The 57,671-nt window shown below is 67.4% G+C and carries 49 protein-coding genes (2 of these 49 only partly in view); 26 read left to right on the top strand and 23 right to left on the bottom strand.

Annotated features, from left to right (window positions below; genetic code table 11):
- From OG300_RS12245 to OG300_RS12230, 4 genes are all read right to left on the bottom strand, one after another.
- A protein-coding gene (locus OG300_RS12245) for an RNA polymerase sigma factor (RefSeq protein WP_405495249.1) crosses the window boundary here: on the bottom strand, positions 1 to 540 show its 5' end (the start). The gene continues 654 nt to the left of window position 1, outside the view; 540 of the gene's 1,194 nt are visible here — the first part of the coding sequence; its start codon is at positions 538 to 540; the stop codon falls past the left edge of the window.
- Positions 537 to 905, bottom strand: coding sequence for a YciI family protein (locus OG300_RS12240; RefSeq protein ID WP_405495247.1), 369 nt, complete (start codon positions 903 to 905; stop codon positions 537 to 539). Before OG300_RS12240 ends, OG300_RS12245 begins: the two co-directional genes overlap by 4 nt.
- Before the next feature lie 15 nt (positions 906 to 920).
- A complete protein-coding gene (locus OG300_RS12235; RefSeq protein WP_405495245.1) occupies positions 921 to 1,331 on the bottom strand; it encodes a hypothetical protein in 411 nt (136 codons plus the stop codon).
- Between the two features lie 111 nt (positions 1,332 to 1,442).
- Positions 1,443 to 2,276 carry a nuclear transport factor 2 family protein gene (locus tag OG300_RS12230; protein ID WP_405495243.1) on the bottom strand — a complete coding sequence of 278 codons (834 nt, stop codon included), beginning with the start codon at positions 2,274 to 2,276 and terminating at the stop codon, positions 1,443 to 1,445.
- 101 nt (positions 2,277 to 2,377) lie between these two features.
- Here OG300_RS12230 and OG300_RS12225 point away from each other — a divergent pair, with 101 nt between their 5' ends.
- Positions 2,378 to 2,935 (top strand): TetR family transcriptional regulator, encoded by a 558-nt coding sequence (locus OG300_RS12225; RefSeq protein WP_405495241.1) that lies wholly within the window; start codon positions 2,378 to 2,380, stop codon positions 2,933 to 2,935.
- Positions 2,936 to 3,153: 218 nt separating this feature from the next.
- Here OG300_RS12225 and OG300_RS12220 read toward each other — a convergent pair whose 3' ends face one another.
- Together OG300_RS12220 and OG300_RS12215 are read right to left on the bottom strand one after the other, a co-directional pair.
- The gene (locus tag OG300_RS12220; RefSeq protein WP_405495239.1) at positions 3,154 to 3,657 is read right to left on the bottom strand and encodes a hypothetical protein; all 504 of its coding nucleotides are present in this window, start codon (positions 3,655 to 3,657) and stop codon (positions 3,154 to 3,156) included.
- Positions 3,654 to 5,156 carry an alkaline phosphatase gene (locus tag OG300_RS12215; protein ID WP_405495237.1) on the bottom strand — a complete coding sequence of 501 codons (1,503 nt, stop codon included), beginning with the start codon at positions 5,154 to 5,156 and terminating at the stop codon, positions 3,654 to 3,656. Before OG300_RS12215 ends, OG300_RS12220 begins: the two co-directional genes overlap by 4 nt.
- 262 nt (positions 5,157 to 5,418) lie before the next feature.
- On the opposite strand from OG300_RS12215, the gene OG300_RS12210 reads away from it, so the two are divergent.
- The 6 genes from OG300_RS12210 (at position 5,419) to OG300_RS12185 (ending at position 12,371) form a co-directional block, all read left to right on the top strand.
- Complete coding sequence (locus OG300_RS12210) at positions 5,419 to 7,818, top strand: nitrate- and nitrite sensing domain-containing protein (RefSeq protein ID WP_405495235.1); 2,400 nt, start codon at positions 5,419 to 5,421, stop codon at positions 7,816 to 7,818.
- Positions 7,796 to 8,194, top strand: coding sequence for a roadblock/LC7 domain-containing protein (locus OG300_RS12205; protein ID WP_405495233.1), 399 nt, complete (start codon positions 7,796 to 7,798; stop codon positions 8,192 to 8,194). Before OG300_RS12210 ends, OG300_RS12205 begins: the two co-directional genes overlap by 23 nt.
- Positions 8,195 to 8,362: 168 nt before the next feature.
- Positions 8,363 to 11,023, top strand: a complete 2,661-nt coding sequence (locus OG300_RS12200; RefSeq protein WP_405495231.1) for a nitrate- and nitrite sensing domain-containing protein — start codon at positions 8,363 to 8,365, stop codon at positions 11,021 to 11,023.
- Positions 11,001 to 11,426: a roadblock/LC7 domain-containing protein gene (locus OG300_RS12195; RefSeq protein ID WP_405495229.1), complete on the top strand. Its 426-nt coding sequence runs from the start codon at positions 11,001 to 11,003 to the stop codon at positions 11,424 to 11,426. Before OG300_RS12200 ends, OG300_RS12195 begins: the two co-directional genes overlap by 23 nt.
- The gene (locus tag OG300_RS12190; protein WP_405495227.1) at positions 11,423 to 11,800 is read left to right on the top strand and encodes a DUF742 domain-containing protein; all 378 of its coding nucleotides are present in this window, start codon (positions 11,423 to 11,425) and stop codon (positions 11,798 to 11,800) included. Before OG300_RS12195 ends, OG300_RS12190 begins: the two co-directional genes overlap by 4 nt.
- Positions 11,781 to 12,371 carry a GTP-binding protein gene (locus OG300_RS12185; protein ID WP_405495225.1) on the top strand — a complete coding sequence of 197 codons (591 nt, stop codon included), beginning with the start codon at positions 11,781 to 11,783 and terminating at the stop codon, positions 12,369 to 12,371. The genes OG300_RS12190 and OG300_RS12185 overlap by 20 nt, the downstream gene beginning before the upstream one ends.
- Before the next feature lie 66 nt (positions 12,372 to 12,437).
- On the opposite strand, the gene OG300_RS12180 is transcribed toward OG300_RS12185, so the two are convergent.
- The 4 genes from OG300_RS12180 to mtnA form a co-directional block, all read right to left on the bottom strand.
- Positions 12,438 to 13,259: a class I SAM-dependent methyltransferase gene (locus OG300_RS12180; RefSeq protein WP_405495223.1), complete on the bottom strand. Its 822-nt coding sequence runs from the start codon at positions 13,257 to 13,259 to the stop codon at positions 12,438 to 12,440.
- Positions 13,260 to 13,333: 74 nt separating this feature from the next.
- Complete coding sequence (mtnC, locus tag OG300_RS12175; RefSeq protein ID WP_405495221.1) at positions 13,334 to 14,017, bottom strand: acireductone synthase; 684 nt, start codon at positions 14,015 to 14,017, stop codon at positions 13,334 to 13,336.
- Entirely contained in the window at positions 14,014 to 14,592 is a 579-nt protein-coding gene (locus OG300_RS12170) for a 1,2-dihydroxy-3-keto-5-methylthiopentene dioxygenase (protein ID WP_405495219.1), read from the bottom strand. Before OG300_RS12170 ends, mtnC begins: the two co-directional genes overlap by 4 nt.
- A gap of 18 nt (positions 14,593 to 14,610) precedes the next feature.
- Positions 14,611 to 16,272, bottom strand: coding sequence for an S-methyl-5-thioribose-1-phosphate isomerase (mtnA, locus tag OG300_RS12165; RefSeq protein WP_405495217.1), 1,662 nt, complete (start codon positions 16,270 to 16,272; stop codon positions 14,611 to 14,613).
- Between the two features lie 201 nt (positions 16,273 to 16,473).
- On the opposite strand from mtnA, the gene OG300_RS12160 reads away from it, so the two are divergent.
- Positions 16,474 to 16,761, top strand: a complete 288-nt coding sequence (locus OG300_RS12160) for a hypothetical protein (protein WP_405495215.1) — start codon at positions 16,474 to 16,476, stop codon at positions 16,759 to 16,761.
- Positions 16,758 to 17,171 (top strand): hypothetical protein, encoded by a 414-nt coding sequence (locus tag OG300_RS12155; protein WP_405495214.1) that lies wholly within the window; start codon positions 16,758 to 16,760, stop codon positions 17,169 to 17,171. The genes OG300_RS12160 and OG300_RS12155 overlap by 4 nt, the downstream gene beginning before the upstream one ends.
- Positions 17,172 to 17,207: 36 nt before the next feature.
- On the opposite strand, the gene OG300_RS12150 is transcribed toward OG300_RS12155, so the two are convergent.
- Positions 17,208 to 18,452 (bottom strand): KasA/KasB family beta-ketoacyl-ACP synthase, encoded by a 1,245-nt coding sequence (locus OG300_RS12150; protein WP_405495212.1) that lies wholly within the window; start codon positions 18,450 to 18,452, stop codon positions 17,208 to 17,210.
- A gap of 39 nt (positions 18,453 to 18,491) precedes the next feature.
- On the opposite strand from OG300_RS12150, the gene OG300_RS12145 reads away from it, so the two are divergent.
- The gene (locus OG300_RS12145; protein WP_405495210.1) at positions 18,492 to 19,061 is read left to right on the top strand and encodes a TetR/AcrR family transcriptional regulator; all 570 of its coding nucleotides are present in this window, start codon (positions 18,492 to 18,494) and stop codon (positions 19,059 to 19,061) included.
- Between the two features lie 4 nt (positions 19,062 to 19,065).
- Here the strand turns inward: OG300_RS12145 and OG300_RS12140 are convergent, their stop codons facing one another.
- The gene (locus OG300_RS12140; protein ID WP_405495208.1) at positions 19,066 to 19,845 is read right to left on the bottom strand and encodes an alpha/beta fold hydrolase; all 780 of its coding nucleotides are present in this window, start codon (positions 19,843 to 19,845) and stop codon (positions 19,066 to 19,068) included.
- A gap of 105 nt (positions 19,846 to 19,950) precedes the next feature.
- Between OG300_RS12140 and OG300_RS12135 the strand changes: the two genes are divergently transcribed.
- The 4 genes from OG300_RS12135 to OG300_RS12120 all read left to right on the top strand — a co-directional run bounded on the left by OG300_RS12135 (position 19,951) and on the right by OG300_RS12120 (position 23,124).
- Positions 19,951 to 20,358, top strand: coding sequence for an NUDIX domain-containing protein (locus tag OG300_RS12135; RefSeq protein ID WP_405495206.1), 408 nt, complete (start codon positions 19,951 to 19,953; stop codon positions 20,356 to 20,358).
- Between the two features lie 143 nt (positions 20,359 to 20,501).
- Complete coding sequence (locus OG300_RS12130) at positions 20,502 to 21,623, top strand: nitronate monooxygenase (protein ID WP_405495204.1); 1,122 nt, start codon at positions 20,502 to 20,504, stop codon at positions 21,621 to 21,623.
- A gap of 129 nt (positions 21,624 to 21,752) precedes the next feature.
- Positions 21,753 to 22,232, top strand: coding sequence for a hypothetical protein (locus OG300_RS12125; protein ID WP_405495202.1), 480 nt, complete (start codon positions 21,753 to 21,755; stop codon positions 22,230 to 22,232).
- A 160-nt stretch (positions 22,233 to 22,392) separates the two neighbouring features.
- Positions 22,393 to 23,124, top strand: coding sequence for an HNH endonuclease family protein (locus OG300_RS12120; RefSeq protein ID WP_405495200.1), 732 nt, complete (start codon positions 22,393 to 22,395; stop codon positions 23,122 to 23,124).
- Positions 23,125 to 23,441: 317 nt separating this feature from the next.
- Here OG300_RS12120 and OG300_RS12115 read toward each other — a convergent pair whose 3' ends face one another.
- Positions 23,442 to 23,897, bottom strand: coding sequence for an SRPBCC domain-containing protein (locus OG300_RS12115; protein ID WP_405495198.1), 456 nt, complete (start codon positions 23,895 to 23,897; stop codon positions 23,442 to 23,444).
- Positions 23,898 to 23,970: 73 nt separating this feature from the next.
- Between OG300_RS12115 and OG300_RS12110 the strand changes: the two genes are divergently transcribed.
- A complete protein-coding gene (locus OG300_RS12110) occupies positions 23,971 to 24,498 on the top strand; it encodes an NUDIX domain-containing protein (RefSeq protein WP_405495196.1) in 528 nt (175 codons plus the stop codon).
- Positions 24,499 to 24,510: 12 nt separating this feature from the next.
- Here the strand turns inward: OG300_RS12110 and OG300_RS12105 are convergent, their stop codons facing one another.
- Both OG300_RS12105 and OG300_RS12100 read right to left on the bottom strand, forming a co-directional pair.
- Positions 24,511 to 25,650: a serine hydrolase domain-containing protein gene (locus tag OG300_RS12105; protein ID WP_405495194.1), complete on the bottom strand. Its 1,140-nt coding sequence runs from the start codon at positions 25,648 to 25,650 to the stop codon at positions 24,511 to 24,513.
- 94 nt (positions 25,651 to 25,744) lie between these two features.
- Positions 25,745 to 27,142 carry an MFS transporter gene (locus OG300_RS12100; RefSeq protein ID WP_405495192.1) on the bottom strand — a complete coding sequence of 466 codons (1,398 nt, stop codon included), beginning with the start codon at positions 27,140 to 27,142 and terminating at the stop codon, positions 25,745 to 25,747.
- Between the two features lie 157 nt (positions 27,143 to 27,299).
- On the opposite strand from OG300_RS12100, the gene OG300_RS12095 reads away from it, so the two are divergent.
- Entirely contained in the window at positions 27,300 to 27,776 is a 477-nt protein-coding gene (locus tag OG300_RS12095; RefSeq protein WP_405495190.1) for a winged helix-turn-helix transcriptional regulator, read from the top strand.
- Between the two features lie 309 nt (positions 27,777 to 28,085).
- Positions 28,086 to 41,219, top strand: coding sequence for an amino acid adenylation domain-containing protein (locus tag OG300_RS12090; RefSeq protein WP_405495188.1), 13,134 nt, complete (start codon positions 28,086 to 28,088; stop codon positions 41,217 to 41,219).
- Between the two features lie 99 nt (positions 41,220 to 41,318).
- Here OG300_RS12090 and OG300_RS12085 read toward each other — a convergent pair whose 3' ends face one another.
- The 3 genes from OG300_RS12085 to OG300_RS12075 form a co-directional block, all read right to left on the bottom strand.
- A complete protein-coding gene (locus OG300_RS12085; protein WP_405495186.1) occupies positions 41,319 to 42,941 on the bottom strand; it encodes a hypothetical protein in 1,623 nt (540 codons plus the stop codon).
- Between the two features lie 289 nt (positions 42,942 to 43,230).
- Positions 43,231 to 43,557 (bottom strand): hypothetical protein, encoded by a 327-nt coding sequence (locus OG300_RS12080; protein ID WP_405495184.1) that lies wholly within the window; start codon positions 43,555 to 43,557, stop codon positions 43,231 to 43,233.
- An 87-nt stretch (positions 43,558 to 43,644) separates the two neighbouring features.
- Entirely contained in the window at positions 43,645 to 44,811 is a 1,167-nt protein-coding gene (locus OG300_RS12075; protein ID WP_405495182.1) for a thiolase family protein, read from the bottom strand.
- 186 nt (positions 44,812 to 44,997) lie between these two features.
- On the opposite strand from OG300_RS12075, the gene OG300_RS12070 reads away from it, so the two are divergent.
- Positions 44,998 to 45,669 (top strand): YoaK family protein, encoded by a 672-nt coding sequence (locus tag OG300_RS12070; protein WP_405498535.1) that lies wholly within the window; start codon positions 44,998 to 45,000, stop codon positions 45,667 to 45,669.
- A 71-nt stretch (positions 45,670 to 45,740) separates the two neighbouring features.
- Positions 45,741 to 46,343 (top strand): HdeD family acid-resistance protein, encoded by a 603-nt coding sequence (locus tag OG300_RS12065; protein WP_405495180.1) that lies wholly within the window; start codon positions 45,741 to 45,743, stop codon positions 46,341 to 46,343.
- Between the two features lie 71 nt (positions 46,344 to 46,414).
- Here OG300_RS12065 and OG300_RS12060 read toward each other — a convergent pair whose 3' ends face one another.
- The 5 genes from OG300_RS12060 to OG300_RS12040 are packed head-to-tail and all read right to left on the bottom strand — an operon-like array spanning position 46,415 to position 51,421.
- On the bottom strand, positions 46,415 to 47,293 hold the full coding sequence (locus OG300_RS12060) for a phosphoribulokinase (RefSeq protein WP_405495178.1): 879 nt from the start codon (positions 47,291 to 47,293) through the stop codon (positions 46,415 to 46,417).
- Positions 47,294 to 47,332: 39 nt separating this feature from the next.
- Positions 47,333 to 48,409 carry a class 1 fructose-bisphosphatase gene (locus OG300_RS12055; protein WP_405495176.1) on the bottom strand — a complete coding sequence of 359 codons (1,077 nt, stop codon included), beginning with the start codon at positions 48,407 to 48,409 and terminating at the stop codon, positions 47,333 to 47,335.
- A 16-nt stretch (positions 48,410 to 48,425) separates the two neighbouring features.
- Complete coding sequence (locus OG300_RS12050) at positions 48,426 to 49,496, bottom strand: AAA family ATPase (protein ID WP_405495174.1); 1,071 nt, start codon at positions 49,494 to 49,496, stop codon at positions 48,426 to 48,428.
- Between the two features lie 26 nt (positions 49,497 to 49,522).
- Entirely contained in the window at positions 49,523 to 49,945 is a 423-nt protein-coding gene (locus OG300_RS12045) for a ribulose bisphosphate carboxylase small subunit (protein WP_405495172.1), read from the bottom strand.
- 27 nt (positions 49,946 to 49,972) lie between these two features.
- Positions 49,973 to 51,421: a form I ribulose bisphosphate carboxylase large subunit gene (locus OG300_RS12040; protein ID WP_405495170.1), complete on the bottom strand. Its 1,449-nt coding sequence runs from the start codon at positions 51,419 to 51,421 to the stop codon at positions 49,973 to 49,975.
- A gap of 124 nt (positions 51,422 to 51,545) precedes the next feature.
- Here OG300_RS12040 and OG300_RS12035 point away from each other — a divergent pair, with 124 nt between their 5' ends.
- The 7 genes from OG300_RS12035 to OG300_RS12005 form a co-directional block, all read left to right on the top strand.
- Positions 51,546 to 52,421 carry a LysR family transcriptional regulator gene (locus OG300_RS12035; protein WP_405495168.1) on the top strand — a complete coding sequence of 292 codons (876 nt, stop codon included), beginning with the start codon at positions 51,546 to 51,548 and terminating at the stop codon, positions 52,419 to 52,421.
- Between the two features lie 79 nt (positions 52,422 to 52,500).
- Positions 52,501 to 53,127, top strand: coding sequence for a TetR family transcriptional regulator (locus OG300_RS12030; protein ID WP_405495166.1), 627 nt, complete (start codon positions 52,501 to 52,503; stop codon positions 53,125 to 53,127).
- A gap of 7 nt (positions 53,128 to 53,134) precedes the next feature.
- Positions 53,135 to 53,818, top strand: a complete 684-nt coding sequence (locus OG300_RS12025) for a VC0807 family protein (protein ID WP_405495164.1) — start codon at positions 53,135 to 53,137, stop codon at positions 53,816 to 53,818.
- A gap of 88 nt (positions 53,819 to 53,906) precedes the next feature.
- Positions 53,907 to 54,824, top strand: a complete 918-nt coding sequence (locus tag OG300_RS12020) for an NAD-dependent epimerase/dehydratase family protein (protein ID WP_405495162.1) — start codon at positions 53,907 to 53,909, stop codon at positions 54,822 to 54,824.
- Between the two features lie 86 nt (positions 54,825 to 54,910).
- Positions 54,911 to 55,939, top strand: a complete 1,029-nt coding sequence (locus OG300_RS12015; protein WP_405498534.1) for a fused (3R)-hydroxyacyl-ACP dehydratase subunits HadA/HadB — start codon at positions 54,911 to 54,913, stop codon at positions 55,937 to 55,939.
- A gap of 95 nt (positions 55,940 to 56,034) precedes the next feature.
- Positions 56,035 to 56,382 carry a hypothetical protein gene (locus tag OG300_RS12010; RefSeq protein WP_405495160.1) on the top strand — a complete coding sequence of 116 codons (348 nt, stop codon included), beginning with the start codon at positions 56,035 to 56,037 and terminating at the stop codon, positions 56,380 to 56,382.
- 58 nt (positions 56,383 to 56,440) lie between these two features.
- Positions 56,441 to 57,671: the 5' portion of an isocitrate lyase/phosphoenolpyruvate mutase family protein gene (locus OG300_RS12005; RefSeq protein ID WP_405495158.1), read on the top strand. The gene runs 44 nt beyond the window's last position; the window shows 1,231 of its 1,275 coding nt (coding positions 1–1,231); its start codon is at positions 56,441 to 56,443; the stop codon falls past the right edge of the window.

Raw genomic sequence — 57,671 nt, 5'->3', positions numbered from 1 at the left:
CTCGTTGAAGATCAGGTACAGCACCTGCAGCACGGTGTCGAGGCGTTCGGCGTGCTCGGCCGGCATCGCGAACGGCACGCCGGACTGCTTGATCGTCTTCTTGGCCCGGCTGATCCGCTGCCCCATCGTCGCTTCGGGCGCGAACAGCGCGCGGGCGATCTCTCCCGTCGTGAGGCCGCCGACCGCGCGCAGGGTGAGCGCGATCTGACCGGTGCGCGGCAACGCGGGGTGGCAGCACATGAACAGCAGGATCAACGAATCATCCTGTGCCGAAACGGGTCCGGACGGTGCAACCGGCACTTCCTCCCGCTCGCGGCGGGCCTGCTCGCTGCGCAGCAGGTCGATCAATTTCCGCGAGGCCACCCGGATCAGCCAGGTGCGTGGTTCGTCCGGCAACAGGGGCCACTGTGTCGTCGCCGCGAGCAATGCCTCCTGTACCGCGTCCTCGGCAAGGTCGAAGTGCCCGTACCGGCGGACGAGCGCACCGAGGACCTGCGGCGCCAGGTCGCGCAGCAGGTCCTCGATCTCCCGGGCGATCACAGGTCGGCGGGCGGTCCATCGGGAAGCGGCCGGACCTCGATCGTGTCGCCGATGTTGTCGGCGACCCGTGCGGCGATTGCCATCGCGCGGTCGTGGGAGTCGACGTCGACGACCGAGAAGCTCGCAAGGACCTCCTTCACCTCGGCGTACGGCCCGTCGCTGGCGACCGGACCCGAAGCCGTCTTCCGCACGGTCCGGGTCAACGACGGATCGGCGAGCCCCATCGTCGTGACCAGCTCGCCGGACTCGGTCAGCTCGGCACCGAGCTCCTCGTAGAACTTGCACATCGCGGCGAACTCGGGACTCGAGTAGTCGACCGACGCCCAGTCCGCCGTGTTGGTGTAGGCCAGCAGGATGTACTTCACGGCTCCATCCTCCCGCTATTCACCGACGCGCGTCATCGTCGCCTCGTAACCGCCACCGGGCCACACCCACGCGCCGGACAGCGTGTTGCCGTCGGCGCTGAACGTGGTCCGGCAGTATGCCGGCGAGCCCTTGCGGCCACCCCAGATCGTCAGCACGTCGCCGTCGAGTTCGTACTCGTAGTCGAGCGTTTCGCCGTCGCTCGAGTAGAAGCGTGACGTGACCGCCTCACTCGTCTCGCCGCCGAACGGCCGTTCGTGGCCGATGACTTCGAGTCCGGAGACGTGGTGCCCGTCGTGGTCCATGTCCACGCGCTGAGACAAGAAGGCACGGCCGTCGAGCCACGCGTACGTCGTGGTGCCGTCGGCGCCGCCGGACACCCGCCAGGTACCGACAAGACGGTCGAGGTCGGAGATCGAGGTACTCATGACGAGAGTTCCTTTCGGTTGATGGTTCCTCGCCGGTACCACGGAGCCAGCGGACGGTTTTCGACATTCGGCCGTCGAAAACGTGCGCAGCGGCGCCGCGGACACGTTTACCTATTGCTTCCTGTCCGGCGTCGTCGAATGCAGGTGTCCGAGAGCGACCGCTGCAGCGGCGGTGTCGATGTAGTCGCGGAGGTGGATGATCTCGCCGTTGTGGGTGGTGAGGATCAGGAGGTTGGGGAGCGTGAAATCGCCGGTGGTGGCGCTAGTTCCGATAGCTTCCTGTTCGACGATGATCGTGTCGGGGTCCGTGGTCGCATGGACGGAGAGGGTCCGGTAGCTTTTGTATTTCACGTCGGTTGCCGCCCAACTTGCGGCGATCCAGGCGACGATTCCCTCGCGACCGGTGAGACGAGACCGCACGCCCGGGAGGGCGAAGGGGAATTCGTGAATCGCAGTGGGGGCGTAGAGCTTACGCATGGCGTCCGCGGACCGGTCGATCGCGGCTCGACGCCAGCGCTCCAACACGTCACGGGGTGTGGGGTGTGATGAGCCGAGGGGCGCGCGCCGGGCGGAAACCTTGCGGTAGTGGATCTTCCAGTCGTCGGGTCCTCGGGTGACGGTGTCGTCGTAGACGACGCTGCCGGTCGAGCCGTCGGCCTTGATGCCGATGCCCTTGGAACGGACGCGCGCCGAGCGGTCGTCGATCTCGGTGATCACGATATTGGTGACGTGATGACCTACCGGGTTGGCGTCGCCGAGGGCGAGGGCGGCCTCGCGTATCGCGGTGGGACCGTGCAGCGAGTCGAGGCCGAAATCGGTCAGGTCGTAGGTGACATCGGGGGTGAAGAGTTCGGCCATGCGGTCCAGGTCGCCGGAATCGGTGAGATGGCCGTGCAGATTGACGAGGTCGGTGATCTGGATGCGGTCGCGGTCCGTGAGTGCCATCGGGTGGCCCCTTCGTGCTCGGGTGCGCCCCGCCCTAAAGTGAGGCATGGTCCGGTTAGTAGGGCACGGTAGCGGACTGTGTCCCCGGTTAGCAATGATCGGTGGTCGCGGTGCGTGCGGATGCCCGACGCAACTATGAGCAGTTGGTGGAGCAGGCGCGAATCGCGTTCGCGGAGTTCGGGGTCGAGGCCTCGCTCGACGAGATCGCGCGGCGGGCCGGGGTGGCCAGCGGGACGCTGTATCGGCACTTCCCCACTCGGCTGGACCTGATCGAGGCGGTGCTCGCGGAGCAGATCGCGGAGTTGGTCGAGCTCGGCCGGGGGCAGCTCGACGCCGAGGACGCCTTCGATGCACTGGCCACCTGGTTGCGCGCCACGCTCACTCATGCGCTGACCTACCGCGGACTGTCCGCGGCGGTGATGAATTCGGCGCTGGATCATGAGGTCGGGCTGGTATCGACCTGGCATGCGCGGCTTTTCGAGGTGGGCGCCGAGTTGCTCGCGAGGGCACGGCGGGCGGGTGTGGTCGCCGCGGAGGTGGACGAGGCCGATGTGCTGAGGATGGTCGGCGCGATCGCGTGGGCGGTTCAGGACACCGCGGACAGCGCCGCCAGGGCCGAGCGCTTGTTCGGATTGCTCGTGAACGGCCTGCGGGCCTAGAACATCCGGTTGCGATTCGTCCGGATTGCCGCGTTTATCCGCCTGATCAGCGAATTCTGTAACTCTTCGCGATCTCCGGGCGAACAACACAGCAGTTCCACCCGAGCACCCGCATCGAGGGAGCTCGACAGCTTCAAAGCCTTACCGGGTGATGTCCGAGCCCGCGCGCGTTTTGAGGGGTGTGCGCGCGGGCCAGCGGAAACCGGTGGGGTCGAAGGTTATTCGTTGACCAGCACGGGGATCGACAACACCACCGCGGACACCGGGTTAGCCGCCGAGGTCGCGGTGATCGTGAAGTCGATGCCGGTGCCGTGGGGTACGTGGACCGCAGTCACGGACTCCGCGTCGGCGTGCTGGAACATGCCCGTGCCGGAAAGTCGGCCCGCGGCATCGTAGAAAGCGGCGTGCACCTCCAGCGCCAGCACATCACTGATGTCGCTGGTGACGGTGAGCGTGCCGTGCACGGTCGATCCATCCAGGCGAGTCCCGGTCACCCGCACCCGATCGGTGAAGGGACCGGGCTCCACCCGCACTTCTCCGGCTGCCGCGATGAGGGCGGCAACGGGAGGTGCGGCGGTCTTCGGCGCGGGCATCGACGGCGCCGGGGCCGCGGTGGTGGTGTTCGGGGCAGGCGCGCAGCCCGCCCCGAACACCACCGAAGCCACGGCCAGCCCACTCAGCAGAGCCGAAACCCGCGTCCGCGCACCGGTTCCCGGGATCACGGCAGCAGCGCCTTGTGCATGGCCGTGTAGAGCGCAGTGTTGTCCTGGCTGGCGGCGAAGACCTGTCCGCCGGGACCGTAGGCGTAGATCGGCACATCCGCGCCGGTGTGGTTGCCCGACAGGTAGGTCAGCCACAGGCTCGCGTCGGGCGAACCGTCCTTGACCTCGGCCGCGTCATCGGGCGTGCGGAAGGTCGCGGGGGCGAAGTTGCGCGGATCCTGTTGGCCCGCACCGTTGACCGGCCCGGTCGAGCGGGCGGCGTCCTTCACGTTGTCCTTGCCGTCGCGCGACGGGCGGCTGTTGTTGGCCGCGTTGCCGGTGTCCACATTGGTGGGCGGCGCGACCGCTTCGGCATTGGTGAAGGTGCTCTTCTCGATGATGTTGAAGCCCGCGCACTCGTGATCGGCGGTCACGATCACCAGGGTGTGACCGTCCTTCTTGGCGAAGTCAACCGCCGCGGCCACCGCGTCGTCGAACGCCTTGACCTCGTCGAGGGTCTGCGCGGCATCGTTGGCGTGCGAGCGCTTGTCGATCTGCGCGCCCTCGATCTGCAGCAGGAAGCCCTTGCTGTCCTTGCGCGCCGCGAGCAGGTCGATCGCCTTGGTCGACATCTCCGCGAGGGTCGGCTCCTTGCGCTCCGGCGCCGACTCGGGCAGCGCGTTGCGGGCATTGGTGACCGTCAGGTTCCCGCGATTGAACAGGCCGATCACCTTCTGTGAGGTCACCGCCTTCAGATCCGCGGCGGTGCCGACCTTCTGGCTGTCCGCGGTCTGCGCCTTGAGCGCCGGATCGCCCATGCTGCCCAGCACCTGATAGCCGTTGTCCTGCAGCGCCTTCTGATCATCGGGTTCGAACCGCGCCATCCCGCCGCCGAGGATCACGTCGGCGGTGTTGTTGCGCGCGATCTGCTCGGCGATCGGGGTGACCAGCGTCTTGTCCGCAGGCTGCGCCTCGTAGCTGCCGTCGGACTTCTTGGGCAGACACGAGGATTCGCTGAAGACCGGTCCCTGGCAGCCCCGCAGCAGCGTGTGGCTGACCATGGCGGCCGGGGTGGCGTCGGTGATCTCGGCGGTGCTGACGTCACCGGTGGCGAACCCGGCGGCCTTGGCCTGCTCCATCAGGGTCTGCACCGGCTTGCCGTAGGCATCCACGCCGATGGCCGCGTTGTAGGTCTTCACGCCCGAGGACCAGGCGGTCGCCGAGGACGCCGAGTCGGTCACGAGAGATGGCTTGGCGCTGTTGGGTTCCACCGCGTAGGTGGCGACCGCGCCCAGGTACGGCAGCTGCTCCATGGCCAGGCGACCGTTCGCGCCGACGAAGCGTTCCCGGGCCGCGGTGACGTGCGAGCGACCCATGCCGTCGCCGAGTAGGTAGATGATGTTGCGCACCTCGTTGCCGGACTTGCTCTCCGACCCGCATCCGGCGACCAGCGTCGTCCCGGCCACGGTGGCCGCGACCACTCCGATCGCGATCGGCCACACCCGTTTTCCGTGCTGCACTGCGTCTCCTCCGTCGTCGCGCCTCCGGTCGCCCGGTTGCGGCCCGTGGTGCCCGGGCGCGCCGAAGGTAACGCTGGAGGTTTGCCCGCATCCGACTCACAGACAACTCACAGCCGTCTCCCAGATGAACGAAATCGGACATTGCTAAAGGCGGTCCCCCGCTATTCCGTGGCATACGGCAGCCGTGTGGCACTGTCAAATCCCGTCCCGCACAAGAGGACTCGTGGCGGCACGCCATTCACGCCGCAGTTACGTTGCAGCGATGCGCTTTCCGAAGCTCGGGGTCAGGACCCGGATCCTGGCCATCGCGCTGGTGCCCAGCCTCGTCCTGGTGATCATCGGCCTCGGCGCGACGGGAACCCTGGTCGATCGCGCCGAGCAGGCCCGGAGCTGGGCCGATGAACTCAACGCCGGTATCGCGCCCACCCGCGAACTCATCGAGGCCGTCCAGCTCGAACGGCGGCTCACAGTGTGGCGGGTCGCGGGTGCCGATTCCGATGTCCGCGCACTGACTTCGGCGCGCCAGCAGCTCGACACCGCCCTGCGCGACCTCGCGCCCGCGCAGTCCCGGCTCGCGCGGCTGGGACCCGAGTCGATGGCCGCCGCGACCGACGCGCTCTCGGATCTGGGCCGCCAATTGGTCGCCACCCGAAGCGGAGTCGACGCCAATACCGTCGCACTGCCGGACGTGTACGCCTTCTACAACCGCATCCCGCAGGTCGTCATCGCCGGTGTCGAGATCGCGCAGCACAGCGCACCCGACGCCGCCACCGCCGCCGAACTCCGCGAGGCCGACGAGGTGCTGCACAGCCTCGAGGCCATGAGCCGCGCCGACGCCCTCGCCGCCGCGCTGGTCGACGGCGACGGCCTCACTCCGGACCTGGGCGCGGAATACCTGAGCCTGGTCGGCTACTACCGCACCCACGTGGAAGGCATGGCCGCCGAACCGGATTCGGGTCGATCGGCCGCCGCGAAACCCCTTGTCACCAGCGCGGCCTGGCAGCAGCTCGGTCAGGTGGAGCCGGTGCTGTCGCAGCACACGCTCATCGACCCGACTGCACGCCGTGCAATTGTGCAGCCACTGCCGATTCCGCTCGCCGACTGGCTCGCGGCCGCCAACGAGGTCAATCGTGGTCTCGCGCAACTGTGGCAGACCGAGAACACCGGCGCGCAGCGGCTGGCCAGCGCGGCCGCCTCGGATACCGCGCGCAAATCCCTGTGGGCGGGTACGGGTCTGGTGTTCGTGGCGCTGGGCGCGATCGCGGTCGCCCTGGTGCTGGCCAATCGCATCATCGGCCGGCTCAAGCGGCTGCGAGACCGCACGCTGGCGCTGGCCGATGAGCAATTGCCCGAGACCATGCGCAGACTCGCCGCCGGTGAACACCTGGAGGTCGACACCGAGGCACCCCGCCTGGACTTCGGCCGCGATGAAATCGGCCAGGTCGCCGACGCTTTCGGGCACGCACACGCCGCCGCCGTCTCCGCCGCGGTCACCGAGGCCCGCACTCGCGAGGGTGTGAAGTCGGTGTTCCTCAATATCGCGCACCGCAGCCAGGTGGTGGTGCATCGCCAGCTGGAACTGCTCGACGAGGCCGAATCCCGGCAGGAGAATCCGGAAATCCTCGACACCCTGTTCCGTCTCGACCATCTCGCCACCCGGGAACGCCGCAATGCCGAGAATCTGATCATCCTGGCCGGTGGTCAACCGGGACGGCAGTGGCGCGATCCGGTCCCGCTGGTCGATCTGGTGCGCAGCGCCGTCGGCGAGACCGCCGACTACACGCGGGTCCGGACCGGGCGTCTGCCAGCGGCTTTCATCACCGGTGTCGCGGTCGCCGACCTGATCCACTTGCTCGCCGAGCTCATCGACAACGCGGCCAGCTTCTCACCGCCCGCCTCGCGGGTCGAAGTCTCGGCCACGTCGGTCGGCCGCGGTGTCGCCGTGGAGGTCAGTGATCAGGGCATGGGTATCCCCGAAGCGGAACTCGCCCGGCTCAATTCGATGCTCGCCGCTCCGCCGGAGCTCGGATTCACGGCCCTGTCCGCCGATTCGCGTCTGGGTCTGTTCGTGGTGTCGCAACTGGCGGGCCGTCAGGGCATCTCGGTGCGCCTGTCGGATTCCGACTACGGCGGCATCCGCGCCATCGTTCTGATCCCCTCGACCATTATCGACGGCGAGATAGCCGCTCCCGATCGCCGCACCCGCGCCCCCGAATTCTCCCCGCCTGTACCGAAACCCGCGCCGGCCGCGCCGGAATTCGACGCATGGGCCGATCTACCCCATTCCGAACCGCCCGGACGCCATCGAATGGCGGCCCCTTCCGGCGATGTCGAACCGACTCGCGCACCCGAGGATTGGGGCTTTATCGGCACCGGTCCCGCCCACACCCAGGTGAATCCTCCCGAACCCGAACCGGACGACCGCCCGGAATTGCCGCGCCGTCGACGGCAGGCCAGCCTCGCGCCGGAACTCGCGCACGGGCCCGGGCCGACCCCACACACTCCCGCACCCGAGCGGGACGCCTCCGGTGCCGAACAGACGCGAGACCTGTTCTCCGCCATCGAGCACGGCACCCGACAGGGCAGGCAGGCCGACCCGGGTCCGCTGCCGCCCGCCACTCCCCCACAGAAAGGCGACGGTGAACACTTCCCCCGCTGGTGATCTCGACTGGCTCCTCGACGATCTGGTCGAAAAACTCGCAGGCGTGCGCTTCGCGGTGGTGCATTCCACCGACGGCCTGCTGCTCGGCCGTAGCGCCACCATGAGCCGTGAGGACGCGGAGCACTTCTGCGCCATGTCCTCGACCCTCTACGGACTTTCCCGCAGTGCCGGACACCGTTTCGACGCAGGTGGGGTGCGGCAGGCGGTGATCGAACTCGAGCGCGCGGTCCTGTTCGTGACTGCCGCGGGCTCGAACGCCTGTCTGGCCTTGCAGACCGGGGCCGACGCGAACCTGGGCATGGTCGCCTACGAGATGAATCTGACCGTGCAGCGGGTGGGCTCTTTCCTGTCCACCGGGCTGCGTCACCACGCCTGACCAGCGATCGAATTCCGCTGTGCCGCCGCCGATTCCCGTCTCACACGGGATCGCGCGGCGCAAATCGGTCGGTTATTCCACCGCAGGCATAACAAGAGATGTCAATCATGCTCCCGCTCAACGGGATCGGCGCCGCGTATGTGACCTACGTCCCGATACGTTGTGCCGATGTTCAGAGCGAGACTCGGTGTCCGCACCCGTGTTCTCGCCATCGCACTGGTCCCGAGCCTCGCGCTGCTCGTGATCGGTGTGGGTGGCGCGGGGTACCTGGTAGTAGAGGGCAAAAACGCACGGGAATGGGCAGATGCGCTGACCGCCGCGGGTGCTCCCACCAGCGACGTCATCACCGCCGTCCAAGCGGAACGATTGGCATCGCTGGTCGAGATGGGTGGACAGGACCCCAATCCGAAGGTCCTGGCACAGGCACGTTCTCGTTTGGACACCGCGCTGCAGAACATGGCTCCGGTGACCGCGAACATGAACAAGCTGGGTCCGCAGTCGGTGACCGGTGACGTGGGCGGGTTGCTCACGCTGACCCGCGCGCTCGCCGGTGTCCGCACGCAGATCGACGGCAACGCCATCGCGATGTCGGATGCCTACTACTTCTACGGCAAGATGCTCGAGTTCGTGTGGATCGGTACCCGCGAGGTCGAGAAGACCGCCCCCAACCCGAAGGTCGCGCTGGGCGTCGCCGACACCCTGCAGATCGTGCAGTCCGCCGAAATGCTCTCCCGGGCACAGGCATTGGGTGAGGTGCTGATCAACGGCGGCACGCTGTCCCCGGACCTGGCCATCGAGTTCTCGCGGGTGCTGGGCACCTACCGCGTCAACCTGGGCGTGCTCGCCGGTGGTGACGGCAGCAGCGGCGACCCGGCGCTGATGGCGCTGCTCGCGGGTCCGGACTGGACCAATATCGTCGCCATGGAGGACGTGCTCATCTCCCGGGCGCTCGACCCCATGACCCTGCCGCCGACCAAGCCGGGCGGTACCGCCCCGGTCGCGCCGCTGATCTTCACCCCGCAGGAATTCCGCGACACCTCCTCGCGCCTGACCCAGGCGATGCTGACGCTGTGGGACAAGGAAAGCAAGATCACCCAGTCCGAGGCCGGCGATGTCGCCGACACCAGCGCCCGCAATTCGGCGCTGGCCGGTGGTGGCATGCTGCTGGTGGCCCTGCTCGCCTTCGGCGTCTCGCTGGTGCTGGCCAACCGGATCATCGGGCGGCTCAAGGGCTTGCGCAACGAGACCCTCGCGCTGGCCGACGAGCAGCTGCCGGAGATCATGGCCAAGCTGCGTGACGGCAAGCCGGTCGATCCGGCCACCGACGCCGCCGTGCTGGACTTCGGCACCGACGAAATCGGCCAGGTGGCAAAGGCGTTCACGCACGCGCACGCCGCCGCCGTCGCGGCCGCCGTCACCGAGGCCCGCACCCGTGAGGGTGTCAAGGCGATGTTCCTCAATATCGCGCACCGCAGCCAGGTGATCGTGCACCGCCAGCTGGAGATCCTCGACGCCGCCGAGTCCAAGCAGGAGGATCCGTCCCTGCTGGACGTCTACTTCCGCCTCGACCACCTGGCCACCCGTGAACGCCGCAACGCCGAGAACCTGATCATTCTCGCGGGCGGTCAGCCGGGTCGGCAGTGGCGAAATCCGGTGCAGCTGCTGGAGATCGTGCGTTCGGCGGTCGGCGAGACCCTCGACTACACCCGGGTGAAGATCGCCCGGCTCCCGGAGATCGCCATCGCCGGAACCGCCGTGGCCGACCTCGTGCACCTGCTCGCCGAGCTGGTCGACAACGCCGCCCACTTCTCGCCGCCGCAGTCGCAGGTGGAGGTGCGCGGCAACGCGGTCGGCAAGGGCGTCGCCATCGAGATCATCGACCAGGGCATGGGCATGTCCGATGAAGAGCTGGTCCGGATCAACGAGGTGCTGCGCAACCCGCCGGACTTCGGCATGAGCACCCTGCCCGACGACTTCCGTCTCGGTCGATTCGTGATGGCACAGCTGGCGCAGCGCAATGGAATCTCGGTGCGGCTCACCGAATCCGACTACGGCGGCGTGCGCGCCATCGTGCTGGTGCCCACCAGCCTCACCGTCGCCACGACCCGCACCGGCGAGATCCCGATGGTGCCGCGGTCGGCCGAACATGTCGCCGACGTGGTGGCAGCCATGCCGCAGCTACCGGCGGCCGAGCGCACCGGATCCTTCGAGCTGCCGGGCCGCTCCTACGACTCGCCCGCCGCGCTGGAGTCGCCGACCGGTGTTGGTGCGGAACCTGTTGCGCCGCATTTCGAACCGTTCGGTCCGTCGACGGGCTCGTACTCCGCGCCCGGCCAGCCGGCCTTCCCGCCGGTCGACAGCGGCTCCTACCGGGCACCCGACACCGGGTCGTTCCCGCAGGTCAACAATGGTTCGTATGCACCGCTGCCGCCCATGTCGTTCGGGTCGGCGCGGCCCTTCGATCCGCCGACCGATCCGCGCTCGCGAGAAGAGCCGGTTCCGGAGCCGGAAGCGGAAAACGGTTTCCGTGCACGTGATTTCGGACGTTCCCATTACACTGGCTCGGACGCCCGGCCCGCGCTCCCGCGCAGGCACCGGCAGGCAAGTCTCGCACCGGAATTGGCGAAGGACCAGCCGACCCCAGAGTCGGAGTCCCAACCCACCCGGACGGCCGAGCAGGCCCGAGACCTTTTCTCCGCCATCGAAAACGGAACCAGGCAGGGCCGCAGGGCCGACCCCGGTGCGTACGGGTCTGAGTCACAAACCGTTTTCGAAGCAACAAAGTCGGATCGACAGGAAGGCGACGGTGACCACCTCAAACGCTGGTGATCTCAACTGGCTACTCGATGATCTGGTCGACCGGCTCGCAGGCGTCCGTCACGCGGTGGTGCACTCCACCGACGGGCTGCTGCTGGGCCGCTCCTCCGCCATGAGCCGGGAGGACGCCGAGCACTTCGGCGCCATGTCCTCCACTCTTTACGGGCTGGCGCGCAGCGCCGGCGGCCGTTTCGACGGCGGCGGCGTGCGCCAGGCGGTCATCGAGCTCGAGCGGGCCGTGCTGTTCGTGACCGCGGCGGGCAGCCACGCCTGCCTGGCATTGCAGGCCACCGAGCAGGCCAACCTCGGCATGGTCGCCTACGAGATGAACCTGACGGTGCAGCGTGTCGGCACCTACCTGTCCACCACGCCCCGCCAGAACCTGGCCGGACAAGGCAACCCCCGACTGTCATGACACCGGGGCCGGGGGAACAGTGGTTCGATGACGCGGCCGGTCCGCTCGTGCGCCCCTACGCACGGACCGGTGGCCGAACCATGGGCGCGGGACATGATCTGGACATGCTCACGGTGGTGGTGGTGCCCAATGCCGCCCCGCCGCTGCGTCGTGTCGAGCCGGAGTACGCGGATATCGTGCGGTTGTGCCGGTTGCCGCTGTCGGTGGCCGAGGTGTCGGCCGCCATGCGGCTGCCACTGGCGGTGACGAAAATCCTTGTCGGAGACCTGATCTCCGACAACATCCTCAACTTCCGGGCCCCGGTCTCCCCCGAGGTCGCGCCCGGTGACCTCAACATTCTACGAGCGGTACTCGATGGCATCCGAAAACTTTGATTCCGCCCAGCCCATGGCCGCCTCGGTGAAGATTCTCATCGCGGGCGGTTTCGGCGTGGGCAAGACCACCATGGTGGGTTCGATCAGCGAGATCACGCCCCTGCGCACCGAGGAGCTCATCACCGAGTTGTCCGCGGGCGTGGACGATCTGCGCGGCGTGGAAGGCAAGACCACCACCACGGTGGCTCTCGACTTCGGTCGCATCACCATCGACCGCAACCTGGTCCTGTACCTGTTCGGCACCCCCGGCCAGGACCGATTCTGGTTCCTCTGGGACGAATTGGCCCGCGGCGCCCTGGGCGCGGTGGTCCTCGCCGACACCCGCCGCCTCGACGGCTCCTTCGCCGCGATCGACTTCTTCGAACGCCGAGGCGTCGCCTTCACCGTAGCCGTCAACTGCTTCGAAGGCGCCCCCCTCTACACCCCCGTGGAAGTCCGCGAGGCCCTCGACCTCGACGAACGAATCCCCGTCCTACTCTGCGACGCCCGCGACCGCGCCTCCTCGAAGAACGTCCTGATGACCCTGGTCGAATACCTCATCGACCGAGCCGCCACCGCCCGCGTGAGCTGACACCTCCCGCAACAGGTTTCGAAGCCCCAGCCGCAATCCGGCTGGGGCTTCGGCAGTTTCGAGAGCCTACGGCGTCGCGACCGATTCTCGGGGAGCTCGCCCCGAGGCACGAACTGTGGGCGGTGCGTAGAACCAGCGCTCCTCGTCCGCCAGCTCGGCCCGTGCGGTGGCGATAACCTGGGGTGAAACCCTGAGCGCCGTCAGGGTTTCGTGTACCTGCGCCCAGGTGAGGCTCCACATTCGTGCCATCTGGGAGCCGCCGCGGAATACGGGGATCTCCACGTTCGCTCGGATGTCGATGAGGCCGAGCGCTTCCAGGTGGGCAGGGAGGTTTCGGGCCCAGGACTGGTTGGCGCCCGCGAGCTCGGTCGAACGGGCGAAGGCTCGCCATACCTCACCGAAGGCACCCGGCATCTCGTTCAGGACGCCGAGACCGTCGCCTTCCTCGAGCAGGAGGATGCCGCCTGGGGCCAATGCGCGGGCCAGTCGGGGCAGGACGGTGTCACGTTGGGCGATGTGCAGGAGGACGAATCTCGTGTGGACGAAGTCGAATTCGTGTTGTGGGAGGTCGTCGGTGGTGAGGTCGAGGCGGGCGACCTCGCCGCCACGGTCGGGTAGGTCGGTGAGGTGGCGTGGGTCGGCATCGACGGCGAGAACGCGACCACCGGGTAGGGCGGTGGCGCAAAGCCAGCGTGCGAATGATCCGCCTCCGGCACCCGCCTCCAGGCAGCGCGAGCCCGCCGTGACGCCGAGACTTTCGGCGAGCGTGATGCTTTCGGGGTCGTAGGCCGCGCCCAGGAGTGCTAGGCGTTCGGCGGCGGAGTCCCATTCGTTGGGCAGTGTGTAGTACGGGTCCTGTGGCGCGGGGCTTTGCGGAGAACCGATCATGAAGAGACGCTAAACCGGTCCGCGCCTCGACTACAGGTAGTCGAGGCGCGGATCATATCGGGTTGTCTAGCGGGTCAATTCGGTTCGACGTCGGTGAAATCGCTGATCCAGCGGTGGTCGCCGCGGGGGGCGTTGGGTTCGCCGGGGCGGGTGACTCCGATGGCTTCCCAGCCTGCTGCCGCTGCCGCGTCCACTTCGTCGGGGTGATCCGACAGGAAGAGGATCTGGTTCGCGGGGATGCCGATGGCGCTGGCGATCTTCTCGTAGGAGGAGGGTTCGCGTTTCGGGCCCGCGGTGGACAGGTCGAAGTGGCCGCTGATGAGCGGGGACAGGTCGCCGCCGCGGGCGAAGGCGAACCAGTCCTTCTGGTTTCGGACCGAGCCGGAGGAGTAGATGTAGAGCTCCAGGCCCGCGTCGCGCCAGGCGCGCAGCACCGGGGGGACGTCCGGGAAGAACTCGCCGTGCAGGGAGCCGTTGCGGAAACCCTCGGCGCAGATGATGCCCTGGGCGGTCTTGAGCGGTTCGGACTTCACATCGGTGTTGAGCCAGTCGATGAGGATCGCGGCCACCTCGGCGGCGTCGGCGTCGGGCCGGGCGGCCTGGACGCGGGTCGCCTCGATGATCGAATCGACTGCGCCGTCGGGGTTTTCGGCCAGCCAGCCCGGCAGGCGGGTGCGGGTGTAGCCGTAGAGCTCCTCCCGCACCGAACTGGTCGGGCTGGTGGTGCCCTCGATGTCGAGTACGACCGCCTTGATCATGCCGGGGCCAGCAGCTCGTCGAGGGTCGGGAAACCACCGGAGATCTGGTCGCCGGTGAAATCGCCGATCCAGCCGTCGGCCTCCTCGAAGAAGCGGACCGCCACGAACTCCGGGCGGGTGCCCATGTCGAACCAGTGCAGGGTGCCCGCCGGAACCGAAACCAGGTCGCCCGCAGTGCAGACCGTGGCGAGTACCTCGTCACCCAGGTGCAGGTAGAAGCAGCCCGCCCCGGCGGCGAAGAAGCGGACCTCGTCCTCGGCGTGCCGGTGCTCGTCGAGGAACTTGGTGCGAGCGGCGACCGCCTTGGCGGGCCACTCCGGATCGCTGTCGTCGGGATGGATGCGGGCGACGTCGATGTGCCGGTAGCGGCCGTCGGCGTTCAATTCGTCGATGCGGCCCTGGTATTCGGCCAGCAGCTCCTCGGTGGAGGTGGCGGCGCTGAAACCTTCCAGCAGCGGCCAGCGCTCGAAGGTGATGCCGCGCTTGTTCAGCTCGGCGGCGATCACGGACTCATCGGTGGTGCGCAGGACGACGTCACCGGCGTCCTTGTCGGACATGATCTGCAGCAGAGTCATCGGGGGTTCTCCTCGGAACTAGTTGTCGCCCACTGGGATTTCACGGTGTCCGGTCAAGGTGGTCAGCTCGCACATCGCCTCCAGGCATTCGGCGCGATCACGCGCCTGCGCCAGGGTCGCGCCCCAGGCGGTGATGCCGTGGCCCGCGATGAACAGCACGGGCGGGGCGTCGGGGTGCTCGCTCAGATACTTCTCGATGTCCACGCCGATCTGCGGGACATCCGCATGATTCGGGAACACCGGAATGTCGATCAGGTCCGGGCGTTCCCCGCCCAGGCCCTTGATCAGCTCGTATCCTGCGAAACGGGTTGTGCTGACCCCTGATCCAGCCGTCTTGATCGACACGGCGGTCGCGTGCGGCGGATGCACGTGCACCACGGCCTCGGCGCTGCGAGTGCGGTAGACAGCGGTGTGGATGGTGGTCTCCGCCGACGGCCGCAGTCCGGCCGTGTGGACCGGCGTCGAATCCGCCACCGTCACGGTGACGGTATCGGTCGCCGCCAGCTCCCCCTTCGGCAACCCGCTGGCGGTGATCACGGCCGTATCCGCTTGGCGCACAGAGATATTGCCCGCCGTACCCGGCATCCACCCGTTCGCGTACAACCCGCGCGCGATCTCGGCGATCTCGGCCCCGGCCGCCAGCGCGGAGTGCGCGCTGATCTCGACCGCCTCCGAGCGCGCCACGGCCGGATCGGTGAGCACGCCGTATTCGGTGACCACGGCGGTCACCAGCTCGGCGGGCGTGACGTCGAAGGCCGGGTTGAAGGTCGCGGTCCCCTCGGGAGCCGTTGTGACGCCGCCGAATCCGGTGACCTCGGCCGAGGCGCGCTGCTCCACCACGATGTCGCTGCCACGCGCGGTGGAGATGTCCCGCGTCGACTCCGGCGCGACCACGATGAACGGAATGCCGTGGTGGCGAGCCGCGATCGCCAGCATGTAGGTGCCGATCTTGTTGGCCACCGCGCCATCCGCGGTGATCCGGTCCGCACCCACCACGACCGCGTCCACCTGCTCGGTCGCCATCGCCCACGCGGCCGCCGAATCGATGGTGAGCCGGTGCGGGATACCGGCTTCGGCCATCTCCCACGCGGTCAATCGCGCACCCTGCAGCAGCGGCCGGGTCTCGTCCACGATCACTTCCGCCAGCGCACCGCGCTGCTGCAACACCCGCAGCGCGCCGATGGCGGTACCCCAGGCAGTGGTCGCCAGCCGCCCGGTATTGCAATGGGTGAGCAGCCGCAACGGCCGTTCGCCGCACAGCTTCTGGATCAGGTCGGCGGCCTCGGTCGCGGCGGCGAGATTCACGCGCGCGTCCTCGGCCAGCATCTCCAGTGCCTCGTCGAGCACGGCCTGCACCCCGTCGGACAGCTTGGCCAGCGTGCGCTGCACACCCCACGCCAGATTGACCGCGGTCGGCCGGGCATCGGCGATCCGCGCGGCCTCCGCACGCACCTGCGCGATGTCGACCACACCGTCGGCGGTCGCCGCCAGCGCCGCGATCACCACACCGAACGCACCCGCCACCCCAATCGCGGGCGCGCCGCGCACAGCCAGGGATTTGATGGCATCGATGACCTCGTCGACCGTCGTGATCCGCAGCTCCCGCAGTTCGTGCGGCAGCGCACGCTGGTCGATGGTGACGAGCGCACCGTCAACCCACGCGATCGAACTCTGATCCATCTAGTTCTGTCCTCTTGACTGGTAAGGGTCATCACGCCCGCGGCTGCGGGCACACTCCACCGTATCGAACTCGGATCGACGCCTGACCGGCAGGTTTCGGATCAGCGGAATCCGAATCGCCCGTTCGGAAGTCATCGAGGCCGAGTGCTGGTATCGAGGTGTCAGCTCGCGTCCCGATACATACCGCTCTACTATCGCGGTATGGCGAGAGAGCGTCGCACCCGCAAGATCACCGTGACGATGCCGGAGGAGATCGCCGCCACCCTCGACGATTGGCGCCGGTCCGGACGGATCGCCTCGGTGTCGGCGTTCGTCGCCGAATCGGTGAAGGCCCGCGTCGATCGCGCCGAATCCCTGGCTCGGCTGGAGAACGCGCTCGGCGGGCGACCGCCGCTGGATCTGATCAACCGCGCCCGGGCGGTACAGGGGTTGCCACCGTTATCGGAGGAACAGGAGGACGCCGCGGGCGACCACGCCGGCGCGGCGTGACCCCCGTCGGCCCGACGCTCGGTGGCGTCGTCTTCGATACGGCCGCACTCACCGCCTGGGCACACCGCGTGGCCTACGTCCAATCCGTGGTCTGGGCGACCGCGGATGCCGGGCACACCATCATCATTCCGGCGACCGCGCTGGCCGCGGCTCGCGCGCTGATTCCGCCGGGACGCTTGGACATTCTCTCGGTGCTGCTGGATCTGCCGAATACGGTCATCCAGCCCCTGGACCGGTCGGCCAGTGACTCTCTCGGCGACACCCTCGCAGACCGGATGGACGCCGACGCCCTGATTCCGGCCGGGCACGCCACGCTCGAGGCAGTCAGCCGGGATTGGCCGTGTCTGACCGATCGCCCCGACACCCTGCGCAAACTGGATCCCCGGGTTCAGACCGACAAGCTGCCCTAGCCCGATCGGGCTGGGGCGCAGTCGTTTTCGAGGGCTTCAGGCGCGACCCAGGGCGAGAGTCACATTGTGTCCGCCGAAGCCGAAGGAGTTGCTCAGGGCGTATTGCACCTCCTGATGCCGTGGCTTGTCGGCCACCACATCCAGCTCCACACCGGGGTCAGTGTGCTCGAAATTCAAAGTGGGCGGGACGATCTGCTCCGCGAGGGTGCGCAGCGTGAGCATGGCCTCCAAGGCGCCGACCGCGCCGATGGAGTGCCCGAGCGCGGACTTCGGGGCGTACACCGACGCGTGCGGTGTGACGGCCATGATCGCGTTGGCCTCCGAGGCGTCACCGACCTGGGTGCCGGTTGCATGGGCATTGACATGGCCGATATCGGTGCCGGTCAATCCGGCTGTGGCCAGGGCTTTTCCCATGGCGCGGGCCGCGCCGTCACCATCGGGCGCGGTGCCGGTGATGTGGTAGCCGTCGGAGGTGATGCCCGCGCCGAGCACCCGGCCGAGAATCCGCGCCCCACGCGCCCGTGCGTGCGCATCGGACTCGAGCACCAGCAGCGCCCCGGCCTCGCCGAAGACGAAGCCGTCGCGGGCGGCGTCGAAAGGCCGTGAGGCGCGCTCGGGTTCGTCGTTGCGGGTGCTCATGGCCCGCATCATGGCGAAACTGGCGATCGGCACCGCGTCGATGTGCCCCTCGACGCCGCCCGCGACCACCACATCCGCCTCGCCCGTGGTGATCAGCCGCCACCCGTGCGCGATGGCCTCGGCGCCGGACGCGCACGCCGAAACCGGTGCGTACACACCGCCTTTCGCGCCGATCTCCAGGCCGACTGTCGCGGCGGACCCGTTCGGCATGACCATGGGCACGGTCATGGGCGGCACCTTGCGGTAGCCGCCCGCGCGCATCACATCTACGGCGTGGATGAGCGCGTCACCGCCGCCGAGTCCGGTCCCGACCGCCACGGCCAGGCGTTCCGGCTCGACCTCGGGCGTTCCGGCCTGCTGCCAGACCTGCCGCGCCAGCACGATGGCCAGCTGCTGCACGAAGGACATGCGCCGCTGCTCGATTCGGGTCAACTGCTCCCCCGGCGGTGCGACCAGGCGGCCGCCGATCCGCACCGGCAGGTCGTGGGCGGTCACGAAATCATCGGTGAGCAAGCCGATTCCGCTGTCTCCGGCCAGTAGCCGCGACCACGTGGTTTCGAGATCGGCCCCGAGGCAGGTCGTGGCCGACATGGCGGTGACGACCACCGACGGCCGAGTTTCTGTAGCAGTTGTTACACCCATGTCGACATGGATACCTGTAGCACCCGCTACAGTCAACCCGTGCCGCGCCCACCCGACCACGCCCGCCGCGCCGAACTGCTCGCCGGCGTCATCGCCTACATCGCCGATCACGGCCTGGCCGAACTGTCGCTGCGCCCGCTGGCCGCATACCTCGGGACCAGCTCCCGCATGCTCATCCACTACTTCGGCACCAAGGAGCAGATGCTGGTGTCCGCCTTGGAAACTCAGCGCCCCGACATCGCGGCACTGTTCGCGGGCATCGACACTCCGGAGGAGTTGCGGTCGCGACTGTCGGTGTCGTTCACTATCAATACCGCCGGGCAGGGCAGCACCAGCTTGCGGGTGCTGTTGCAGGTGCTGGGCGCGGCGACCGTGCCCAGCAGCCCTTTCAAGACGTACGCCACCGCCGCCATCGAGGTCCTCGTCGAAGCGATGGCCGATTCGCTCGCGCGCATCGACCCCGATATCCCGGATCCCCGAGCCTCCGCGACACTGCTGATCTCCGGCATGCGTGGGCTGATCATGGACTGGTGGATCACCGGCGACACCGACCGCATCGACAGCGCGGTCCGGCTGCTGACAACCCACGCCGTCCTGACGCGAGAGTGACCGGCTAGCGGAAGAATTCGCGCAACGCGGCCGCGACCGGCGTGAAATCGTCGGGGTTGTGATGCAGTCCTTCCAGCAGCGTGAAGCGTGAATCCTGGAGGGTCGCATCGAGTTTCTCCGTGAGCTCTTGCCCGTACGGATCACTGGCGGAGCCGCCCAGTAGCAGGGCCGGTGTGGCCACGGCCGACCAGCGGTCCAGGTCGGGATCCATCGCGGCGAGGCATTCGAGGTCGGAGACCAGCCCGGTTGCGCGGTGCGCCATGGCCACTCCTATCCCACGCAGGATGTCGGCCGGGGCGGGTTCACGGAGGATGGCCCGGAAGAACTCGAACACCGCGTCGGCGGGCCGGTGATCGGCGACGAGCTCGCGAACCTGGTCCAATGTCGGTCCGAGTGGGCCACCCGCGAAGGCCAGGGGCGCCTCGTACAACGCGAACTTCCGGATATTCGGAATGCCCGCGGCGAGTGCCTCCAGCGTGACCAAGCCGCCAGCCGAGTGCCCGAACACGAAACTCGGACCGTCCTGCCGTTCGAGAATCGCGGTGAGATCCTCCACCTGCCGGGCGAACACCCGTGGCTGCGTGCCGTTTTCGCTCGGCTCGTAGTCTCGGCGACCAACTACGACCACGCGGTAATCGTCCGCTAGCTTTTCGGCCAGCGGGTGATACATCTCGGTGGTGACCAGGGCGCCGTGCAGGACCACCAGCGGCGGCCCGTCGCCGAGGGTATGGAAGACGATGCGGGTGCCGTCGGCCGAGGCGACGCTGTCGGTTGTTGTCCACATGCCACTACTGTGCACACAAAACCTGTCATCGCGCATGCGCACGTCTTGCGCTGATCCGATCGTCGCAGCCCAGAAGGGTTTCCGTGCGGCCGCTAGGCTGCGCGCATGCGAACCGAGCGCGAGCAGCGACTGATCGACACGGTGGCGTGGGTGCGGATCGAGGACGGACGGATCCTGTGCGCGCGCCCGGCGGGCAAGGACATCTTCTACATCCCCGGCGGGAAACGCGAAGGGGCGGAAACGGATCCGGAGACCCTCATCCGTGAGATCCGGGAGGAACTGACGGTGGAGATCGCCGCGGATTCGATCGCGCACGTCGGCACCTACGAAGCGCCGATCCCGGACGCGCTGGTGCGCATGGCCTGCTACACCGCCGAATACTCCGGCGTGCTCGCGGTGAGCAGCGAGATCGAGGAGATCGCCTGGTTCACCTACGCCGATCGACCGCACGTGCCGCCGGTGGATCAGCTGCTCTTCGACGATCTGGTGGCCGACGGCCTACTGGCGCGCTGAACTGACGCGTCCAGGAAACTGGAACACGTACCGATACCGTACTCGCCGGTAATCATACACAGGCTGGTCACAATGTAGAACATGTTCTAGTGTGGTGCACACAACGTTCCAATGCCGGAAAGTTCAGAGGAGCCCACCACACCATGCGTACCGAGATCTGTGATCGCCTCGGCATCGACGTGCCCATCTTCGCCTTCACCCACTGCCGCGACGTCGCCGCCGCGGTGAGCAACGCGGGCGGCCTGGGCGTGCTCGGCGCGGTCGGTTTCACCGCCGAACAGCTCGAGGTGGAGCTGCAGTGGCTCGACGACCATGTCACCGGCGTCTACGGCGTGGACCTGGTCATCCCGTCGAAGTACGAGGGCAAGGGCGTCGAGGGTTTGTCCCCCGAGGAGCTGGAAGCCCAACTGGCCAAGCTGGTTCCGCAGGGCCACCGCGATTTCGCCGAGAAGATCCTCGAGGATCACGGCGTGCCGCATCTGCCGCCGGAGGAGCGCCACAACCAGCTGCTGGGCTGGACCGCCACCACGGTCGCCCCGCAGATCGAGGTGATCCTCAAGCACCCCAAGGCCAAGCTGGTCGCCAACGCGCTGGGCACCCCGCCCGACGACATCATCAAGCAGATCCAGGACTCCGGCCGCCTCATCGGCGCGCTGTGCGGTTCGGTCAAGCACGCGCTCAACCACAAGCGCGCCGGGCTGGATTTCGTCGTCATGCAGGGCACCGAGGGCGGCGGCCACTGCGGCGAGATCGCCTCGATGGTGTTGTGGCCGCAGGTCATCGACGCGATCGGCGATCTGCCCGCGCTCGCCGCGGGTGGCATCGGCAACGGCCGTCAGGTCGCGGCCGCGCTGGCCATGGGTGCTGCGGGTGCGTGGACCGGGTCGATCTGGCTGACGGTGGAGGAGGCCAATGTGCCGCCCGCGCAGATGCAGAGCTACATCGACGCCACCTCGAGTGACACCGTGCGCTCGCGGTCCTGGACCGGCAAGCCCGCCCGCATGCTCAAGAACGACTGGACCGAGGCCTGGGAGCGCGAGGACACCCCCAGCCCACTGGGCATGCCACTGCAGATGATGGTGGCCCTCGACGGCGTCAAGCGCGGGCACCGCTACCCCGAGCAGGCCAAGGACGTGAACTTCAATCCGGTCGGCCAGGTCGTCGGCCAGATGAACAAGATCGAACGTTCCGCCGACGTGGTGCAGCGTCTGATCACCGAGTACATCGAGTCCGTCGAGCGCCTCAACAAGCTCAATAACGGCTGATCACAACGGATTTCGGCAGGCCGCACCGGGCTCCCGCGGCCTGCCGAATCCAGCTCGCCCCCGCCCGGTGCGTTGCCGCCGATCAGATCGTCCGCGGGTTACCGTGGGCGAATGGAGTTCGGCGAACAAGTGGCACGAAGAGCGTATTACGCGGTGGCGGCGCTACCGGTCGCCTTCGCGCCCACCGCGGTGTGGGCACGGGTGACGCGGCGGGTATTCCACATCCCCTTCGAGCTGCACACCCCCGGCGGCTGGCGCTCCGCGGTCCATACCGTGTTCGCGATCCTGCTCGGCCTGCTCGCCTGGTTCGCCGCGTTCCTGATGGTCTTGGCCGCCGTGCGCGGCATCTTCTATCCCCTCGTCGCGGCCGGTGATTACCAACATTCCTGGGGCGGACCGACATTGGCCGGAGCCTGGGCGGTGCATTTCGCCGGAGGCGCTCTCCCACTGCCCCTCTGGGTACTGCTGATCGCCGGGATCGGCGTCCTGCAATTGCGAGTGGCCCAACGATTGCTGAGCCGCACCGGCCCGTGGTGGCCGCTGCTCCTCGCCGCCGTACTGTCCGCGGGTGGCGTCGCCTTCTTCATAGCCTGGTTGCATCAGATCTGACTGCGCCGACACCACTTCCGTGACCGACGGCCTGCTCCCGGTGTGAGTCGCGTCTCCGAATCCCGCGTGCGACTTGCTGTTCGGGCCATCCGATTGCCACGGTGGTCGGATCATGTTGCAGAAGAAGCCGTCTCGGTTACGGAAACTGATCCCGCTCTTTATGTCCATGCTCGTGCTGGTCGCGCTGATCGTCGGTACGGCGGTGTTCGAACACTGGACGAACACCGGCAAACCCGCCCCCGATCGCCCCGCCCAGGCCGCCGGATCCGCCCGGGAGATCAACGGCCTGCTCGCGAAACTCGTTGTGGCGAAAGAAGCTCCGATGACCGGCTACAGCCGCGAGGAGTTCCCGCACTGGGACACCAACAAGCCCGAGCACGGCTTCGGCGACGCCTTCGCCCAGTACAGCCGCTGCACCACCCGTGAGGTCATGCTGCTGCGCGACGCCGTCGGCTCGGTCCGCCTGGACCCCTCGACCTGCAAATTCACCATGGGTGCGGACGGCGGCTGGCGCGACACCTACGGCGTCCCGGACAAGAAAACCGGAGACCTGAAGCCCTACAAGTGGATCACCGATTCCGCGGGCGTGGACGTCGACCACATCGTCGCCCTCGCCGAAGCCTGGCGTTCGGGCGCCGCCACCATGCCGATCGACACCCGCCGCCGCATCGCCAACGACACCCTCAACCTCTCCCCCTCCGACCCCACCGCCAACCGCTCGAAGGGCGACCAGGACCCCTCCACCTACCTCCCACCCGGCAACTTCCGGTGCGCCTATATCGGCCGCTACCTCACGGTCAAAGTAAAATACGGCCTGAGCGTGGATTCCAAAGAACAAGCAGGCCTGAAAACCGCAGTCCAGACCTGCATCGACCGAGGAGAGTTCACATAATCCCCATCATCGAGATCGGCCTCCCAGCAGCCGTCATTACCCTCGAAGAGGGCACCATCTCCGGCGATCTCGATGTCACCCTGAACGATTCGAGCCAGGGCCTCGTCCGCTACCGCGACACCACCACCTGGTACACCATCGCCAACCTCGACGACGAACCTCCCCGAACCTGGTCCTCCACCGCGGAACTCGCCACCGCGATCGAGGGCGAGACCGGAGGCATCGACGCCTTCGGCAACGTGGTGCCGTTCGAGGCGTGAGATCGCCCAGGTGATCCGCTGCGACACCGCCGTCGGCGGCGGTGTCGCGCGAATGAGCTAGTCGCTCACCGGCTCTCGCAGGGACTCGGCGCGCAGCTTGACGCCCGCGGTCATCCCGCCGAAGCCCTTGTGGAGGGCACTGCCCATCAACGTGGCGACCAGTGGGGAGACGGGGCCGTTGAGTTCGAAGTGGGAGTCGTAGCGGGTGCGGCCGTCGCCGAGGGGGGTGAGGGTGTGGGTGCGTTTGCTGCTCAGGAGGCCGAGGGGGGCGGGCTTCATGTTGTAGCTGAATTCTTTGCCGGGGGTGTTGGTGGCGATGAACTCGCGCTGTTTGCGGGGGCTCGGGCCGATCAGGCGGACTCGCATGTCGATCGGGGAACCGGGCTCGAGGGTGGTTTTGCACTCGATGACGAAAGGGTTCCAATCGCCGTAGTTGTCCACATCGGTGAGCACCTGCCAAACCAGTTCGGCGGGTGCTTCGATCTCCACGCTGTTGTCGATGACGAAGGCCATGAGGGAACAATACTGAAACGGGTTCTAACTGGTGGTCCGGGGCCGAAAGTGGCGGTGACAGTACCGTTGCGGGATGAGTCTCGCGCAGCGGTATCCGATTCTGCACACGCCCGCGCGGTGGGAGTGGGGCGGACTGGATGTCCGGTTCTCCACCGACCTGCCCGCCGACGAACTCGTCACCAACATTCATGTCGTCTGCTTCGTCGGCGATCGGATCGTGCTGTGCCGCGACGACCGTGACGTGTGGCTGCTGCCCGGGGGAACGCGGGAAGCGGGTGAGTCGGTCGAGGAGTGCACGATCCGTGAACTCGCCGAGGAAGCGGGCGCGCGTCTAGCTGGTCCGCTGCGACCTTTCGGCGCGCACTACGCCACCACCGATCGCGCGAAGCCTTACCGGCCGTGGCAGCCGCACCCGCACAAGGCGTGGCTGTGGTGCACCGCCGATGTCACCCTGGGTGGTCGGCCCACCAATCCCGCTGACGCCGAACAGATCCTGGAGGTCGCGACCTTCCCGCTCGCGGAGGCCGTCGTGCTGGCAGCGACCGATGGCCCGCACAATCCGGACCTGCTGACCCTGGCCACCGAATTCCACTTCGGCTGAGCGCCGGGCGGTTCACGGGCACAGGGCGTGCGAGAGCAGGGCGACGATATCTTGCGGGCCCGGGTCGCTCTCGGTGAGCGCGATGGTGACGGCCCGCCCGTCGGTGCTGGCTCCGGACACGGTCACGAAGCCCGCGATGCCGCCGGTGTGGCCGTAATAGTGTGCGCCGCAGGGCAGTTGGGTGCCGCCGATGCCCAGACCGTAGTCCATCCCGACGTCGGTGCCGGTCTGCGTGCTGAGCATTTCCTTCAGCTGCGCGTCGGCGACGATCTTCCCGGCGAGCAGCGCTAGGAAGAACCGGTTGAGGTCGTTGCCGGTGGAGACCATCGCGCCCGCTGCCCACGGCACCGACGGCTCGGACTTGGTGACGTCGGTGCGGACACCGTCGATGTCGTTGTAGCCCTCGGGATGTGGGCCGCGCAGCGTGAGCTCACCGGTGTTCGGCAGGTAGGTCCCGGTGAGCTGGCTGGGAGTGATGATGCGGGCGGCCAACTCGTCGGAATACTGTCTGCCGGTGACCTTCTCGATCAGCATCCCGGCCACGATGTAGTTGGTGTTCGTGTACTTGAACCGAGCCCCGGGCGCGAACTGCGCCGGATGGTGCAGCACCAGCGCGATCTCCTCCGCGGGCGTGAAGGTCCGACCGATGACACCGGCGCGGTACTCGTCGATCTCGGGGAACTCGGTGAGCTCCGGTAAACCGCTGCGGTGCTGCAGGATCTGACGCACCGTGATCGCCTTGCCGTCCACGCCGTCGCCGACCAGCAGCCCGGGCAGGTAGGTGTCGATCGAGTCGTCGAGCCGCACCCGCCCCTCCGCCACCAGCTGCAGCACGATCGAGGCCGCGAAGGTCTTGGAGATGCTCCCGATCCGGACCTGCTGCGGCGGGGCCATCGGAATCGCCGCGCCGGTGGCGCTATCGGCTACCCCCGAAGTGAGCGTGATCGTCTGCCCGTTCTCGGTCAGCGTCGCGATCACCCCGGGAACGCCGGAGCGGACCAGGCCGTCGATATCGTCGCGGACCTGGTCCACCCGCTTGGCGGACACCGCCATCGGGGTGGTCGAGACCGCCACCGGACCGCCGTCGATCGCGGTGGCGCACCCGGCCGTCGCGAAGACTGCCAGCACTGTCACTGTCGGCATGATTCTCATGAATCGACCGTACGAACCGCCACGCTGCCGGACATCCGGACAAGCCCTGAGTCCATCCCTGAGAAATCCGCCGTATCCGCCCCTGAGAAAACCGCTATGTCGCCGCGGGTTTCGGCAGTCGCGCGGCCAGTCCCAGCAGTCCGGCCGCGACCGACGCGCCCGCGATCACATACCAGCCGTGGTGGAACGCGGTCAGCGTCGCCTGCGGTGCGCCCGGTGTACCCAGCACCGCAACCAGAATCGCCACGCCGACAGCCATTCCGATCTGGCGGGCCATGGTGAGCACCGCCGAACCGGTCGCGAACTGCTGCGGTGGCAGCCCCGCGGTGCCCGCCGCCACGCTGGTCGGCATGGTCAGCCCGACTCCGATACCGCTCAGGATCATGCCGCCCAGGACTCCGCTCACATAGTCGGGATGCAGCGTGATTCCCTGTGCCCACCAGACGATTCCGGCCGCGAACGACATCCCGCCGAGCGCCAGCACCGGCCCCACACCCCAGCGCGCGATGAGCCGCCCGGCCGAGATCGCGACCAGTGGCACCACCGCCGGCCCCGGCGCGATGGCCAACCCGGTCTTCAGAGCCGACCACCCCCACACGTTCTGCATCCACAGCACCGCCGAGAGCAGCATCCCCGCGAACGCGATATTGAACAGCGCCGAATTGCCCAGCATGAGCACGAAATTCGGCACCCGCAGCAGTCCCGGATCCACCACCGGGCTGTGATGCCGCCGCGACGACCACACGAACGCCGCCCCGAACGCCGCTGTCGCGACGAATCCGCCGATCACACCCGCCGACCCCCAGCCCCAATCCTCGCCCTTGACCACCGACAGGATCAGCGACGCCACCGACGCGATGAGCATGAGCGCCCCGAACCCGTCGGGCAGCGTGCCGCCGCTTCCGGCCGGGCTGGGCAGCAGCCGCCAGCCGATCACCAGGGCGATCACGCCGAGCGGCACGTTCACCAGAAACACCCAGCGCCAATCCAATTCGACCAGCAACCCGCCGATCACCGGGCCGAGCGCCGCACCCAGTCCGCCGAAGGCGACCCACAGCCGCACCGCGGTGGCCCGGCGTTCGGCCGGTGTGGCGGCCAGCAGCAAGCCCAGCGACGAGGGCGTCAGCAGCGCCGCTCCGGCCGCCTGCAGGATTCGGAAGGCCACCAGCGCACCGGTATCCCAGGCCAGCGCGCACAGCGCCGAACCGAATACGAAGACACCCAGCCCGAGCAGGAAGGTTCGCTTGTTGCCGTTGCGGTCGCCCAGTCGTCCGGCGGGGACCAGCAGTGCGGCGTAGACGATCGCGTAGGCGTTGAGCACCCATGACAGTCCGGAGATCTGTGAGCCGGAGAAATCGACGGCGATACGCGGCAGTGCCACGTTGACGATGAACAGATCCAGGCTGGACAGCACCACCGCGACGGCGACGATCGCGAGCACCACCCGGGAATCGGTGGTCCGCCGTTCCTGCTGTGCGACAACGGCACTCATCGCGCTCCCCTGCTCGATCGCTGAGTGATCCCGGCGAGGATCGGGCCGCCGGTACTGGCTGTCGCGGTCTGGGCCCAGGCCCGCACCGCAGTGAGTTGCTTCATAAGACGGACCATAGGGCAGTCGGTTCCATGAAGCAACCGACTATGCTGCGCTCATGCGTCGAACCAGCTTCGAGGACATGAACTGCTCGATCGCCCAGTGCCTGGAGGTAGTGGGCGAATGGTGGACCCTGCTCATCGTCCGCGACGCGCTGTTCGGCGTGACCCGCTTCGACGACTTCCGCTCCCGCCTCGGCATCGCCCGCAACGTCCTCACCCAGCGGCTGGAACACCTTGTGGACCAAGGCATCCTGGAGAAGGCCCCCTACCAGGACAACCCCGTTCGCTACGACTATCTGCTCACCGACAAAGGCCGCTCGCTCTGGCAGATCGTCTCCGCGATGCGTCAGTGGGGCGACGAGTGGGCGGCTCCCGACGGTCCTCCGATCGAATCGGTGCACAAGCCCTGCGGCCACATCATGACCGTTCGTCCGGTCTGCTCCGAGTGTGGGGAACACGTCGCGGTGAAGGACCTTCGGACCCAACTGGGCCCCGGCGCTCACGACCCGAGTCTGCTGCCCACGCGGCGCTGACGGTCCACCCGAGGTTCGCCCGGATATCGATGATTGATCTGCCACAGGCGATCTGTGCCGTCGAAAATTCGCTGAATCTCGTGCGGCCCCGAATGATCAACGATCTCGGGTAGCACTGCCCGGTGGTGCCGTGGGGTCACCTTGGGCTTGGAAGCGCCACCCTTGGCGCGGATCGGTCAGCGCTGGGGTCGCTATCCGACGCTGTTTCCGGCGACGACAGTGGGTAGCGGGTCGCCCCATCGGGGAAGCAGGCCTGCGCCGATTCGATGCCGGGCGTCGACGACGCCGCGGGCAGAACGTAGGACCTCCATGCCGCAGCCCACTTCTTCGCTGTCCGAACCGACCACGGGTGTCCCCGAGGGTGCGTTCCCGCTCTCGGCCGCGCAGCGCGGTATCTGGTTCGCCCAGCACATCGCGGGCACCGTCCCGTTCTCCATCGCCCAGTACATCGAACTGGTCGGACCGCTGGATCTCGATGTGCTGGCGCCCGCAGCCCGGCAGGCGGGCCGCGAGTTCGGCACCGGCTACCTGCGGTTGATCGAAGTCGGCGGGCATCCCTACCAGTTCATCGACGAAGACCTCGACGATCGCCTGGTCATCGTGGACTTCCGCGGCGATCCGGACCCGGACGCCGCCGCGCACGCCTGGATGCGCGCGGAATACACTGCGCCGCTGCGGCTTACGTCCGACCGGTTGGTGTGTGTGCGAATGCTGCGGCTCGCCGAGGACCGCTGGTTCTGGTACTCGCGGATCCACCACATCGTGCTGGACGGCATGGGTGCGCTGGCGTTCGTGCAGCGCACCGGCGAGCTGTACAACGCCGCGCTGGCAGGCCACGAGCCACCCGCCGCGAAAGCCGAGGACCTGCGCCGGATCGTCGAGGCCGATCTGACCTACCGCAGCTCCCAACGGTTCACCGCCGATCGCGACCATTGGCTCGAACACCTCCGTAGCGCGCCCGACGCGGTGAACCTGGCCGGCCGCGCTGCCGGTATCGACGCCCACCCGCATCGTGTCGCGGGTGCGCTGGAGCCGGAGACCGCGGCGCTGCTGGAGTCGGTGGCGCAGTCGGCGTCCTCCGGTGTGGCGCCGACGATCGTGGCGGCGTTCGGCGCCTATCTGGCAGCGATGACAGGCGCGCCCGAAGTGCTGCTGAGCCTCCCGGTCTCGGCCCGCACCACGGCCACCCTGCGGCGTTCGGGCGGCATGATCGCCAATGTGGTGCCGCTGCGCCTGCGCCTGGACCCGGCGACGACGGTCGGCGCGATCATCCGGGCCGCGCAGGCCGAGCTGACCGGTGCGCTGCGGCGGCAGCGCTACCGCCAGGAGGACATCCTGCGCGATCTGGGCCGGCTCACCGACGAGACCGCCTCCTTCGGGCCGTCGATCAATCTCATGATGGCCGACACCAGAATTCAGCTCGGACCGATCACCGGCCGACTCCATGTGCTGACCTCGGGACTCATCGACGATCTGTTCGTCAACTTCTATCCGGGTGTGGGCGGCGAGAGCACGCACATCGACCTCCAAGGCAACGCGAACCTCTACAGCGAAACCCAACTCGCGGCGCATCACCGGCGATTCTCGGGGTATCTGAGGCGATTTCTCGAGGCGGGACCCGATGCGACGCTGTTATCGGTGCCTATCGTCTCCACCGAGGAACACGCGGAGCTGGCACCCGTCCGAGGTCCGGCCTCCGTGCCTTCCCGAACCCTGCCCGAAATCCTCAGGGCCGGTGTGGATCTGAATCCTGGCGCGGTCGCGATCCGCTCCGGTGCGACTGCCCTGACCTACCGGGAGGTCGACGAGTACACCGATCGGCTCGCCCGTCTCCTGATCGCCGCGGGGGCGAGACCCGAACGCACGGTCGGGATTTCGATCCCGCGTTCGGTCGAGTCGGTGCTCGCGACACTGGCCGTGGCGAAGACCGGCGCGGCGTTCGTCCCCATCGACCCGGTGTATCCCGCGGACCGGATGGCATACCTGGTCGAAGACGGCGGCATCGTCACCGGCATCACCGTCGCCGCGACCCGGCCCGCGCTGCCGGACCGAGTCGAGTGGTTGATCCTCGACAGCGCCGACACCGCGCGCCGACACCTCGACACGAACCCGGGGCCGATCACGGACGCCGAACTCGCAGCGCCGCCGCATCCGGATCAGGTCGCGTACATCATCTACACCTCGGGCTCGACCGGCCTGCCCAAGGGTGTCGCCGTGTCGCATCGAGGACTCGCGAACCTGGTCGCCGGTTCCGGCGCCGGCTTCGGTGTGACTGCCGAATCGGTGATGGCACACGCGGTTTCGCCGAGCTTCGATATCTCGATCGAAGAGATTCTGGTCGCCCTGTCGGTCGGTGCGACGCTGGCGATCGTGCCCCCGGCGGCCTATGCCGGACCGGAGCTGGCCGCCGTGCTGCGCGCCGATCGGGTCACCCATCTGAACACCACACCGGCGGTTGCCGGTTCCCTCGACCCCGCGATGCTCCCGGACCTTCGCACGGTGATCGTGGGCGGTGACGCCTGCCCACCGGACCTGGTGACCAAATGGTCCGGTCGAACCCTGCTGAACGGGTACGGACCGACGGAAACGACCGTCACCGTGACACTGAGTGATCCGATGGTCCCGGGCGAGCCGGTCACCCTCGGCGGTCTGACCCCCGGCGTCCGTGCCCTGGTGCTCGATCCGTGGCTGCGGCCGCTCCCGGTCGCGAGCACCGGCGAGCTGTATCTGGCCGGGCCGGGACTGGCGCGTGGCTATCACCGGCGCGCGGCGCTGACCGCCACGCGCTTCGTCGCGGATCCGTTCGAGCCGGGCGGGCGCATGTACCGCACGGGCGACCTGGTGCGCTGGATCGTTCGCAACGGCGGGCTCGAACTGGAATACCTGGGACGCAGCGACTTTCAGGTCAAGGTCCGCGGCTTCCGGATCGAACTCGGAGAGATCGATGCGGCGCTGCAACGACACTCGGACATTGCTTTCGCCCTCACCGTCGGTGCTCGGACACCGGCCGGAACGACCGCCCTGGTCTCGTATGTGCTCGCCGAGGGCGGTACGAGCGTGCATCCTGAGGCGTTGAAGGCCGCCGCCGGACAGACGCTTCCGGCGTACATGGTCCCGGAGATCGTCATCGTGCTGGACAATCTCCCGCTGACGCCTGCGGGCAAGGTGGATCGAAAGGCGCTCCCGGCACCGGATTTCAGCTCCCGGACCGAGTCGCGGCGGCCGCCGTCGACAGCGCGCGAATCCACGTTGGCGGGGTTGTTCTCGGACGTTCTGGGTCTGGACTCGATCGGTGTGGACGAGAGTTTCTTCGCCCTCGGCGGGGACAGCATCATCGCCATCCAGTTGGTGGCCAGGGCGCAGGGCGCCGGAATTCGGTTCAGCCCACGGGATGTCTTCGAGCGCAGAACCGTGGCCGCCTTGGCGGTGGTCGCCACCGAGGCGTCTCAGATCCTGCCCGAACTTCCCGGCGGCGGCTGCGGTCCGGTGGAGTTGACGCCCGCCGCGTACGCCCTGCTGGATGAGGGGGACCACCGGTGGCGGGTCGGCGATGCGGTGCCGATCCGCCTGCCCTCCGGTACGGATCGGCGGAGCGTCACCGCCGCGGTGCAGACCGTGATCGATCATCACGACGTGCTGCGATCCACGGTGCGACGCGCCGAGCAGGGTTGGAAATGGCTTGTCGCCGATCGCGGTTCTATCGACGCCGCCACGGTGCTGGAAGTGCTGCCCGCAACTGTCGGCATCGACTCGGTGCGGGCAACCGGCCAGGTATGCACGCAGCTCGACCTCGAGTCGGGGGTGATTCGCGTGGTCCTCGTCGAGGATGCAGACGCCGGGCCGCTGTGCTGGATCGTGCTGCACCGGTTGGTGATCGACGAGGTCTCCGTGCGTATTCTGCTCGCGGACCTGGCCGCGGCTGTCGCGGGCACCGCGCCGGACCCCGTGGGCACCTCGTTCCGGCGCTGGGCACACGGTCTGGTTCAGCACGCGGCCGAGCATCGAACGGAACTGCCGTATTGGCAGCGGATACTGAGCACCGCGGATCCGGTGCTGGGATCGCGGGCGCTGGATCCGACGATCGATGTGATCTCCACCCGGTCGGTGCTTTGCACCGGAATGGCCGCCGAGCACATCGACGCCCTACTCGGGACGGTTTCGGCACGGTTCCACTGCGATGCCGAAGAGGTCCTGATCGCCGCGCTCGCCTTGGCTGTGAGTCGTTGGCGGGCCAGGAAATCGGTGTCACTGACCCGGACCGTCGACGCGCGGGACGCACAACCGGTGTCCGGTGCCGATGTCACCCGGACCGTCGGCCGATTCCTGAGCACGTTCCCGGTCGTGGTCGACCTCGACGGCATCGATCTGGAGGAGGCGTTCGCCGGGCACGCTGCCGCCGGTGCCCTGATCAAGGCCGCGAAGGAGCAGTTGCGCGCGGTGCCCGCGTCCGGCGTCGGATTCGGGATGCTCCGCTACCTGGACTCGGACGGTGTCGTGGCGCTCAGGGATCTGCCCGCGCCGCAGCTCGACTTCCGATTCCGCGAGCGAACCGTTGGCGGTGGGGAAAAGGCTCTCCCCGAACATGTTTCGCCCGATTCCGACACGTCGTCGACAGCCGTCCTCGCTGTCGATGTGGTGCGCACCGACATCGGCTTGGAGGTGGCCTGGTCCTACGCCCCCCGGCTGCTGACAGCCTCCGATGTCGCAGAGCTGGCGCAGATCTGGGAGCAGGCGCTGCGCGCCTTCGGCGACCACGCCTCCGCAACCGGGTCCGGCGGTCACACGCCGTCCGACTTCGATCTAGTCACGGCTTCCCAGCACGACATCGACGACTGGGAGCGCCGGTACCCCGGCCTCGTCGACGTGTGGCCGCTCTCGCCACTGCAGTACGGCATGTTCTTCCACACCCTCTACGACACCGATACCGCCGACGTCTACACGGTGCAATCGCTGCTGTCCCTGTCGGGCGCCGTCGATTCCGGACGTCTGCGCGCCGCCGTCGCGGCACTTGCCGCACGCCACGACAATCTGCGCGCGGCCTTCGTGGAATCCGGTGACGGCCCTCGCCAACTCGTTCTCCCCCGGGTCGAAATCCCCTGGCGCGAAATAGACCTGCGTGACCTGGAGCCCGAGGCTCGGGGCCGAGAACTCGAACGACTGCTCGACCTCGACGCTCACACGTCGTTCGACCTATCGCAGCCACCGTTGCTGCGCTGCACACTGATCCGGACGGACGCCGACGCTTGCCGTTTCGTGCTCACCAACCATCACATCGTCTTGGACGGCTGGTCCGGACCGCTGCTGGTGCGTGAGCTGCTGACCCTGTACGCCGCACCCGCCGCCACGCTGCCGGCCCCGCCCGCCTACCGCGACTTCCTGTCGTGGGTGCACGACCAGGACGACACCGCCGCGGGGGCGGCATGGACCCGATCGCTGACCGGGATCGAAAGCCCCACCCGCGCACTGCGATCCCTCGCCGGGATCGAATCCAGCGAAACCGCGACCCACTCGATCGACCTGTCCCCCACCATGATGACCCGATTGGAAAGTACCGCACGCGAATCCGGAGCGACCGTCAACACGATGGTGCAGGTCGGATGGGCGATGCTGCTGTCCATGGTCACCGGGCGCACCGATGTGGTGTTCGGCGGCACGGTCTCCGGTCGGCCGCCGCAACTGGCCGGTGTCGAGGAGATGATCGGCCTGTTCATCAACACCCTTCCGGTGCGGGTCAGCCTCGACCCCGTGGAGCCGGTCGCCCATCTCGTCGCGCGGGTACAGCGGGAGCAGGCCGCGCTGATGGATCATCAGCATGTGGGGCTCGCCGAAATCCACCAGGCGGTCGGACTGGCCGAATTGTTCGACACGCTGGTCGTTTTCGAGTCCTTCCCGGTCGACCGGGCCGCCCTGTCGCAGGCCCTCGATATCGCCGGCATGCGGGTGATCGACATCGACACCGCCGACGCGACGCCGTACCCGCTCAGCCTGATCGTCGTTCCGCAGCTCGCGGCGGACGGCGAACGCACGCTCCGGATCAGCCTGAAGTATCTGACCGATCATTTGGAGTCCGCCGCGGCCCGTTCGTTCCTCGACCGCTTCGTCGGCCTGCTCACCCAGCTCGCCACCCACCCGGATGTCCCGGTTTCGCGACTGCACAATTGCGACGATGCTGAGCGGTCCGCCCTGCTCTCGGTACGCGGGCCGGTGTCGTCACCGCCGCGTACGCTGCCCGAAATCCTCGCCGCCGGGGCGGAATTGGACCGTGATGCGATCGCGATCAGCGCGAGCGGGGCGGCCATCTCCTACGGCGATCTGGATGCGTGGTCGAACCGCTTCGCGCGGGTGCTGCTCGCGCGCGGTGTCGGCCGAGAGGTGTTCGTGATGCTCGCACTACCCCGGTCGCTGGAGTCGGTGGTCGCGGTGTGGGCGCTGGCCAAGACCGGAGCGGCGTTCGTACCACTGGATCCCAACTATCCGGTGGAACGCATCGAGCACATGCTCGCCGATTCCCGGGCGCCGATCGGTGTGACGAACAGCGCGGTCGGCGCCGTCCTGCCCGGCAGTATCGACTGGCTGCTGCTCGACGATCTCAACACCGTCCGCCGGGCCATGCTGGTCTCCGACGCTCCCGTCACCGACGCCGACCGCGGCGGTCCGATCGACCTCGACCAGATCGCGTACCTGATATACACCTCGGGCTCGACCGGAAAGCCGAAGGCTGTCTTGTGCGCTCACCGCGGGCTGTCCGATCTTGTTGCCGCACAGCGCGAGACCCTCGCGCTGGATCGGGACGCGCGCAGCTTGCAGGTGGCCTCACCGAGCTTCGACGCCTCGATCTTCGAAATGCTCACCGCGCATGCTGTGGGCGGTCGGCTGATCGTCTCGCCACCCGACGTCTACGGCGGGGCGGCGCTGGAGACGCTGCTGCGGACCGAACGGGTCACCCACGCGGTCATCACGCCGTCCGCGCTGGCGACCATGGACCCGGCGGGCCTCGAGCAGCTGCGCGTGCTCGCCGTCGCGGGCGAGGCCGCCACCCCGGAACTGATCGAACGGTGGTCGCCAGGGCGGCGGATGGTGAACCTGTACGGCCCCACGGAATTCAGCATCTGGGCCACCGGTCCCGGTGAGCTCGTGGCGGGCGCACCGATCACGCTCGGCGGGCCGATCCGAGGTGCGTCCAACATGGTGCTCGACAGTTGGCTGCGTCCGGTGCCGGTGGGCGTGCCGGGAGAGTTGTATCTGGCGGGACCCGCTCTCGCGCGCGGCTATTTCGCGCGGTTCGAGCTGACCGCGAGTCGGTTCGTCGCGAATCCGTACGGCGCGCCCGGCGAACGCATGTATCGCACCGGCGACATGGTGCGCTGGGTGGCCGGGCGCGCAGCCGAGTACGAGCTGGAGTACCTGGGGCGCAGCGACTTCCAGGTGAAGATCCGCGGACTGCGGATCGAGCTCGGCGAGATCGACGCCGTGCTGTCCAAGGACGCGGAGGTCGAATACGCGGTGACCATCGGCCGCGACGGACCCGCCGGAGCCACGGTGCTGGTCTCCTACGTGCTGCCCGCCGCCGGGGTCCGCATCGACACCGAGCGTCTGCGCGGGAGTGTCGCCGCGGAGCTGCCCGGGTACATGGTGCCGAGCCATGTCGTCGTACTCGACGCCATTCCGCTGACCCCGGTCGGCAAGCTGGACCGCAGAGCGCTTCCGGTACCGGACTTCTCGGAGGCCGACCGGCCGTACCTCGCGCCGCGCACCGCCGTCGAGGCGACCATCGCCGAGGTGTTCGCGGAGGTGCTCGGCACGCCACCGGTCGGCGTCGACCGATCCTTCTTCGAGCTCGGCGGCAACTCGCTCAGCGCCACCCGGGTCGTGGCACGCGTCAATACGGCGCTGGGCGCGACTGTCGCACTGCGGGATCTGTTCGACGCGCCCACGGCAGCCCAGTTGGCCAGGCGGGTGGTCCTCGACCACGGGCCGGGCCGTCCGGCCCTCGTGGAGCGGGTGCGGCCGGATCGAATTCCGTTGTCGCCGGCTCAACAACGAATGTGGGTGCTCAACCGCCTCGATCCGGAGTCGTCCGCGTACAACATCGCCATCGCGCTGAGACTCACCGGCGAACTCGACCTGGACGCCTTGCGGACTGCGGTGACCGGGCTGATCGCTCGGCACGAGAGCCTTCGCACCCGGTATCCCGCCGATGCCGAAGGACCGCACCAGGTGGTGATCGCCCCCACGGCGGTCCCGCTGCCGGTGCTCGACGTCGAAACCGGTGCGCCCCTGCGGGATCGAATCAACGCGCTGGCGGGCCGGGGTTTCGATCTCGCCACCGAATCGCCGGTGCGCGCCGGGCTGTTCCGGCTCGGGTCCGACGACCTGCACGTGGTCGTGCTCGTGGTGCATCACATCAGCGCCGACGGCGCGTCGATGGCGCCCTTGGCTGCCGATCTGGCCGCCGCCTACGCCGCCCACGCACTCGGCGCTGATACCGCTCGCCCGCCGCTTCCGGTTCAGTACGCCGATTTCGCACTCTGGCAGCGCGAACTGCTTGGCGCGGAATCCGATCCGGCAGCGCTGGCGGCACAGCAGATCGGCTACTGGAGCACGACGCTCGCCGGTGCGCCCGAGGTGCTCGAACTGCCCGCCGACCGCGCCCGACCCGCGGTGCAGACCATGCGCAGCGCCGAATTCGGCTTCGCCCTCGATGCCGAAACCCACCGTGCGCTCACCGAATTCGGGCAGGCGCAGCACGTAAGCCTCTTCATGGTCGTGCATGCCGCGTTCGCGGTACTGCTGTCACGGCTGGCGGGCGTGGACGACGTCGTGGTCGGCACACCGGTCGCGGGCCGCGGTGAGCAGGCACTCGACGATCTCGTCGGGATGTTCGTCAACACCCTCGCACTGCGCACCCGCATCGACCCTGCCGCGGGCTTCGACGAATTCCTGGCCACCGTCCGGTCGGTGGATCTGGACGCGTTCGCCAACGCCGACGTGCCCTTCGAGCGGCTGGTGCAGATCCTGAACCCGACTCGGTCCACCGCGCATCATCCGGTGTTCCAGGTGTCGCTGACCCTGCAGAACTTCAGCGAACCGGTACTCGAACTGCCCGGCCTGCGCTTCGCGGTGGAGGACTTCGACCGCGACACTTCACAATTCGATCTGACACTCGACTTGAGGGAGCGCTTCGACGGTTCGAAACCGGGCGGGCTCGACGGCGTGCTGACCTATGCCGCCGACCTGTTCGACGCGGTCACGGCTGCCGCCTTCGTCGCTCGCTGGCAGCGGGTTCTCGCCACCGTGGTGGCCCGGCCCGGCGTGTGCGTAGCCGACCTCGAACTCCTCGACGACCAAGAGCGAGCGATGCTGGTCCCGGTAGCGGGACTTGAAACCACCGGCACGACAACCCTCGACCGCCTGCTCACCCAGACGGCGGATCGCTATCCGGACCGTCCCGCGGCGGTCGTCGACGGCGTGACCACCACCTATCGTGAACTCGACCGGCGTTCCGATCAGCTGGCGCACATCTTGCGGGACGCCGGATTCGGACCGGAAACCGTGGTGGCACTGGCACTTCCGCGCTCGGCCGAACTGCTGACCGGGATGTGGGCCGTCGCGAAGACCGGTGCGGCGTTCCTGCCGGTGGATCCCGGCTATCCGGCGGACCGGATAGCGCACATGCTCACCGACTCGGGCGCCACCATCGGTCTGACCCTCGCCGCACATCGACCGGTCCTTCCGGACAGTGCCCGTTGGCTGGTGCTCGACGATGCGGCCTTCGGCACGAGCCCTGCGGCCGACCAGGGCAACCCATTGTGTGAGGCCGGATCCCGGGCCCGGATTCGCCCGCAGCACCCGGCCTGGATGATCTACACCTCGGGATCCACCGGAACACCGAAGGGCGTCAGCGTCTCCCATCGCGGACTCGCCGATCTGATTGCCGCACAACGCGAGTCACTGCGCCTGGACGAGTACTCACGGGTATTGCAGGTGGCCTCACCGAGCTTCGACGCCTCGATCTTCGAGGCCCTGATGGCTTTCGGCAGCGGTGGCGCGTCGGTGGTGTCGCCGCCGGAGGTGTTCGGGGGCAGTCCGCTGGCCGCGCTGATCGCCGCCGAGCAGGTCACTCATCTGGTGATCACGCCCTCGGCACTGGCCACGCTCGACCCCGGCGCGATCCCGAGCGTGCGGGTGCTCGCGGTGGCGGGTGAGGCGGTCGGCCCGGAACTGGTGCAGCGCTGGGCGGTCGATCGGATCATGGTCAATCTGTACGGTCCGACCGAATTCACGATCTGGGCAACAGGTTCGGCTCCCCTGTCGCCCGATCGCGCGGTCACGATCGGGACGCCGGTGCGCGGCGCGTCGGTCCTGGTCCTCGACGATCGGTTGCGGCCGGTGCCGGTCGGGGTCGCCGGGGAGCTCTACCTCGCTGGTCCCGCCCTGGCCCGCGGCTACCATGCCCGCCCGGGCTTGACCGCCGCCCGCTTCGTCGCCAATCCCTTCGGCGCACCCGGCGATCGCCTGTATCGCACCGGCGACCGTGCCCGCTGGACCGGTACCGGGCCGGAGGTCGAGCTGGAATACCTCGGCCGCACCGACTTCCAGGTGAAGGTCCGTGGGCAGCGTATCGAGCTCGGTGAGATCGACGCCGTCCTCGGTCGTGCCGCAGGCGTGGATTTCGCGGTGACGCTCGGTGTTCCGGGACCGACCGGCAGCACCGCGCTGGCCGCCTACCTGGTGCCGACACCCGGCGTCGAACTCGATGTGGCCGCGGTCAAGGCCGTGGCGGCCGACGCCCTGCCCGCCTACATGGTGCCGTCCGCGTTCGTGGTGCTGGACCTGATCCCGCGCAACGAGGTCGGAAAACTCGACAGAAAAGCGCTTCCCCCACCGGATTTCACCGCCGATCGGGCCGAGTACCGGCCGCCGACCTCGTCCGAGGAGGAGACCCTCGCGGAGATCGTCGGCGAACTGCTCGGCATCGAGAAGGTCGGCGTGGACGATTCGTTCTTCGCGCTCGGCGGCGACAGCATCCTGGCCATCCAACTGGTGACGCTGGCCAGGCAGCGCGGCCTGGATTGCACTCCGCTGCAGGTGTTCGAGCATCGGACCGTGGCGGCCCTGGCCGCGGCTATCCTGGCGGCGGAGCCCACGGCGTCGCTCGAGGAACTGCCCGGCGGCGGTATCGGCGATATGCCGCTCCCCCCGATCGCGCACTACATGCTCGAACGTGGCGGCGACCACCGGCGTTTCGCTCAGTGCGCCGTGCTCGATCTCCCGGTCGGCATCGACCGGGCCGGGATCGTCGCGACACTGACGGCCGTCATCGACCGGCACGACATGCTGCGCTCCCGGCTGATGCGGTCCGACGACGGTGACACCCGGCTTTCGGTGGCCGCCCCCGGGACGATCGCGGTCGGCGACCTGCTGCACCGGGTCGAATTCGCCGTCGCGGCTGCTCCGGCTGAGCTCCGCGACCACGTGCGGGCCTTGACCGACGCCGCGGCCGATCGGCTGGACCCGGCGAACGGCACTGTGCTGCAATTCCTCTGGCTCGACCCCGATCAGGCCGGTAGGGCTCCCGGTCGCCTGGTCGTCATCGCGCACCACCTCGTGATCGACGGCGTGTCCTGGCGGATCCTGGTGCCCGATCTGATCGCCTCCTGGGCGCAGGTGTCCGCGGGCAATATCCCCGTGCTCGCCGACACCGGCACCTCGATGCGCCGGTGGACTCACGCGCTACTCGACGAATCCCGCACCGCCCGACGAGCTTCCGAAATCGAGCACTGGTCGCGGACCCTCGAGGGGCCGGACCCGATAATCGGGTCCCGGGCACTGGACCCGGCGGTCGATCGGGCGGACACCCTGCGCACGATCGACCGGGAAGTCTCCGCCGAGGTCACGACGGCCCTGCTCACCACCCTGCCCGGACTCTTCCAGGGCAGCGTCGAGGACACCCTGCTCGCCACCCTGGCGCTGGCCCTCGTGCGCTGGCGGGCGGATCGGGGCACGACCGAACCCACCGCCCTCGTGCGGCTGGAAGGCCATGGCAGACGGGAGAACATCGTTCCCGGTGCGGACCTGTCTCGCACGCTGGGCTGGTTCACCGCCGTCTATCCGCTCCGGCTGGACACGAACGGAATCGACGTCGACGACGCCCTGTCCGGTGGCCCGGCCATGGGCACGGCGATTCGCGCGGTCAAACACCAACTGCTCGCCGTGCCCGACCGGGGAATCGGCTTCGGGCTGTTGCGCTACCTGAATCCCGATACGGCGCAGCGACTTCCGAAGCGGTTGCCCGGCCAGATTTCCTTCAACTATCTCGGCAGATACTCGACCACCGATGTTCCGGCCGGGCTGGAAGGCATCGGGTGGCTGCCCACCGACGACCTCGGCGACCCCACTCCCGCTGAAAGCCCGGACGTGGCACTGCAATCGGTGATCGATGTGAACGCGGTGGTCTTCGGGTCACGGATGCAGGTGAGCTTCGGCTTCCCGGCGAATCTGCTGGACCGTTCCGAGGTCGAGGCGCTGGCGGAGCTGTGGCTCACCGCGCTGGAAGCGGCCGTCGACTTCGCGGGCACAGCTGCGGCGCGCGCGGCCGCCGAGCAAGAGCGAGCGGCCCTCGATGCGGCCGACCGGATCGAGGCCACACCGGTCGGGCTCGGCTTGGACGTGCTGTTGCCGATTCGCCTCGGCGGCGACGAACCCGCGCTGTTCTGCGTCCACCCGTCGTCCGGAGTCTCTTGGACCTACCTGGGATTGGCGGACGCACTGCGTCCCGGTCGCCCGATCTACGGTCTCCAGGCTCCCGACCTCAGCGGTCACGAACCCCCGGCAGGTTCCATCGACGAGTTCGCCGATCGGTATATCCGGGAGATGCGCCGGGTGCAGCCGCGTGGGCCCTACCATCTGCTCGGCTGGTCGTTCGGCGGACTCATCGCCCACGCCATCGCGACGAAGCTGCGGCAGGCGGGCGATCCGGTGGGCACCGTCGCGCTACTGGATGCCGACACCACCGATATCGACGGCGACAGCATCGAAAGGCTCACCGCCGGTGGCTTCGTCAATTCGTTCGGCTCGGTCTTCGGGATCGACGACGTTCCTGCCGACGCCACCGCGATGGAGGCAGCCGAGTTGATTCGGCAACGCCTGGGCGGCGTATCGCTCATCGATGCGGCCACCATCGAGCGGATGGCCGCATCGTTCAATGCCGCCGCGCGGACGCGGACGGGCTATCAGCGCCCCGTATTCGACGGCGACATCGTGTATTTCAGCGCGACCGTCGACTCGTCGGACATCTTCGGCCCCGACGGGTGGCGGCCCTATGTGACCGGTGCGATCACCAACCACGACCTCGAGGTCACCCACCTCGAGCTGACCGGGCCGCACGCGCTGCCGATCATCGCCGGAGTGCTCGACGACCACTATCTCGGTCGCACCCCGTGAAACAGGGTCGAGGCTCTCGTATTCGGAGCCCGGCCGAACGAAAGCCCCCGGCGGGATACGCGCGCCGGGGGCTGATCGGACGGTGAACCGTCCGGGCACTCAGTGCTTGGGCGGCTGCGGCTTCGGGCCACCGGGTGGGGTGGCCGTGCTGAACTTCGGAGTCACCTGGATGTAGCTGGCACTCGAGCTCGTGCCGCCGTAGTAGCACTTCGCGGGTGTGCCGGAGGTGTCGCTCGGGGTGCTGTAGTACACGGTCTTGTTCAGCACTTTCACCGTGCCGTCTTTCCACCAGGCCGCCGTCACCTGCGGAATGACCTTGTCTCCGACGGCGGTGTTGTAGTTGAAGATGTAGCCGAGAATCCAGGTCGCACCGGACGTGTCGACCGCGGTGGTCAGGGTGACGATGTCATTGCCCGGTTCCGCGTAGGCCGTGACCGTCCCGGCCCCGTCGCCGGTGAGTTTGAACAGATCCGGCGATACCGATGCCGCCCACTCCAGCGTGGCCATCGAATTCGCCCACACCAGGCTGAAATCGGCGGTGGTCAGGATCGGCGCGGTGAACGAGATGTCGTTCAATCCGACGCTCACCTTGCCCGGTGTCGACTGCTGCCCGACCGGCGGCTGATTGCTGCTCTTGACATTGGTGATGACGAAATCGAAAGTGCTGCCCGAGGTCCAGGTGGAATTCTTCGAAAGTGTCAGCGTCAATTTTCCGTCGACGTCGGCGAAACTCCAGCCCGGATAGTTGATGCCCATCGCGGCCACATCGGCGGGCTCGAAGTACTGGGGCATGCCGATCGTCATGGTCGCCCCGGAGCTCAGGTTGACGTCATTGCCCGAGGTGTTCTTCAAGGTCACCTCGAGGGTGGCGGTTTCCTTGACCGCGATGGTGCTGATGCCCGTGGCCTTGTTGATGACCGTCACGGTGGCCCGCCGCGGCCGGTCGTAGGCCTTCTGTGCCGCGCCGAATACCGCGAGCGCGCCGTCCTTGCCCTGATCGTGCCGGATCGGGAAGCCGATCCCGAACGGGAACTGCAGGGATACGCCGGCGAAGTCGAACTCGGTGGTGCCCTCGGCGCGCTGCTCGATGTACATGAACCGAATGAACACCGCCAGTATGTATTTGGTCGGGATGTAGATGTCGAGCAGCAGGCCGCGGATGGCCCCGGTCATGGGCTTCTGGACCCAGAAGCTCATTTCGAGCCCGGCGCTCGCGGACAGCCCGCCCTTCACGGATCCGCCGACCCAGGTGCGGCCGTGCACGGTCGCCGTGTCCTTGAAGTCGAACACGACATCGGCGCCGACCAGCAGGCCGACCACCGCGCTGACCCCAGCCGAGACGCCGATGCCGAACCCGCGCAGGCCCTGCGGTGCGGCGACCCCGATATCGAATGCGCCCTCGCGCAACAGGTCCGACGCGATGCCGATGCTCAGCGGATTGTTGGGCGCTTCGCCCTCCATGGCCCCTTCCAGGGCCTTGACGTAGGCGACTCCGTCCGGGCTGTCGAGGAAGTCGACGGCATCGCGCACCGCCCGATCCAGCGTGTCCTGATTCTTGTGATAGAAGTCGGTGCAGGCCTTTACGAGTTCGACATTCGTCGGCGTGTGATCGTGGAAATTCTCACCGACACCGGTCGGCGGGATCCCCTGCTTGTCGAGTTCCTTCGCCCTCGACAATGCGTCCTGAAATGGCTTTTCGAGAATATGATCGTTGACAGGCATGGGTCATCCTCACTGCGAGTTACTTTCAGCGCGAATGACCGGCGCGCAAGGCGGACAAGGTCATTCACGTGCGGGCCAAGGTGGTTATACCCCCGACAACACCCGGTGAGCCCGGCCATCATGCTACTACCGCACGTGTAGATATGTCCTGTTTGCCGTCAATTTCGAACGTTCACAGCTAATTCAGACCGACAAGTCGCGAATAGTGTTCCGAGTTCGGTAAATTCGGTTCCGACTGGTTGCGATGTAATTAATTGCCTCGAATAAGAAGATCCGTCTTACCGGAAGATCAAGCGGCGCGGACCTTCTCGATCGGCTGCCCGGTGGCAAGGGCCAATCGGTCGGTCAGGGCGGAGATCCCGGAGACCGGCACCGGCACACCATCGAAGATGGAGACGACGAGTTCTCCCTTGCTCTGCTCCCACGTCCCCGCGACGCGCCCGCCGAGCAGCACCAGCGGTGAGATCCACCCGGCGGTGCGATTGAGCTCGTCGCGGGTCAGCACCCGGCCGTCGAGAATCTCCCCGACGGCCTTCATCAGAGCGGCGACGTCCGCCGGTGTCGCGCCGAAAGTTCTGGTCCAGGAAGGCTTCTCCCAGCTGCGCCCCGAACCCATCAGCGACAGCGCGGCCGCACCGAGATCTACGACCCGGCGGCGGCAACCGGCGTGGTCGTGAGCAGGCGCGGCGTCTTTCCTACGCGCTCAGAGCCGTTCGATGATGGTGGCGTTGGCCAGCCCGCCCGCCTCGCACATGGTCATCAGCCCGTAGCGGCCGCCGGTCTGCTCGAGGTGATTGAGCATGGTGGTCAGGATGCGGGTGCCGGACGCGCCGAGCGGGTGACCCAGGGCGATCGCGCCGCCACGCGGGTTCAGCTTGGCCGGGTCCGCGCCGAGCTCGCGTGCCCACACCAGCGGCACGGGCGCGAACGCCTCGTTCACCTCGAAGGCGTCGATATCGTCGATCGAGAGTCCGACGCGCGCGAGCGCCTTGCGGGTGGCCGGGATGACCGCGGTCAGCATGAGCAGCGGATCGTCACCGGTCACCGCGAAGGAGTGGAAGCGTGCCCGCGGGCGCATCCCGAGCTGAGCGGCCTTCTCCTCGCTCATGATCAGCGTCGCCGACGCGCCGTCGGTGAGCGGCGAGGAGTTGCCGGGCGTGATGGACCATTCGATCTCCGGGAAGCGCGCCTTGAACTCGGCGTCCACGAAGGCGGGCTTGAGCCCGGCCAGACCCTCGGGAGTGGTGCTGGCACGGATGGTTTCATCGGCGGTCAGCGCGCCCGCGGGCACCAGCTCGTGATCGAAGCCGCCCGCCGCCGCGGTCTCGGCGGCCAATCGGTGTGAGCGCGCGGCGAATTCGTCGAGCGTCGAGCGGTCGAGCTTCCAGCGCGCGGAGATCACCTCGGCCGCCACGCCCTGCTGGATGAGCCCATTCGGGTACCGGTGCGCAAGCGGCGCGCGGTTCGCGTCCTGGCCCTGGGCGCTGGAGAACATCGGGGCCCGCGACATCGATTCCACGCCACAGGCAATGGCGATGTCGTACGCCCCGGCGAGCACGCCCTGGGCGGCGAAGTGGGCGGCCTGCTGTGACGATCCACACTGCCGATCGACCGTTGTCGCAGGAACCGACTCGGGAAATCCGGCCGCCAGCGCCGCCGTGCGCGAGATGTTGAAGGCCTGCTCACCGCTCTGCGTGACGCAACCGCCGATCACATCGTCGATGAGCTCCGGATCGATTCCGGTGCGCTCGACCAGGGTCTGCAGCACCCCCGCGAGCAGTGTCGCGGGATGTACTTCCGACAGTCCGCCACCAATTTTCCCCTTACCGGAGGGAGTGCGGACAGCGTCGACGATGACGGCGGAGGGCATGGCTGCTCCTAGCGTACGGCGGGAACACCGGATGTGAATTCCGGTTAACATATGCACTGTACCCCAGCGTCGCCGCGCCGTCAGCCTCGAGGTTTTTCACCTCCCGGACACTGTGATTTGGATTGCTAGCCTGTTGCTGTGCCCCTCACCAACACGAAGACCGGCGAACCCTTCTGGGATCTCGAGATGCGGCTGTCCGCGGTGCTGTCGATGCTGGCGGGATTCATCGGCGCGGCCGCGTACGCCCACTCCCAGGGCTACTTCGTCACTTTCATGACCGGCAATACCGAGCGCGCCATCATCGGCAACTTCGCGGGTGATCACACCCTCGCGCTGGGCGCGGCCTCGATCATCGTCTGTTTCCTGGGCGGTGTCTTCGTGGCCTCGGTGTGCCGTCGCTACTGGTGGACCAACCACCCGCACGGCGCGACCATGCTGACCACCGGTGCGCTGCTGGTCGCCGCGGTCGTCGACGACATCCTCGATGAGCGCGGCATCGGCCTGCTGCCGATTCTGTTCGTGGCCATGGGTATGGGCGCGATCAACACCTCGTTCGTCAAGAACGGTGAGGTCTCCATCCCGGTCAGTTACGTGACCGGCACCCTGGTGAAATTCGCCCAGGGCGTGGAACGGCACGTGCTGGGCAAGGGCAGTGTGTTCGACTGGCTCGGCTATGCGCTGCAATACATTTCGTTCGCGCTCGGCGCGCTCATCGGTGGCCTGGTGTCGCTGGTGGTCGACGGCACCTACATGCTCAATGCCGCGTTCTTCGGATCGCTGCTCGTCGCGGCTTACACCTGGCGCGCGGATATTCGCTGGGTGAAACGCAATCTGCGACGCGCGGCCGAAGAAGGTTGAGCAACGTCACAGCAGCGCAACACTCGCTCAATTAAACGCAATCCACCCGAACTGGTCATATTCTGACGAACATGACAACCAGCACTGGTGATCTAAAGGAAGGGCCGGTGCACACACTGGCCCGGAGCGCATGGCAGTCGATTCTGGTTACCGGCATTCTCTCGGTGGTGCTCGGCATCCTGATCCTCGCCTGGCCGGGGAAGACGTTGCTCATCGCGGGCGTCCTCTTCGGTATCTACCTGATTGTTTCCGGTCTCCTCCAACTCGTCGCGGCATTCGGCACCCATCTCAGTGCGGGCATGCGAATCCTTTCCTTCATCAGCGCCATCCTGTCGCTGATCCTGGGCTTCCTGTGCTTCCACGACTGGACCGATCGCGGTGAAGGCACCGCGGTGCTGCTGCTGGCCATCTGGATCGGCATCGGCTGGATCTTCCGCGGCGTCTCCTCGCTGATCGTCGGCATCTCCGCGGACGGCGTGCCCGGCCGCGGCTGGGCGATCTTCTTCGGCATCATGCTGGTCATCGGTGGTGGCTGGCTGATCTCGGTGCCGTTCGCCTCGCTGCTCACCCTGACCCTGGTGGCGGGCTGGTGGCTGATCTTCATCGGCATCATGGAGATCGTCAGCTCCTTCCAGGTCAAGCGCGGCGCGAAGGACGTGCCCGCGGGCCTGTAAACACCTCGCAATAGCAACGGCGGTCGCTCTCCTCGGAGAACGACCGCCGTTGTTATTGCGGCACAATGGATTCAGCGCAGGCGCTTGGGGCGCTTGTCCATCAGCCGCAGAATCAGCGGAGTGAAGATCAATTGCATGGCCAGATCCATCTTCCCGCCCGGCACCACGATGCTGTTGGGCCGCGACATGAACGAGTCGTGCAGCATCGAGAGCAGATACGGGAAATCGATCACCTTCGGATCCGCGAAACGGATCACCACGAAACTCTCGTCCGCCGTCGGAATGGTGCGCGCGGTGAACGGATTCGAAGTGTCCACCGTCGGCACCCGCTGAAAATTCACATAGGTCCGCGAGAACTGCGGGCAGATGTGCTTCACGTAATCGGGCATGCGCCGCAGAATGGTGTCGATGATGGCCTCGCTGGAGTATCCGCGTTCGGTCTTGTCGCGGTGCACCTTCTGAATCCACTCCAGATTGATTATCGGCACCACGCCCACCAGCAGATCGGTGTAGCGGGCCACATCCAGGTCCTCACCTGTCGCGGCGCCGTGCAGGCCCTCGTAGAACAGTAGATCGCTGCCCGGCGAGAGTTCCTCCCACGGCGTGAACGTGCCCGCGGGCTGACCGAAGGGTTTGGCCTCCTCGTCATCGTGCAGATAGCGGCGCACCGCACCGACACCCTTGTCCCCGTAGTCGCGGAACAGCGCCTCGAGCTCATCGAGCAGGTTCGCCTCCGGACCGAAGTGCGAGAAGGTGAGATTGCGCTGCTGTTCCGCCTCTGCCATGGCCATTTTCATCTCGCTGCGGTCGAAGCGATGGAACGAGTCCCCCTCCACGATGGCCGCCGTGATGCCCTCACGGCGGAAGATCTCCTGGAAGGTTCGCGTAACGCTGGTCGTTCCCGCACCGGATGACCCGGTGATCGCGACCACGGGATGTTTGACCGACATGGCACCTCCATCGATTGCCGGACAACGGGTTTCGTGTCCTCAGCGGCGGGCCGGACGGAACAGTGACCGCGAGCCGAACAGGGAGGCGTCGAAGCTCGGGCCCTCCTCCGGCTCGCGGTGATAGCGCTCGATCCGCTCGACCTCGTTGCGGGACCCGAAGATGAACGGAATCCGTTCGTGCAGCGCCTCCGGGCGCACATCCAGCACGCGCTCGTGCCCGGTACTGGCCGCGCCGCCGGCCTGCTCGACGATGAACGCGATCGGATTGGCCCCGTACAGCAGCGAAACCCGGCCCGGCCGAGCCGGAATCCGGGTATCGCGCGGATACATGTACAGCCCGCCGCGGGTCAGGATGTGGAAGGTGTCGGCCACCAGCGAGGCCACCCAGCGCATATTGAAGTCCCGCCCGCGCGGACCGTCCAGACCCTCCAGGCATTCGTGCACGTAGCGCCGCACCGGCCGCTCCCAGAACCGCTCGTTGGCGGCATTGATCGCGAAACCCGAAGTGTCCTCGGGGATTCGCATGCGTGGATGGGTGAGCACGAATGCGCCCACCTCCCGGTCGAGGGTGAACCCGTCGACCCCGTTGCCGGTGGTCAGCACCAGCATGGTGGCCGGACCGTAGAGGGTGAAGCCCGCGCACACCTGATGCACGCCGGGCTGCAGGAAGTCGGTTCCCGCGACCGCACGCCCGTCCTCCGGCGCGCGCAGCACGCTGAAGATCGTGCCCACCGGCAGATTCACGTCGATATTGCTGGAGCCGTCCAGCGGATCGAAGGCGAGCAGGTACTTCCCGCGCCGATACTCGGTCGGCACCGGATGCACCTCGTGCATCTGCTCGGACACCAGCGCCGAAAGCGGTCCGGTCCACTGACTTTCGGCCACCATGATGTCGTTGGCGATGGCGTCCATCGTGCGGTGCACCGTCACCGGCAGATTGTCGGCCTCGGTGGCGCCCAGGGAGCCGACGATAGCTCCCCGGGTCACCTGATTGCCGATGATCTTGGTGGCGGTGGCGACCACGTTCAGCAGCGCCGAGAACTCCCCGGACGATCCGGGATGCCGGTGCTCCTGCTCGATGGTGTAGCGGGTGAGGGTCTTCAATCCTTCGGGCACAATCCCTCTCATTTCCTCATGGGCCGGCCCCCTCGTCGGCGAGGGCGTCCGCGAACACGCTGCTGCCGAGGACATCGCTGTCCGTCAGGGTGATCAGATCCGTGCGACTCACCGGCCGATGCAGCTCGACGAGCCGCTTGGCCTGCCGCAGCCGGCACCGGTCGAGGGCATTGCGCACGCTGCGCGCGTTGGAGAAACGCGGACGGGCCATCCGCAGCTCCAGGTACCGCGAGAAGGCCTCTGCCGCTTCGGGATCGAAGCGGAAGTTCTCCTGCCGCACCATCAGCTCGGCGATGGCCGTCAACTCGACGTGGGTGTAGTCGGGGAACTCGATATGGTGGGCCACCCGCGAGGACAGGCCCGGATTGGCGGAGAAGAACGTCTCCATCCGATCCGGATACCCCGCGAAGATGACGACCAGACTGCTGCGCTCGGTCTCCATCTCCTGCAGCAGGATCTCGATGACCTCCTGCCCGTAGTCACGCTCGTTCTCGGGCCGGAACAGGTAGTAGGCCTCGTCGATGAACAGCACTCCCCCGGCGGCCTTGGCGAGGGCCTCCTTGGTCTTGGGAGCGGTGTGCCCGATGAACTGGCCGACCAGATCATCGCGGGTGACGGTGTGCACCTTGGGTTTCCGGATATACCCGAGGGAATGCAGCATCTCGGCCATGCGCAGTGCGACCGTGGTCTTGCCGGTGCCGGGGCCGCCGGTGAAGCTCATGTGCATGGTCGGGCGGGTGGCCTGCAGCCCGAACCGCTGCCGGGCCCGATCGATGAGCAGCAGGGCGGCGATCTCGCGCACCCGCCGTTTGACATTGGCCAGACCCACCAGCTCGGCGTCCAGCCGCGACAGGGTGTCCTCGACGTCCTTGCCCGCGATATCGGTCGACAGGTCCAGCAGGGCGTCGTCCTCCAGCGGAGACAGGTGGTCGGTCGCCGAATCCTCCGGTCGGGCAGGGAAATCGGCGACCGTGCCGCGCATCGACGCGGGGCTCGTGGCCCCGGGCCGATGCATCTGGAACCCGCCCGCCGGGCGGTCGGCAGCAGGTTGCCGGCCGCCCGGTGTCATGGGATGTTCCGCGCTCACGATAAACCCTCCGTCTCGAAAGGCGTTCAGCGGCCGTACCTTTCACCGGGACGGTCGTCGAGGGCGTAGGGGTGGTAGCTGTAGTGCTGGGTGCGGTCCGGCCCCTCGGTGCGGTCGAGCCGGAAGCCGGGCTCGTGGTCGGGACGCTGGACCAGGAAGCTCACCGCGGTGGTCTGGCGACCGTAGGAGGCGTCGTAGGCGTTGACCCGAATGTAGTGCTGCGGGAACGTGGCCCGGCACGCGTTGATCTCGGCGAGCACCCCGTCGGGCTCGTCCAGATCGAACAGCGGCAGGCCCCACATCTCCCAGTAGTTGTTGCGCGGGTGCGGATCGTCGGTGTACTCGATGGACACCGGCCAGTTGTTGAGCAGTGCGTAGCGGACCTGGGCGGCGATCTCGGTGTCGTCGAGATCCGGCAGGTGGGAGAACGTGCCCTGACGCAGATGCATGGCGATTCCTCGGCTTTCGTCGGTCGGTCAGCGCGTGGACGTCGGCACCGCGTCGGGTGCGTCGGTGGAGGTGTACTCGAAGGTGACGTCACCCCAGGTGGCCAGGGCGACCTCCAGCGGCCGGTTGATCTCGGCGGCCTTGCGCAGCACGTCCGGACCCTCCTTGAGCAGATCGCGACCTTCGTTGCGCGCCTTGACAACTGCTTCCAGCGCGACGCGGTTGGCCTCCGCGCCCGCGGAGATGCCCATGGGATGCCCGATGGTGCCGCCGCCGAACTGCAGGATGACGTCGTCGCCGAAGAGGTCCAGCAGCTGATGCATCTGCCCGGCGTGGATGCCGCCCGAGGCCACCGGCATGACGCCCGGCAGGCTCGCCCAGTCCTGGTCGAAGAAGATGCCGTTGGCGGGATTCGTGGGAATGAAGCCGTCGCGCAACGTGTCATAGAAGCCGCGCACGGTGTGCGGGTCGCCTTCCAGCTTGCCGACGACGGTGCCCGCGTGCACGTGATCGACGCCGATCAGCCTGCACCACTTGGCCAATACCCGGAAGCTGACGCCGTGCGTCTTCTGCCGGGTGAAGGTGGAGTGACCGGCCCGGTGCAGGTGCAGCAGCATGCCGTTGCGGCGGCACCACTTCGACATCGACTGCATGGCGGTGTAACCGACCGTGAGGTCCATCATCACGATGACCGAGCCCAGGGACTTGGCGAACTCGGCGCGCTCGTACATGTCCTCCATGTCGGCGGCCGTGACATTGAGATAATGTCCCTTCAATTCTCCGGTTTCGGCGGTGGCGCGGTTGACGCCCTCCATCGCGAACAGGAAGCGATCACGCCAGCGCATGAACGGCTGCGAGTTGATGTTCTCGTCGTCCTTGGTGAAATCGAGACCGCCCTTGCAGGCCTCGTACACCACGCGGCCGTAGTTGCGCGCGGACAGACCCAATTTCGGCTTCACCGTCGCACCCAGCAGCGGGCGGCCGTATTTGTTGAGATATTCCCGTTCCATAACGATTCCATGGGCCGGGCCCTGGAACGTCTTCACGTATGCAACGGGAATTCGCATGTCCTCCAAGCGCAATGCCTTCAGCGGTTTGAAACCGAATACATTGCCGATGACCGAGGAGGTCAGGTTGGTGATCGAGCCCTCTTCGAACAGGTCGATGTCGTAGGCCACGTACGCGAAGTACTCGCCCGCGCGCCCCGGCACCTCCTCTACCCGATAGCACTTGCCCTGGTAGCGGTTGTGCGCGGTGAGGCGGTCGGTCCACACGACGGTCCATGTCGCGGTGGAGGATTCGCCCGCGACAGCGGCGGAGGCCTCGACCGGATCGACACCCTGCTGCGGCGTCACCCGGAATACGGCCAGCACATCGGTGTCCTTGGGCTGATAATCAGGTGCGTAGTATCCCATCGACGCGTACGTCTGCACACCCGGATCCCACCGGCCCCGCTGATCATCGACAGATTCGGCCATCATTCCTCCTGCGAATCGGGCTGGGCCACTTACGATTCCCAGGATGACGGCGACGTTAACGACAAACAATTCGATTGTTTCTGGTCTCGCTCAACCGTTTCGTCGGGTTTGCTACCGTCTGTAGATGGGTACGGTGAGCGCGGTGCGCATGGAAACCTTTCTCGCCGTTGCCCGCCACTCCAGCATTAGGCGAGCCGCCGCACAGCTACACATCACCGAAGCCGCGGCATCGGCGGCCGTGGCACACATCGAGAAACAACTCGGCGCGAAACTCATCGCGAAATCCGGTCGCGGCATAGCCTTGACCGAAGCCGGTCGCGTCTACGCCGACTACTGCCGCAGCATCCTCGGCTTGATGAAGGAGGCCCACGCCGCGGTCCGCGAAGCCGAAACCGGCCGCCTGCGCATCGGCGTGGTCGCCACCGCAGGTGAGTACGTCCTCCTGCGCCTGCTCGCCTCCTTCCGCACCCGCTACCCCGACATCGAACTGGGTCTGTCCATCCAGCCCCGCGACGTCCTCTTCGTCGAACTGACCCACCACGAAACAGATCTCGTTGTGGCGGGCCGCCCACCCCATGAGGCAGGCCTGATCACCAGGGCCCGCCGCCCCTGCCAACTGGTCGTGGTCGGCGCCCCCAACCGCTGGACCGACCCGTGCGAAGCGACCTGGCTCCTACGCGGCCGCGGCTCGGGAACCCGCGACACCACCCTCGCCCTCTTCGACCGCCTCCAAATCCACCCCGCCACACTGACTCTCGGCACCCACGGCGCAGCACTCGCCGCCGCCCGAGAAGGCCTCGGCATCACCCTCATCCACTCCGACGCCGTCGCAAGTGACCTCTCCACCGGGCGCCTCGAGGTGATCCCCTTCGACGGCACTCCCCTCAACCGTCCATGGCACGTCGTCACCACGCGTACCCCAACTCCGACCGTTCGGCTGTTCCTTTCGCACATCACCGACCCGGACCGCGTGGGCGACAAGGCGTTTCGAGGAGTCTGAGCCCCACCTGTCGGCAGCCGCCCACGGACCGAAGTCGCAAGTCTTGCTCAGTTGAGCAAACAGGGATATGGTTTTGCTCATGCAAGCAAAAGCTAGCCCAGTTAAGCAAGAAACGGATCGGACCTTCACCGAGTCGGCTCGGCGGGCGCAGATCGTGAACGCTGCCATCGAGGTGATTGCCGAGGTGGGGCTGGCGAAGGCGTCGTTCGCCAAGATCGCCAAGCAGGCCGGGCTCAGTAGTACGGGGATGATCTCCTACCACTTTCAGGGCAAGGATGACCTGATTCAGGCTGTCGCAGCCGAAATCATGCGTGTGTCAGCGGAATTCGTAACGGGGAAGCTGGCGGCGGAGAGTGGGTTCCGGGGGCGGCTGCGAGGGTACTTCGCCGCCAATCTGGCGTTGCTCGACGAGTATCCGCGGCATCTGCGGGCGTTGTCGACGTTGGTCGCCAATGTTCGGAGCGATGATCCGAGCATGTACGGGCTGGTCGATCAACTCGGGGCGATCACACACGCGCAGATCGAGATCTTCCGGGCGGGACAGCGGGCCGGGGAGTTCCGCGAGTTCGACCCGGCGGTCATGGTGATGGCCACCCGGGGTGCGCTCGATGCCGCCATTGCCCGCGCCGGGGCCGATCCGGCCTTCGATACCGCCGCTTGCGCTCATGAACTGGCCGAACTGTTCGACCACGCGACTCGAAAGTAGACCGATCATGTTCTACAGCAATGCCACCGAACCCGCCCGGTCGAGCAGCGAAACCGGGATGCCCCACCGCAGCCGTGCCGCGCTGCGCAAACATGTTGCGCGGCAAGTGATTCTCGAACTCGTGCTGCCCCTGACCGCCTACTACGTGCTGCGCGGGATCGGGCTCAATGCCTGGCTGGCGCTGGTCGTGTCCGGTCTGCTGATCGTCCCGTTCCTGGCCTACACCGCGATTCGTGAACGCCGCGTCGACCCGACCGCCTTGTTCACGCTGCTGTTCATTGTGTCCGGCACGGTCATGTCGATGATCACCGGCGATCCTCGCACCCTGCTCATCCGAGACAGCTGGATCTTCGGGATCCTCGGCCTCTGGACGCTGGGCACGCTGTTCACCCAGTACCCGCTGATGCGCACGCTGGCCCGCACCATCGTCACGGTCAAGATCGGGGAGGCGGGCTACCGGGAGTGGGACGCGCGCTGGGATACCGACGCCTCCTTCCGCAAGCACCTGCGGATCATCACGGCCGCCTGGGGTTTCGGCTTCACCATCGACGCGATCATCCGCGTCGTGTTCGCGTCGACGCTGCCGGTCGACACTGTGCCTCTGGTCAACACGCTGCAGTGGCTCGTCGTGCTGGCCGTCCTGCTGACCTTCCACACGGTGTACGTCACTCGTCACGGGTTGAAGGTCTGAAAAGGCCACACGGTCCGCGCTGCCAGAACTGCTGGCGGCGCGGACCTTCCGCGTTCTACGATGGGTTGTAGTACTTACGGGGGTTCGTGTGAAGATCTTCGTCGCAGGCGGGACCGGGGCCATCGGGCGGTATGTCGTTCCGTCGCTGGTGAACTCAGGCCACGAGGTGACCGCTCTCGCCCGGACTGCGGACAAGGCGGTGTGGCTGGCCGGGCACGACGCGACTCCTGAACTGTCCTCGCTGTTCGATCGCGAGCCGCTGACGGCCGTTGTCGCCGGGCACGACGCCGTGGTCAATATGGCCACCGCGCTCCCCGGCACTCTCAGCTTCCTGTCCGACAAGGCATGGCGCAGAAACGAATACGTCCGAATCGCAGGGTCCACGGCGCTCGCCGACGCGGCCCTCGCCGCCGGGGTCGGCCGCTTCGTGCAGGAGTCCGTCGCGATGGTCTATCCAGATCGCGGAGCCGACTGGATCGACGAGGACCAATCGGTGGACCACTACCCGCGAGCGAGGTGCAGCTTTGCCGCCGAGGCCAACGCACAGCGCCTCACCGACGCGGGCGGCACCGGAATCGTGCTGCGGTTCGGCGTCTTCCTCGGTGCCGGAGCCGAACACAGCGAGATGATTCTCGCTGCGGCACAACGGCATATCGCGACCGTGCTCGGCCCGCCGGGCAACTACACCTCGTCCATCCAACTCGATGACGCGGCCGCCGCCGTGGTTGCCGCGCTCACCGCCCCCGCCGGAATCTACAACGTCGTCGACGACGAGCCACTCACCAAACGCGACTACGCCGCAGCGGCTGCCATGGCGGCGAAGACCAAGCCCTGGCTGTGGTTGCCCGGCCGACTGGCACAGCTCGGCGGCGACCGCAGTACCTCCCTGACCCGCTCGCTCCGGGTGAGCAACAAGCGATTCCGGGCCGTTGCCGGTTGGTCGCCGCGCTACCCCAGCGCCCGCGAAGCCTGGCAGGCGATGGCCGCCACGCCGACAGCGTCCTGACCGGGGTACCCCGAGCGTTCCCTTCGGTTTGTGAATTCGTTTTGTGTACACCGTTTACGATGCCTCAAAAGCTGAGCTGAGGAGTTCTGGTGGAAGCAACGTTGGACGTCACCACACTGGTGGGCTATCACTACCGGATCGATGACTACTACGAGGTCGGACGGGAGAAGATCCGCGAATACGCACGGGCGGTTCAGGACTTCCATCCCGCGCACTGGAAGGAAGCCGAAGCCGCCGTGCTCGGCTACTCCGGTCTGGTCGCGCCGACCACGTTCTTCTCGATCGTCGCCATGCTGGCCAACCGGCGACTATTCGAGAGCGTCATCACCGGCTACGAGGGGTTCGTGCAGACCGACCAGGTCTTCGAACTGTTCAAGCCCGTGGTCTCCGGCGAGCGGCTGACCAGCGATGTCGAGCTCGAAGCCATTCGGCGCATCGCGGGCAAGGATCTGCTGACGGTCAAGAACACCTTCAGCGACGAGTCGGGCGAAGTCGTGCACGTCATGCACACGACCGTCGTCGGCATCACCGGTGACGACGTGGACCCGGGAGTCGGCGCGGCCATGGCTGCCGTGCTGATGCACGGCGTCGACTTCGGCATCGGCGCGGGAGCACCCACCGCGCCCGTCGGCCCGATCGAACCGGCACCGGTCCTGCCGCTGTCGGAGGTCTCGCGGGCCCGAACTCCGCGCACCGCACTCGCTTTCGATGAGGTTGCCGTCGGCGACGAGCTGCCGCCCCGCACCGCGAGCCTCACCCGCGGCGATCTGGTCAACTACGCGGGCGTCTCCGGTGACGCCAACCCCATCCACTGGAACGACAGCGTCGCCGCCCTCACCGGTCTGCCCGATGTGATCGCGCACGGCATGCTCACCATGGGTCTGGGCGCCGGCTTCCTCACCGAGTGGCTCGGCGACCCGGGCGCGTTGACCCGCTACTCGGTTCGGCTCTCGAGTTTCACGATCGTGGCGGCGGATTCGATCGGCTCGGTCGAGTTCTCGGGTCGCATCAAGTCCCTCGACCCGGTGAACCGGACCGCGACGGTCGTCATCATCGCCAAATCCGGCGGCAAGAAGATCTTCGGCCTGGCCACCGCCGAGGTCCGGCTGGCCTGAGGTTTTCCTTCCTTCGACGGGTGTTTCGGCGTTCTCCGCTTCGGATCGCGCCGGAAACCGGTGTGAGGTGTCCTAGGTTCTGCTACAACCCACATGTGAAAAAGCAGTACTTCAGTCTCTTTCTGATTCCCGTGGCGGCATTGATGCTGGCAGCGTGCGGACCGAAGGATTCAGACGCCGCCTCCAGCCCCGCGAAGCCCACCTCCGCGGTCGCCACGAGCACCCAGTCCGCGGCGGACCAGAAGGCCGCCAAGTGCGACCAGTGGAAACAGACGATCCAGCAGTATCAGCAGGTCGTCGGCCACAGCGCCGAGCCGGAGGAGATCCGCACCTGGCTGCGTGAGCAGTTCCTCCCGAATCAGCCCGGTTGGTCGTCGCTGACCACCCAGCAGCAGCAGGCCGCCGCCGACCAGGCCATCGCTGCCACTCATTCCTGCGACTGACGGTCACCCTGCGACACTTCGGCTCCGGCCGAAGGGTTCCGGTCCTACCGTCGTCACCATGTTGAACTTTCCGGTTCCTCCGGTGCCTGCGGCGACGGCGGGCGTGACCTGGTTGCGGGCGAACGTCGCCCGCTTCAGCGACGGTGAGACGCACACGCGCAGAAGGACATTCGTCGAGTCCGAGTTGCGGCGAGTGCGTCCCGGAACTCTGCGGGACGGCACCGGGTCTCCAGTGTCGAGGCTTGCCCTCGCCCTCGGCCTGCCGTCGACGGTCGACTCCGACGTCGCGCTCGTCGCACACTGCTATCAGCCTCACATCCCGGCCACCGTGGAGGCGGATCGCGCGGTGGAACGACTGGTGACCGCGTGTGGCGGAGTGGCCGACGAGCACACCGCGAATCGGATCGGCATCCTCGTGCAGGCATACGCGACAACCGCATTGATCGAGGGCCGAAACCCACCGGTCCCCGTCACCCGCCGCGTCGCACCCTCCGGCGAGATCGTCGAAGTGGACCTCACCGGCCGCCCCTTCGGCGAGGGCGTCCACGCCTGCCCCGGCCGTGCACACGCACTGGCCTTGGCCGCCACCGACTTCCACCGCCTGCACTACGGCAGCCTGCCGCTGGTCCTGCCCAACGCCTGGGACTTCGCCTCGGCGGCGATGCTCGCCGACGCCGGATTCCCGGCGATCGGCACCACCAGCCTCGGCGTCGCGGCCGCACACGGACTGATGGACGCCGAGGGCGCGACCCTGGCCGAAACCCTGGACTTGGCAAGCAAACTCGTCCGCCTGCCCGTCCCGATCACCGTTGACATCGAGTCGGGTTTCGGCATGGACCCCCGCGATCTGGCCGCCCGACTGTGGGAACTCGGCGTCGCCGGAGTCAATATCGAAGACGTGGCCGGGAGCCCCGAGGTCCACGCGCGACTCATCGCGGGTCTGAAAGCCGGTGCCCCCGGTCTTTTCGTCAACGCCCGCACCGACACCTATTGGCTGGGCATCGACCGCGACAGCACCGTCGACCGCGCGCTGCGGTACGCCGACGCGGGCGCCGACGGCATCTTCGTGCCCGGGCTGACCACCGCCCCCGAAATCGAAGCCTTGGTGAAAGCCGTCCCGCTCCCCCTGAACCTGCTGGCGCAGCGCGACATCCACACGTTCGCCGACCTCGGCGTTCGCCGGATCAGCACCGGCTCCCTACTGTTCCGTGCCGCCATGGAGGCAACCGTGCGAACCGCGACCCAGATCCGTGACGGGCTGACCCCCGACATCGGACTCGGCTACGAAG

The organism is Nocardia sp. NBC_00511 (assembly GCF_045161165.1).
Classification (GTDB): domain Bacteria; phylum Actinomycetota; class Actinomycetes; order Mycobacteriales; family Mycobacteriaceae; genus Nocardia.
This window is presented reverse-complemented; position numbering and strand designations above follow the sequence as displayed.

Coding starts and splice junctions, on each gene's coding strand:
- OG300_RS12235 (WP_405495245.1), bottom strand. CDS start 1,331: ATGAGTACCTCGATCTCCGACCTCGACCGTCTTGTCGGTACCTGGCGG.
- OG300_RS12230 (WP_405495243.1), bottom strand. CDS start 2,276: ATGGCACTCACGGACCGCGACCGCATCCAGATCACCGACCTCGTCAAT.
- OG300_RS12210 (WP_405495235.1), top strand. CDS start 5,419: ATGCGCTTTCCGAAGCTCGGGGTCAGGACCCGGATCCTGGCCATCGCG.
- OG300_RS12200 (WP_405495231.1), top strand. CDS start 8,363: ATGTTCAGAGCGAGACTCGGTGTCCGCACCCGTGTTCTCGCCATCGCA.
- OG300_RS12190 (WP_405495227.1), top strand. CDS start 11,423: ATGACACCGGGGCCGGGGGAACAGTGGTTCGATGACGCGGCCGGTCCG.
- OG300_RS12185 (WP_405495225.1), top strand. CDS start 11,781: ATGGCATCCGAAAACTTTGATTCCGCCCAGCCCATGGCCGCCTCGGTG.
- OG300_RS12180 (WP_405495223.1), bottom strand. CDS start 13,259: ATGATCGGTTCTCCGCAAAGCCCCGCGCCACAGGACCCGTACTACACA.
- mtnC (WP_405495221.1), bottom strand. CDS start 14,017: ATGATCAAGGCGGTCGTACTCGACATCGAGGGCACCACCAGCCCGACC.
- OG300_RS12170 (WP_405495219.1), bottom strand. CDS start 14,592: ATGACTCTGCTGCAGATCATGTCCGACAAGGACGCCGGTGACGTCGTC.
- mtnA (WP_405495217.1), bottom strand. CDS start 16,272: ATGGATCAGAGTTCGATCGCGTGGGTTGACGGTGCGCTCGTCACCATC.
- OG300_RS12160 (WP_405495215.1), top strand. CDS start 16,474: ATGGCGAGAGAGCGTCGCACCCGCAAGATCACCGTGACGATGCCGGAG.
- OG300_RS12150 (WP_405495212.1), bottom strand. CDS start 18,452: ATGGGTGTAACAACTGCTACAGAAACTCGGCCGTCGGTGGTCGTCACC.
- OG300_RS12140 (WP_405495208.1), bottom strand. CDS start 19,845: ATGTGGACAACAACCGACAGCGTCGCCTCGGCCGACGGCACCCGCATC.
- OG300_RS12135 (WP_405495206.1), top strand. CDS start 19,951: ATGCGAACCGAGCGCGAGCAGCGACTGATCGACACGGTGGCGTGGGTG.
- OG300_RS12130 (WP_405495204.1), top strand. CDS start 20,502: ATGCGTACCGAGATCTGTGATCGCCTCGGCATCGACGTGCCCATCTTC.
- OG300_RS12120 (WP_405495200.1), top strand. CDS start 22,393: ATGTCCATGCTCGTGCTGGTCGCGCTGATCGTCGGTACGGCGGTGTTC.
- OG300_RS12115 (WP_405495198.1), bottom strand. CDS start 23,897: ATGGCCTTCGTCATCGACAACAGCGTGGAGATCGAAGCACCCGCCGAA.
- OG300_RS12110 (WP_405495196.1), top strand. CDS start 23,971: ATGAGTCTCGCGCAGCGGTATCCGATTCTGCACACGCCCGCGCGGTGG.
- OG300_RS12105 (WP_405495194.1), bottom strand. CDS start 25,650: ATGAGAATCATGCCGACAGTGACAGTGCTGGCAGTCTTCGCGACGGCC.
- OG300_RS12100 (WP_405495192.1), bottom strand. CDS start 27,142: ATGAGTGCCGTTGTCGCACAGCAGGAACGGCGGACCACCGATTCCCGG.
- OG300_RS12095 (WP_405495190.1), top strand. CDS start 27,300: ATGCGTCGAACCAGCTTCGAGGACATGAACTGCTCGATCGCCCAGTGC.
- OG300_RS12090 (WP_405495188.1), top strand. CDS start 28,086: ATGCCGCAGCCCACTTCTTCGCTGTCCGAACCGACCACGGGTGTCCCC.
- OG300_RS12085 (WP_405495186.1), bottom strand. CDS start 42,941: ATGCCTGTCAACGATCATATTCTCGAAAAGCCATTTCAGGACGCATTG.
- OG300_RS12080 (WP_405495184.1), bottom strand. CDS start 43,557: ATGGGTTCGGGGCGCAGCTGGGAGAAGCCTTCCTGGACCAGAACTTTC.
- OG300_RS12075 (WP_405495182.1), bottom strand. CDS start 44,811: ATGCCCTCCGCCGTCATCGTCGACGCTGTCCGCACTCCCTCCGGTAAG.
- OG300_RS12070 (WP_405498535.1), top strand. CDS start 44,998: ATGCGGCTGTCCGCGGTGCTGTCGATGCTGGCGGGATTCATCGGCGCG.
- OG300_RS12065 (WP_405495180.1), top strand. CDS start 45,741: ATGACAACCAGCACTGGTGATCTAAAGGAAGGGCCGGTGCACACACTG.
- OG300_RS12060 (WP_405495178.1), bottom strand. CDS start 47,293: ATGTCGGTCAAACATCCCGTGGTCGCGATCACCGGGTCATCCGGTGCG.
- OG300_RS12045 (WP_405495172.1), bottom strand. CDS start 49,945: ATGCATCTGCGTCAGGGCACGTTCTCCCACCTGCCGGATCTCGACGAC.
- OG300_RS12040 (WP_405495170.1), bottom strand. CDS start 51,421: ATGGCCGAATCTGTCGATGATCAGCGGGGCCGGTGGGATCCGGGTGTG.
- OG300_RS12035 (WP_405495168.1), top strand. CDS start 51,546: ATGGGTACGGTGAGCGCGGTGCGCATGGAAACCTTTCTCGCCGTTGCC.
- OG300_RS12030 (WP_405495166.1), top strand. CDS start 52,501: ATGCAAGCAAAAGCTAGCCCAGTTAAGCAAGAAACGGATCGGACCTTC.
- OG300_RS12025 (WP_405495164.1), top strand. CDS start 53,135: ATGTTCTACAGCAATGCCACCGAACCCGCCCGGTCGAGCAGCGAAACC.